At 44.7% G+C, this 57,671-nt stretch carries 51 protein-coding genes, 1 other RNA gene and 3 pseudogenes (1 of these 55 running past the window's edge); 37 read left to right on the top strand and 18 right to left on the bottom strand.

Annotated features, from left to right (window positions below):
• The 3 genes from Q4Q52_RS17540 to pspF all read right to left on the bottom strand — a co-directional run.
• A protein-coding gene (locus Q4Q52_RS17540; protein WP_006085371.1) for an ABC transporter permease subunit crosses the window boundary here: on the bottom strand, positions 1 to 728 show its 5' portion. It extends 304 nt beyond the left edge of the window; only the first 728 of its 1,032 coding nucleotides appear in the window; its start codon is at positions 726 to 728; its stop codon lies beyond the left edge, outside the window.
• On the bottom strand, positions 728 to 2,353 hold the full coding sequence (sapA, locus tag Q4Q52_RS17535) for an ABC transporter substrate-binding protein SapA (RefSeq protein ID WP_311991212.1): 1,626 nt from the start codon (positions 2,351 to 2,353) through the stop codon (positions 728 to 730). The genes Q4Q52_RS17540 and sapA overlap by 1 nt, the downstream gene beginning before the upstream one ends.
• A gap of 69 nt (positions 2,354 to 2,422) precedes the next feature.
• Complete coding sequence (pspF, locus tag Q4Q52_RS17530; RefSeq protein ID WP_311991211.1) at positions 2,423 to 3,514, bottom strand: phage shock protein operon transcriptional activator; 1,092 nt, start codon at positions 3,512 to 3,514, stop codon at positions 2,423 to 2,425.
• 177 nt (positions 3,515 to 3,691) lie between these two features.
• Between pspF and pspA the strand changes: the two genes are divergently transcribed.
• From pspA to ffs, 8 genes are all read left to right on the top strand, one after another.
• Entirely contained in the window at positions 3,692 to 4,375 is a 684-nt protein-coding gene (gene pspA / locus Q4Q52_RS17525) for a phage shock protein PspA (protein ID WP_006081137.1), read from the top strand.
• A 17-nt stretch (positions 4,376 to 4,392) separates the two neighbouring features.
• Positions 4,393 to 4,632: an envelope stress response membrane protein PspB gene (gene pspB / locus Q4Q52_RS17520; RefSeq protein ID WP_006081138.1), complete on the top strand. Its 240-nt coding sequence runs from the start codon at positions 4,393 to 4,395 to the stop codon at positions 4,630 to 4,632.
• Complete coding sequence (pspC, locus tag Q4Q52_RS17515) at positions 4,619 to 5,005, top strand: envelope stress response membrane protein PspC (RefSeq protein ID WP_006081139.1); 387 nt, start codon at positions 4,619 to 4,621, stop codon at positions 5,003 to 5,005. Before pspB ends, pspC begins: the two co-directional genes overlap by 14 nt.
• 113 nt (positions 5,006 to 5,118) lie before the next feature.
• Positions 5,119 to 6,579 carry a YcjX family protein gene (locus tag Q4Q52_RS17510; RefSeq protein WP_311991210.1) on the top strand — a complete coding sequence of 487 codons (1,461 nt, stop codon included), beginning with the start codon at positions 5,119 to 5,121 and terminating at the stop codon, positions 6,577 to 6,579.
• Positions 6,576 to 7,796 carry a YcjF family protein gene (locus Q4Q52_RS17505; RefSeq protein WP_311991209.1) on the top strand — a complete coding sequence of 407 codons (1,221 nt, stop codon included), beginning with the start codon at positions 6,576 to 6,578 and terminating at the stop codon, positions 7,794 to 7,796. Before Q4Q52_RS17510 ends, Q4Q52_RS17505 begins: the two co-directional genes overlap by 4 nt.
• 332 nt (positions 7,797 to 8,128) lie before the next feature.
• The gene (gene megL / locus Q4Q52_RS17500) at positions 8,129 to 9,322 is read left to right on the top strand and encodes a methionine gamma-lyase (protein ID WP_311991208.1); all 1,194 of its coding nucleotides are present in this window, start codon (positions 8,129 to 8,131) and stop codon (positions 9,320 to 9,322) included.
• Between the two features lie 227 nt (positions 9,323 to 9,549).
• The gene (locus Q4Q52_RS17495; RefSeq protein ID WP_300480690.1) at positions 9,550 to 9,918 is read left to right on the top strand and encodes a ComEA family DNA-binding protein; all 369 of its coding nucleotides are present in this window, start codon (positions 9,550 to 9,552) and stop codon (positions 9,916 to 9,918) included.
• Positions 9,919 to 10,212: 294 nt separating this feature from the next.
• Positions 10,213 to 10,310, top strand: an RNA gene (gene ffs, locus Q4Q52_RS17490) — signal recognition particle sRNA small type.
• A gap of 215 nt (positions 10,311 to 10,525) precedes the next feature.
• Here the strand turns inward: ffs and Q4Q52_RS17485 are convergent.
• From Q4Q52_RS17485 to dinG, 6 genes are read right to left on the bottom strand one after another with little or no spacing between them, the layout of a single operon-like run.
• Positions 10,526 to 10,816 (bottom strand): late competence development ComFB family protein, encoded by a 291-nt coding sequence (locus tag Q4Q52_RS17485; RefSeq protein ID WP_006081144.1) that lies wholly within the window; start codon positions 10,814 to 10,816, stop codon positions 10,526 to 10,528.
• 33 nt (positions 10,817 to 10,849) lie between these two features.
• Positions 10,850 to 11,758 (bottom strand): histone deacetylase, encoded by a 909-nt coding sequence (locus Q4Q52_RS17480; protein ID WP_311991207.1) that lies wholly within the window; start codon positions 11,756 to 11,758, stop codon positions 10,850 to 10,852.
• Between the two features lie 29 nt (positions 11,759 to 11,787).
• Positions 11,788 to 12,477, bottom strand: coding sequence for a DUF2057 domain-containing protein (locus Q4Q52_RS17475; protein WP_311991206.1), 690 nt, complete (start codon positions 12,475 to 12,477; stop codon positions 11,788 to 11,790).
• Between the two features lie 10 nt (positions 12,478 to 12,487).
• Positions 12,488 to 13,156, bottom strand: coding sequence for a primosomal replication protein (locus tag Q4Q52_RS17470; RefSeq protein WP_409373433.1), 669 nt, complete (start codon positions 13,154 to 13,156; stop codon positions 12,488 to 12,490).
• Positions 13,147 to 13,920: a TSUP family transporter gene (locus tag Q4Q52_RS17465; protein ID WP_106650157.1), complete on the bottom strand. Its 774-nt coding sequence runs from the start codon at positions 13,918 to 13,920 to the stop codon at positions 13,147 to 13,149. The genes Q4Q52_RS17470 and Q4Q52_RS17465 overlap by 10 nt, the downstream gene beginning before the upstream one ends.
• A gap of 9 nt (positions 13,921 to 13,929) precedes the next feature.
• On the bottom strand, positions 13,930 to 16,002 hold the full coding sequence (dinG, locus tag Q4Q52_RS17460; protein WP_311991204.1) for an ATP-dependent DNA helicase DinG: 2,073 nt from the start codon (positions 16,000 to 16,002) through the stop codon (positions 13,930 to 13,932).
• A 120-nt stretch (positions 16,003 to 16,122) separates the two neighbouring features.
• On the opposite strand from dinG, the gene Q4Q52_RS17455 reads away from it, so the two are divergent.
• The 5 genes and pseudogenes from Q4Q52_RS17455 to Q4Q52_RS17430 all read left to right on the top strand — a co-directional run.
• Complete coding sequence (locus Q4Q52_RS17455; protein WP_311991203.1) at positions 16,123 to 18,552, top strand: DNA polymerase II; 2,430 nt, start codon at positions 16,123 to 16,125, stop codon at positions 18,550 to 18,552.
• A 223-nt stretch (positions 18,553 to 18,775) separates the two neighbouring features.
• The gene (locus tag Q4Q52_RS17450; RefSeq protein WP_311991202.1) at positions 18,776 to 19,987 is read left to right on the top strand and encodes a porin; all 1,212 of its coding nucleotides are present in this window, start codon (positions 18,776 to 18,778) and stop codon (positions 19,985 to 19,987) included.
• Positions 19,988 to 20,444: 457 nt separating this feature from the next.
• Positions 20,445 to 23,075: a TonB-dependent receptor gene (locus tag Q4Q52_RS17445; RefSeq protein ID WP_311991201.1), complete on the top strand. Its 2,631-nt coding sequence runs from the start codon at positions 20,445 to 20,447 to the stop codon at positions 23,073 to 23,075.
• A gap of 225 nt (positions 23,076 to 23,300) precedes the next feature.
• The gene (locus Q4Q52_RS17440) at positions 23,301 to 24,266 is read left to right on the top strand and encodes a class I SAM-dependent methyltransferase (protein ID WP_311991200.1); all 966 of its coding nucleotides are present in this window, start codon (positions 23,301 to 23,303) and stop codon (positions 24,264 to 24,266) included.
• A gap of 300 nt (positions 24,267 to 24,566) precedes the next feature.
• Positions 24,567 to 24,767 (top strand): annotated as a pseudogene (locus tag Q4Q52_RS17430) (IS4 family transposase); the annotation flags it as partial.
• A gap of 47 nt (positions 24,768 to 24,814) precedes the next feature.
• Here Q4Q52_RS17430 and Q4Q52_RS17425 read toward each other — a convergent pair.
• Positions 24,815 to 25,128 (bottom strand): annotated as a pseudogene (locus Q4Q52_RS17425) (integrase core domain-containing protein); the annotation flags it as partial.
• 68 nt (positions 25,129 to 25,196) lie between these two features.
• Here Q4Q52_RS17425 and Q4Q52_RS17420 point away from each other — a divergent pair.
• The 7 genes and pseudogenes from Q4Q52_RS17420 to Q4Q52_RS17390 all read left to right on the top strand — a co-directional run bounded on the left by Q4Q52_RS17420 (position 25,197) and on the right by Q4Q52_RS17390 (position 31,904).
• A pseudogene (locus Q4Q52_RS17420) lies at positions 25,197 to 26,369 on the top strand (IS3 family transposase).
• 583 nt (positions 26,370 to 26,952) lie between these two features.
• Complete coding sequence (locus Q4Q52_RS17415; RefSeq protein WP_220592594.1) at positions 26,953 to 27,735, top strand: DUF3450 domain-containing protein; 783 nt, start codon at positions 26,953 to 26,955, stop codon at positions 27,733 to 27,735.
• Positions 27,735 to 29,090, top strand: coding sequence for a MotA/TolQ/ExbB proton channel family protein (locus tag Q4Q52_RS17410; protein ID WP_006087404.1), 1,356 nt, complete (start codon positions 27,735 to 27,737; stop codon positions 29,088 to 29,090). Before Q4Q52_RS17415 ends, Q4Q52_RS17410 begins: the two co-directional genes overlap by 1 nt.
• Positions 29,090 to 29,617: a MotA/TolQ/ExbB proton channel family protein gene (locus Q4Q52_RS17405; RefSeq protein ID WP_006087405.1), complete on the top strand. Its 528-nt coding sequence runs from the start codon at positions 29,090 to 29,092 to the stop codon at positions 29,615 to 29,617. The genes Q4Q52_RS17410 and Q4Q52_RS17405 overlap by 1 nt, the downstream gene beginning before the upstream one ends.
• Before the next feature lie 13 nt (positions 29,618 to 29,630).
• Complete coding sequence (locus Q4Q52_RS17400) at positions 29,631 to 30,035, top strand: biopolymer transporter ExbD (RefSeq protein WP_311991199.1); 405 nt, start codon at positions 29,631 to 29,633, stop codon at positions 30,033 to 30,035.
• A 1-nt stretch (position 30,036) separates the two neighbouring features.
• On the top strand, positions 30,037 to 30,657 hold the full coding sequence (locus Q4Q52_RS17395; protein WP_006087406.1) for an energy transducer TonB: 621 nt from the start codon (positions 30,037 to 30,039) through the stop codon (positions 30,655 to 30,657).
• 2 nt (positions 30,658 to 30,659) lie between these two features.
• Positions 30,660 to 31,904 carry a tetratricopeptide repeat protein gene (locus Q4Q52_RS17390; protein WP_220592595.1) on the top strand — a complete coding sequence of 415 codons (1,245 nt, stop codon included), beginning with the start codon at positions 30,660 to 30,662 and terminating at the stop codon, positions 31,902 to 31,904.
• A 75-nt stretch (positions 31,905 to 31,979) separates the two neighbouring features.
• On the opposite strand, the gene Q4Q52_RS17385 is transcribed toward Q4Q52_RS17390, so the two are convergent.
• Positions 31,980 to 32,489 (bottom strand): diguanylate cyclase domain-containing protein, encoded by a 510-nt coding sequence (locus Q4Q52_RS17385; protein ID WP_006087408.1) that lies wholly within the window; start codon positions 32,487 to 32,489, stop codon positions 31,980 to 31,982.
• A 79-nt stretch (positions 32,490 to 32,568) separates the two neighbouring features.
• Here Q4Q52_RS17385 and Q4Q52_RS17380 point away from each other — a divergent pair, with 79 nt between their 5' ends.
• The 5 genes from Q4Q52_RS17380 (at position 32,569) to Q4Q52_RS17360 (ending at position 36,192) form a co-directional block, all read left to right on the top strand.
• Positions 32,569 to 34,398, top strand: a complete 1,830-nt coding sequence (locus tag Q4Q52_RS17380) for a DUF885 domain-containing protein (RefSeq protein ID WP_311900199.1) — start codon at positions 32,569 to 32,571, stop codon at positions 34,396 to 34,398.
• A gap of 171 nt (positions 34,399 to 34,569) precedes the next feature.
• The gene (locus Q4Q52_RS17375; protein ID WP_006081163.1) at positions 34,570 to 34,848 is read left to right on the top strand and encodes a peptidylprolyl isomerase; all 279 of its coding nucleotides are present in this window, start codon (positions 34,570 to 34,572) and stop codon (positions 34,846 to 34,848) included.
• Between the two features lie 84 nt (positions 34,849 to 34,932).
• Entirely contained in the window at positions 34,933 to 35,469 is a 537-nt protein-coding gene (locus Q4Q52_RS17370) for a GNAT family protein (RefSeq protein ID WP_311900202.1), read from the top strand.
• Positions 35,470 to 35,543: 74 nt separating this feature from the next.
• The gene (locus tag Q4Q52_RS17365; protein WP_006081165.1) at positions 35,544 to 35,774 is read left to right on the top strand and encodes an RNA-binding S4 domain-containing protein; all 231 of its coding nucleotides are present in this window, start codon (positions 35,544 to 35,546) and stop codon (positions 35,772 to 35,774) included.
• Positions 35,775 to 35,796: 22 nt separating this feature from the next.
• Positions 35,797 to 36,192 (top strand): ribonuclease E inhibitor RraB, encoded by a 396-nt coding sequence (locus Q4Q52_RS17360; RefSeq protein WP_011846490.1) that lies wholly within the window; start codon positions 35,797 to 35,799, stop codon positions 36,190 to 36,192.
• A gap of 166 nt (positions 36,193 to 36,358) precedes the next feature.
• On the opposite strand, the gene Q4Q52_RS17355 is transcribed toward Q4Q52_RS17360, so the two are convergent.
• On the bottom strand, positions 36,359 to 37,246 hold the full coding sequence (locus Q4Q52_RS17355) for a LysR family transcriptional regulator (RefSeq protein ID WP_311991198.1): 888 nt from the start codon (positions 37,244 to 37,246) through the stop codon (positions 36,359 to 36,361).
• Positions 37,247 to 37,403: 157 nt separating this feature from the next.
• Here Q4Q52_RS17355 and Q4Q52_RS17350 point away from each other — a divergent pair, with 157 nt between their 5' ends.
• The 4 genes from Q4Q52_RS17350 to Q4Q52_RS17335 all read left to right on the top strand — a co-directional run bounded on the left by Q4Q52_RS17350 (position 37,404) and on the right by Q4Q52_RS17335 (position 44,340).
• The gene (locus Q4Q52_RS17350) at positions 37,404 to 38,174 is read left to right on the top strand and encodes a TSUP family transporter (protein ID WP_106650169.1); all 771 of its coding nucleotides are present in this window, start codon (positions 37,404 to 37,406) and stop codon (positions 38,172 to 38,174) included.
• 400 nt (positions 38,175 to 38,574) lie between these two features.
• A complete protein-coding gene (locus Q4Q52_RS17345) occupies positions 38,575 to 39,720 on the top strand; it encodes an exonuclease SbcCD subunit D (RefSeq protein WP_311991197.1) in 1,146 nt (381 codons plus the stop codon).
• A complete protein-coding gene (locus Q4Q52_RS17340) occupies positions 39,717 to 42,773 on the top strand; it encodes an SMC family ATPase (RefSeq protein WP_311991196.1) in 3,057 nt (1,018 codons plus the stop codon). The genes Q4Q52_RS17345 and Q4Q52_RS17340 overlap by 4 nt, the downstream gene beginning before the upstream one ends.
• Before the next feature lie 265 nt (positions 42,774 to 43,038).
• Positions 43,039 to 44,340, top strand: a complete 1,302-nt coding sequence (locus Q4Q52_RS17335) for a peptidoglycan DD-metalloendopeptidase family protein (RefSeq protein ID WP_106650172.1) — start codon at positions 43,039 to 43,041, stop codon at positions 44,338 to 44,340.
• A 373-nt stretch (positions 44,341 to 44,713) separates the two neighbouring features.
• Here Q4Q52_RS17335 and Q4Q52_RS17330 read toward each other — a convergent pair whose 3' ends face one another.
• The 4 genes from Q4Q52_RS17330 to Q4Q52_RS17315 form a co-directional block, all read right to left on the bottom strand.
• The gene (locus Q4Q52_RS17330) at positions 44,714 to 45,169 is read right to left on the bottom strand and encodes a hypothetical protein (RefSeq protein ID WP_311991195.1); all 456 of its coding nucleotides are present in this window, start codon (positions 45,167 to 45,169) and stop codon (positions 44,714 to 44,716) included.
• A 90-nt stretch (positions 45,170 to 45,259) separates the two neighbouring features.
• On the bottom strand, positions 45,260 to 45,784 hold the full coding sequence (locus tag Q4Q52_RS17325; protein ID WP_311991194.1) for a M48 family metallopeptidase: 525 nt from the start codon (positions 45,782 to 45,784) through the stop codon (positions 45,260 to 45,262).
• Positions 45,785 to 45,828: 44 nt separating this feature from the next.
• Positions 45,829 to 46,266: a DUF3010 family protein gene (locus tag Q4Q52_RS17320; RefSeq protein WP_006081174.1), complete on the bottom strand. Its 438-nt coding sequence runs from the start codon at positions 46,264 to 46,266 to the stop codon at positions 45,829 to 45,831.
• Between the two features lie 201 nt (positions 46,267 to 46,467).
• Positions 46,468 to 47,823 (bottom strand): DEAD/DEAH box helicase, encoded by a 1,356-nt coding sequence (locus Q4Q52_RS17315; RefSeq protein WP_311900211.1) that lies wholly within the window; start codon positions 47,821 to 47,823, stop codon positions 46,468 to 46,470.
• Between the two features lie 249 nt (positions 47,824 to 48,072).
• Between Q4Q52_RS17315 and rssA the strand changes: the two genes are divergently transcribed.
• Complete coding sequence (gene rssA, locus Q4Q52_RS17310) at positions 48,073 to 49,020, top strand: patatin-like phospholipase RssA (protein WP_107947074.1); 948 nt, start codon at positions 48,073 to 48,075, stop codon at positions 49,018 to 49,020.
• Positions 49,021 to 49,150: 130 nt separating this feature from the next.
• Here rssA and Q4Q52_RS17305 read toward each other — a convergent pair whose 3' ends face one another.
• Positions 49,151 to 50,164 (bottom strand): NADP-dependent oxidoreductase, encoded by a 1,014-nt coding sequence (locus tag Q4Q52_RS17305; RefSeq protein ID WP_311991193.1) that lies wholly within the window; start codon positions 50,162 to 50,164, stop codon positions 49,151 to 49,153.
• 147 nt (positions 50,165 to 50,311) lie between these two features.
• Here Q4Q52_RS17305 and Q4Q52_RS17300 point away from each other — a divergent pair, with 147 nt between their 5' ends.
• The 7 genes from Q4Q52_RS17300 (at position 50,312) to Q4Q52_RS17270 (ending at position 56,991) form a co-directional block, all read left to right on the top strand.
• Complete coding sequence (locus Q4Q52_RS17300; RefSeq protein ID WP_311991192.1) at positions 50,312 to 50,830, top strand: MarR family transcriptional regulator; 519 nt, start codon at positions 50,312 to 50,314, stop codon at positions 50,828 to 50,830.
• 120 nt (positions 50,831 to 50,950) lie between these two features.
• On the top strand, positions 50,951 to 51,640 hold the full coding sequence (locus Q4Q52_RS17295; RefSeq protein ID WP_006081179.1) for a hypothetical protein: 690 nt from the start codon (positions 50,951 to 50,953) through the stop codon (positions 51,638 to 51,640).
• Between the two features lie 259 nt (positions 51,641 to 51,899).
• Entirely contained in the window at positions 51,900 to 54,017 is a 2,118-nt protein-coding gene (gene nrdD / locus Q4Q52_RS17290; protein ID WP_311991191.1) for an anaerobic ribonucleoside-triphosphate reductase, read from the top strand.
• 119 nt (positions 54,018 to 54,136) lie between these two features.
• A complete protein-coding gene (nrdG, locus tag Q4Q52_RS17285) occupies positions 54,137 to 54,598 on the top strand; it encodes an anaerobic ribonucleoside-triphosphate reductase-activating protein (RefSeq protein WP_311991215.1) in 462 nt (153 codons plus the stop codon).
• Positions 54,599 to 54,712: 114 nt separating this feature from the next.
• Positions 54,713 to 55,069 carry a YibL family ribosome-associated protein gene (locus Q4Q52_RS17280; protein ID WP_006081182.1) on the top strand — a complete coding sequence of 119 codons (357 nt, stop codon included), beginning with the start codon at positions 54,713 to 54,715 and terminating at the stop codon, positions 55,067 to 55,069.
• Between the two features lie 272 nt (positions 55,070 to 55,341).
• Positions 55,342 to 55,956: a GTP cyclohydrolase II gene (gene ribA / locus Q4Q52_RS17275; protein WP_006087423.1), complete on the top strand. Its 615-nt coding sequence runs from the start codon at positions 55,342 to 55,344 to the stop codon at positions 55,954 to 55,956.
• A gap of 57 nt (positions 55,957 to 56,013) precedes the next feature.
• Entirely contained in the window at positions 56,014 to 56,991 is a 978-nt protein-coding gene (locus Q4Q52_RS17270) for a hypothetical protein (RefSeq protein ID WP_311991190.1), read from the top strand.
• 61 nt (positions 56,992 to 57,052) lie between these two features.
• Here Q4Q52_RS17270 and Q4Q52_RS17265 read toward each other — a convergent pair whose 3' ends face one another.
• Positions 57,053 to 57,514, bottom strand: a complete 462-nt coding sequence (locus Q4Q52_RS17265; protein ID WP_311891465.1) for a FlxA-like family protein — start codon at positions 57,512 to 57,514, stop codon at positions 57,053 to 57,055.
• Between the last annotated feature and the right edge of the window lie 157 nt (positions 57,515 to 57,671).

Raw genomic sequence — 57,671 nt, 5'->3', positions numbered from 1 at the left:
CTGGCTTCGGCGGCGCGGATAAAGGTTTGATTCATTACATTCATCATTGCCGAACGGGTGCTGCGAACCACCACAGTAAAAGGTAACACGGCCAGTGTCGTGGCAGGCAAAATGATGTGCAGCAGCGCATCTTTAAATGCCGACATGCCGTATTCAGACTCAGACAACAGGGTATCTACTAGCATAAAGCCAGTGACAGGTTTGATTTCATATAACAAATTGATTTGGCCAGAAATCGGTAACCAACCAAGATCGACACCAAACCAGAGCGAAAGATAAAGACCTAACCAGAACACGGGCACAGAGTAGCCGGTCAGCGTGATCGCCATAATGGTATTTTGGGTGAGCTTATGTTGGCTCTGAGAGGCAAGCACGCCTAAGGGCACACCAAAGCAAATCGCGATAATGGCCGCCATCACAGCAAGTTCGAAGGAGGCGGGTAGGACAGCGCTGAGTTCTTCAGCCACTTCTTGATGTGAGGTGACTGAAATGCCTAAATTACCGCTAAGCCTTTGTTGTAGATAAGCGATAAATTGCCACGCTTGGTTTTTATCTAATTTGTAGTCTTGCTCGATTTGAACCAGTTGACTCGCCGTCGGTGTATGTATGCCAGTGAGTGCGTGGGTGCGGTCCACCGGAAACAAGCCGGTGGCGTAAAATAAGACACCTACCATGACTAACGAAGTGGCCAGAAACAAATTGAGGCGGCGCAGTAGGTATTTAAACATTAATTCGCCTCCTCTTGTGCTTGGCTAGTGTGGGCGAAGGAAATACCGCCAAAAGGCGTGAGTTGCATATCCTTGATATCACTACGAGTTAACGCCACACGTTTGGCATGGGCTAGGCTCAACATAGGTACTTGTTCGGCCAAAAAGGCTTCTGCTTGCTGATAAATCACTTTACGTTCGCCCTGATCTGACACTTCCCTTGCACTATCTAAGATGGCATCAAACTCAGGGTTACACCAGCGCGAACGATTGTTGTTCGACTGCATCGCAGCGCAGCTTAGCAGTGGAGTAAAGAAGTTATCGGGATCGCTGTTATCGGCATTCCAGCCAATCAGCACAGAATCATAGTCGTCGCGGCTGAGCCGCTGACTAAACACGCTCCAGTCGTAACTGACGATGTTCACTTTGACGCCTATGTTGGCCAGATCCGATTGAATTAATTCAGCCGTTTTCAACGCATTGGGGTTATAGGCGCGGGCAACTGGCATAGCCCAAATATCGATACTGAGATTTTTAATGCCTGCTTCTTTTAAGAGGTCGCGCGCTTTTTGCGGATTGTAATCCACAAGCCCTTTGTTATTGTCGTAGGCCCAAGATGCTGGCGGCAGAACGCCTGTGGCTTCAATGGCGGTATTTTGATAAACCGCCCGCAGGATATTTTGTTTATCGACCGCATAGGCCAGTGCGCGGCGTACTCGGACATCATTCAGTGGCGGCTTTTGCGTATTAAAGGCCCAAAATGCCACGTTGAGTCCAGGTTGTGACTCAATATTCAATTCTTCATGTTGCTTGATAACAGGCAGCTCACCCGCTTTGGGCAGCGCAGACACACTGCAATCGCCCGCGATAAGTTTTGCGAGTCTGACGGTACTTTTGGGCGTGATATCAAATACGAGCATATCGATTTTTGCTGGTTCGCCCCAAAAGTCAGGATGACGACGATAGCGAATATATTCGTTTTTCGCGTACTGAACTAAAGTGAACGGCCCAGTGCCAATGGCAAAGTGGTCGACGTTTTCAGGATGACCCAAGGCTAACTGCTGCTGCGCGTATTCATCGGATAAGATCACCGCAAAGTCGGTGGCCAGATTTGACAAAAAAGAAGCGTCTTTGCGGGTTAAATAAAAGACCACTTCATGATCGTTTATCTTTTCTATCCCTTTAACTTGTTCAGAAAAGCCAATACTTTGGAAGAAGGGATAACCCGTGCGGGAGACAAAATGATAAGGATGCTGGGTATCGATAATACGCTTAAAGGAGAACAACACATCGTCGGCATTAAAGGGGCGTGTTGGGGTAAACCGCTTCGAATGCTGGAACTGCACGTTTTCCCTGAGGGTGAAGCGATAGCTTAAGCCATCATCGGACATAGCCCAACTCGTCGCCAAGGCAGGGACAAGCTTGCCTGACTGGGTATCATAATCCACTAAGCGACTATAAATTTGGTGCGAGGTGGCATCGATTGTCGTGCCAGACGTCACCAACTGTGGATTAAAAGACTCAGGGTTCCCTTCGGAGCAATACACCAAACCGGAAGGGAGTCGTTGGGGGCCACACGCGACCAACAACCAACTCATGCAAGAAACTGCAGTTGTTAGGCACAGGCGTCTAATTAGCACACTCATTTATAAATCATTATTTTATCGACTATGAACGGCTATTTTAGCAGTGCATCTCCCCCATGGGCAATCTGCTTATGCTTTATCAAGTAAATTGTATTTTTTAAGGATGCCACGCAGTTGGTGGTAGCTTAATCCGAGCATGTCGGCGGTTTTCTTTTGGTTGTATTGGCTGCTTGAGAGCGCCTGTTGGATCAGATCCATTTCGTACTTCTCAGTTTGCTCTTTAAAATCCAGCGGAAAATTAAAGCTATTCACTGAAGACTCAGTATTGACTGGTACTTCAGCCTCAAGTATCGGCGCATATTGCGGCGTACTGGCAACGGTTGTTTGCGCGACTGAGGTGATTTGACGTTCGCGGGTCTTGATTCGAGTTTTAGGTCGATAGGGAGAAGCAAAGGGATCGAGGGTGATATGGTCGATGGGCCGATTTTCACCACCATTACGATAAACGCTGCGCTCGACCACGTTTTTAAGTTCACGTATATTGCCTGGCCAGTCGTGGGTCATTAATTGCTCGACCGCATGGGCACTAAAACCGCTGAACAGTTGCAGCTTTAATTGGCGCGCCATGCCAACGGCGAAGTATTCCGCCAGCGTCATTATGTCTTCTGGGCGGCAACGCAGCGGTGGCAGAGTGATCACATCGAAGGCGAGTCTATCGAGTAAGTCGGCACGAAATTCGCCAGCGTCAGCAAGTGATGGTAAATCTTCGTTGGCGGCGCAGATTAAACGAACATCAGCCTGCACGGTTTTACTGCCGCCGACTCGTTCAAATTCGCCGTATTCAATGACGCGCAGGAGTTTTTCTTGGATAAGTCCTGAGGTATTGGCTAATTCGTCGAGGAATAAAGTGCCGCCGTCGGCGCGCTCAAAGCGGCCTTCGTGTTTGCCTTTGGCGCCAGTAAAGGCACCTGACTCATGGCCAAACAATTCGCTCTCGAGTAAATTTTCACTCAAAGATGAACAGTTTAGCTTAATAAAACTTTGATCCCAGCGCTTAGACAGATAATGTAAGCGTTCGGCAATAAGCTCTTTACCTGTGCCACGTTCACCAATAATCAGTACGGGTTTAGACAGCGGCGCTATTTGCGACACATGTTCTAACACTTCGAGTAGGGCGTTGGATTGACCGATAAGGTTGTCTTGCTGAAATTTATTATCCACGATATTTTTTAGTCTTTCGCGCTAAAATTTGGTGAAAATGATAATAAGTGGCTTGAAGCGTAAAAGGAAGTAAAAGTTAATATTTTGTTTAAGTTGCTGTATTTTAATAAGAAATTAAAGTTGGCACGGTTAGTGTATTACCTTATACGAGACCAACATCAATTTGAGGATAGGATTATGGGAATTTTCTCTCGTTTCGCCGATATCATTAACTCTAATATCAGCGCATTGCTGGATAAAGCCGAAGACCCAGAAAAAATGGTTCGACTGATTATCCAAGAAATGGAAGACACACTCGTTGAAGTGCGTTCTACCTCAGCTAAAGTGTTAGCTGAAAAGAAAGAGCTGCAACGTCGTATCAACCGCGTGTTAGAGCAAGTGCAAGATTGGCAAGATAAGGCTGAACTGGCACTGTCCAAAGACCGTGAAGACTTAGCGAAAGCCGCTTTAGTTGAAAAACAAAAAGCGACCGGTTTAGCAGACACGCTGAATCAAGAGTTAGCTGTTATCGATGAACATATCGCACGTTTGAAAGATGAAGTGGGTATGTTGCAAGAAAAGCTGCTCGATGCAAAAGCGCGCCAAAAGACCATTATTTTGCGCACTCAAACAGCGTCATCACGCTTAGAAGTGAAAAAGCAGTTAGATTCAAGCAAGATCGACAACGCTATGCTCAAGTTTGAGCAATATGAGCGCCGTGTCGAAGGCTTAGAAGCCCAAGTTGAATCTTACGATCTTGGCAGCAAAAAGACCTTAGCCGATGAGTTTGCGGCGCTAGAAGCGGAAGATTCTGTGAATGCAGAACTGGCAGCGCTAAAAGCCAAGGTAAAAGGTAAAGCGCCAACTAAGTCAAAAGAATAACAATTCAGAGGTGAGTTATGGATATGGACGTGCTAATGGCGCCGATTATTATTTTCATGGTGATAGTCGCGCCAATATGGTTAGTTCTTCATTATCGCAGTAAGCGACAAGTGAGCCAGGGACTCACTGAGGAAGAGTTTTCACAACTCAATGACTTGATATCCAAGGCCGATAAAATGGCGGCGCGTATCGAGACCTTAGAGGCCATTCTGGATACAGAATCGCCCGAATGGAGGGGGAAACATGAGAGGATCTAATGGCCGTACTTTGTACCGCATTCCCCAGTCAGGCAAAATAGCGGGTGTATGTGCAGGGATTGCCGAGTACTTTGCGATTGAAACTTGGTTAGTGCGAGTACTGGCGGTGTCTATCTTCTTACTCGGCGGCTCAGGTGTTGTGTTTATCATCTATGTCGCTTTATGGGTGATTTTAGACATCAAGCCGCAAAAGCATTACGATAGAGACGATATTGAGGTGAAGAAGAAGCCGTGGCAGTCGGGAGAACCCGCAAAGCAAGCGCTGAGCGACGTGAGTCGTCAATTTCGAAGTCTGGAAGTCAGGCTACAAAATTTAGAACGTCACGTCACCTCTGACAACTTTGATTTAAAAAGACAAATCAATAGTTTGTAACCCTTCTAAAGGGCGGCCATGTCCGCCCTTGTTGCTTAATCTCTGTTTCACTCCAGTGTATAGTCAACATCACTTGACATAAGTTAACATCATTCGACATAAGGGAAGTCTCTATGGGAATGCTTGATGCCTCGCTCCATAAATTAACCCAAAAGGGCCAATCCCTGTTACATCGCACCGCGGACCGGCATTTACGTTTGGCCGTGACTGGGCTTTCTGGTGCGGGAAAAACCGCGTTTATCACAGGTTTAGTCAATCAGTTACTTAATTCTGGACCAGTCTCAACCTTACCCCACGCCCGCAACAACAGCGCTTTGCCATTGTGGCAGGTGAGCCGCGATCAGCGTTTGCTCGGGGTTAAGCGTGCCATGCAGCCGGATCTGGAAATCGCCAGTTTTGATTATCAAGGCGCCATGTTAGCGCTCACTTCCGAACCTGCGACTTGGCCAGCCTCCACTCGCACTATTTCTGAATTACGACTGGCGATTAAATACCGACCGCAAAAGGGCTTATTGGCCAAGTTTTCTGATACCGCCACACTGTATTTGGACATAGTCGATTATCCCGGCGAATGGCTACTCGATTTACCTATGCTGCGCCAAGACTTTGTTACTTGGTGCCGTGCTCAACAAGTTCGCATCGAGAATCTTAAAAGCTCACCCTTGTATGCTGAGTTTGAACAATCTTTGATGTCATTAGATTTAGCCGCTAGCGCCGATGAGCAGCAATTAAAGCGGATTGCCGATCAATATCAGTTATTACTCAATGATTTAGTGCACGTGCAAGGTTATTACCAAGCGCAGCCTGGGCGCATGTTATTGCCGGGTGAATGGCAGGGCGCTCCCTTATTGGCTTTTTTCCCCCTGTTATTGGTCAATGATGAAAAGTTCGCAGCGCTTTCGCAAAGCGATAAACACAGTGGATTCCATGTACTGGAAAAACGCTATCATGAATACGTCGCTAAAGTGGTTAAGCCTTTCTATAAAAACCACTTTGCCGGTTTTGATCGGCAACTCGTGTTAGTTGACTGCTTTAGTGCGTTGAATCGCGGTAAAAAGCAATTTGAGGATATGGGCGCGGCGCTCAATGCCATTATGGAAAGCTTTCAGTTTGGCCAATCGAGTTATTTACGGCGTTTATTTTCTCCCCGTATCGACCGTTTGTTGTTTGCTGCGAGCAAGGTTGACCATGTGACGCGCGATCAGCAGAGCCATGTTTTGTCCTTGCTGACCGATATGTTGAAACACAGCCAGCATTTTGCCAGTTTCGATGGTTGTAAAGTGGAGACGATGGCGATTAGCGCCATCAAGGCGACTCGCCATGGCATGGTAACGACCCAGGAGGGTGAGGTCGAAGTCGTGCAGGGGACGGGACTCAATGGTAAAGCCCTGACCTTGTTTCCAGGCGAAGTGCCCACTCGCTTACCTGAGCCTGATTTTTGGCATGACCAAGGGTTTAACTTTGTCGGCTTTGCGCCGCCGAGTAATGCCAATGCTGACCCATCTCAAGTGCACTTTGACCATATTCGTCTCGATCATTTGTTGCAGTACTTACTGGGAGATAAGTTGGAATGACGCTAAAGCTATCGGATAACGCTAATGAGCAGGGCTCCAATTCTTCTGCCAACTCCTTTGAACGCTCGGCTGAACATAAGCCGCTGAAAAAGCAGCAGCTGTTTGACCCACAAGTAGTGGAGCTCAAACCCAACAAAGAGGAACTCAAAGGGGCGAAAGCTTTTGATCCGCATACACCAGTGCAAGAAGTGGCTGCCGATATTGAGGAATTGATGGATGAAACGCTGTCATCCCATCCTAAAATGATCGATGCTAAATCGGTATCGCCTCAACTCGTAAAATCACGCCGTTGGTCTTGGCTCGCTCGTCTGGCGGTAACGAGTTTATTGCTGCTCGTGGTAGTTCAAACGGGATTAGGATTGAGGGATGCCTGGCTTGAGAGCCCTTGGTTGTTTAGTTTTTATGGCGTTGCGCTTGGGGTCGTTAGTGCGTGGGCATTGGCGGGGGCGTTTAGTGAGTACCGTAAACTGAAGCGACTCAAACAGGTCGCCGATACCCAAGAAACTGGCGCAAGGCTAGCGCAGAGCATGCAAATGGGTGAGGCAGATAGTTTTATCGATAACATAGTGCGCCACTATGGCGACAGCCAAGGTTTGCAGCAACTTCGCAGCTCATTAAAAGATGAACATAATGATGCCGAGAAAGTCTTGTTATTTGAGGACTTAGTGCTGACAGAGCGGGATGAACTGGCCAAAAAAGTCGTGCGACGCTATGCGGCTGAGTCGGCAGTGCTACTGGCGGCCAGTCCGTTAGCTGTGCTCGATATGGCAATCATCCTATGGCGTAATCAACGTATGCTGCGTGATGTCGCCCGCTGTTATGGCATAGAGCTAGGTTATTGGAGCCGAATTAAACTTATCCGCAGTATCATCATCAATATTATTTATGCGGGCACCAGTGAGTTAGTTACTGATTTAGGAACACAGCTGTTATCGGTTGAAATGACAGGTAAATTGTCTGCTCGCTTGGCCCAAGGCTTAGGGGGCGGCATGTTAACAGCGCGCCTTGGATATCAAGCCATGGCGCTGTGTCGGCCGATTGTGTTTAGGGAAGAGCAAAGGCCTAAATTGTCTAAAGTGCATCAGGAATTGTTGCTCGAACTGAAGCAGTTTTCAGGCAAGCTGTTTACCAAGCAAGGCCGCGACGCATTAAAAGGCCAGTTCGCCGATGTTGATGACAAAGTCTCTCGGCCAGATAAAGATAAGTCTAAAGAGTAGATATTATTTAATATCAACTGATTAACCGATTTAAATCGGCCGAAAGTAGATGCGCTAATAGACTTGTTCCTTAGCGCATTTTTTTATGATTTTTTGCAGGTACCGAGTATGACCAAGTGCGGCTGAAAAGTGCTATGTAACAAGTTAATTACACTTGGCACGCTGCTATTTTCGTCATGCTACTGGCTTAAGTGCTTGGCCGCGTTATGGTAGGGCTTATTCGATAGGGCTAATGTTATCCATTGAATAATCCATAACGCAGGCATTGAGCATCCCAAACGAACAATCAATCAAGAAGGGATCAGTTCAATGCCAATTACAAGGAGCTAGGTATGCAAGATGAGTCAGGCAAGATGTGGAAAGCGGCAACACAGGTTATTCATGGCGGTCATGAGCGTGAGGCCTTTGGCGCCTTAGTAACGCCGCTATATCAAAGTGCGACTTTTGTGTTTGAGTCCGCACAGCAAGGTGGTGGGCGATTTGCGGGTAATGAGCCTGGGTATATTTACACGCGCTTAGGGAATCCGACAACCGCCGAGCTTGAACGTAAAATGGCGATTTTAGAGGGGGCAGAGGCCGCCGCTGCAACCGCATCTGGTATGGGCGCAGTATCCGCTGCATTACTGGCTAACTTGCAGATGGGCGATCACTTAGTGGCATCCAATGCCGTATACGGTTGTACTTATGCGCTAATGACGACTCAGTTTGCTCGCTTTGGGATTGAAGTGTCCCTAGTGGACTTTTCATCGGTAGCAGAAATAGAAGCGGCGATTCAATCTAATACTAAGGTCATTTTCTGTGAAACCCCAGTGAATCCCCATTTACAGGTGTTTGATTTGGCAGCAATTGCGACTATTGCCAAACGTCACCAGTTGGTCAGTATTGTCGATAATACTTTTATGACCCCATTACTGCAGAGGCCGCTGGATTTTGGTATTGATTTGGTGATCCACAGTGCGACCAAATATCTGAATGGTCATGGTGATGTGATTGCGGGGATAGTGTGTGGCAGTGAAGAGCAGCTCCATAAAGTGAAGTATGAAATCTTAAAAGATATTGGCGCTGTGATATCGCCACACGATGCTTGGCTGATCTTGCGCGGCCTTAAAACCTTAGATGTACGTTTACAGCGCCATTGCGATAGTGCACAGCGCGTGGCCGAATTTTTGGCCGAACATCCCAGTATTAACCGCGTGTATTATCCCGGACTCGCCTCTCACCAAGGGCATAAATTCATTGGTCAGCAGATGAAACGTGCTGGCGGGGTGATCGCGTTTGAACTGGCGGCAAATTTAGAGGAGGCTATGGCCTTTGTGGGGTATTTAAGCTTGTTCTCTATTGCGGTGAGCCTAGGTGATGCAGAATCCCTAATCCAACATCCAGCGTCGATGACACACTCTCCCTATACGCCAGAGGCGAGAGCAGTGGCTGGCATTGGTGATAATCTGCTGCGAATTTCCATTGGCTTAGAAGATTGTGACGACATTATCGCCGACTTGAATCAAGCGTTAGCGCGTTTAGCTTAACGAGTGTCACTAATTTAAACCACCAACTATTTGAATGATAAAAGGGATGCAATTTAGCATCCCTTTTTCTATGGCTAAGTTTAGGTTCATCGGGTTAATAGGCGAAGTTTAGCTAGTGTGAATATTTGTGGCGCCGATTTGGTATTTCATAACAGCTTGGACTATTTTTGATTTGAGGCCACGGAAGTAGGAAGAGAGGCCGCAATTCATGGAATAGAGGAAGAGTTATGAACATCACCAAATGTATACCCGCTATTATGAGCGCCATGGCATTAACGGCTTTGTTGACAACGCCAGCAATCGCCGCAGACACCCCGACTAAAGCCGCCGCTAAAATGCAGACTCAGGCCAAAACTGAGGCGAGCGATATGGCATCGGATGCGAAGAAAGCCATGCCAGATGCTGCTCAAGTCAACATCAATACGGCTTCAGCCGAGCAGTTACAAGTGCTAAAAGGGATAGGTGCCGCTAAGGCGCAAGCGATTGTCGATTACCGAACCAAAAATGGTAAGTTCAATGCAATTGATGATTTAGCCAATGTCTCGGGTGTTGGGGCTAAGTTGATTGAGCAGAATCGTCATTTGATTAAGTTGTAATTATCCCAGTCGATGATTGAGCGTCATTATGTATTGAGTTTTACTCTTGTTGGATTTTCTTTATACCAAGTTTGACACAGTGAAACTCAGGGAAATGTCTATAAAAGTCTGCATTTGCAGGCTTTTATCATTTCAACCACTTCACTTGCTTATAGATTGTGCAGTTAGGCGGGATATTAAGAGATCTTGTCGATTAGCGCTTGATCCCATAGGAGGCATGGGGGATAATCCTCGGCGTTCAAGCAAGCACTTTGGTTTATATCTTTCAAAGCAATGCTCGAAGTTATGGTGACCCTAGGGTCCCCCCGCAATGATAACTTGTGAACTCGGCCAGGCCCGGAAGGGAGCAACCGCAGCAAGCGACTCGTGTGCCGGGGTGTCGGCTCTAGGGGAACCTCCAATTCTGTAATACCTCTGTTTTATTCTCGTTTCACTTCTCTATATCTACTCAATTTATTTTATTCAATATACTAGCTAACTGACTTCTGTTTTCTGCCGTTAATCATTTATAGCGTGAATACTTTATACGCAATGGGATAATCCATTGTTTGCCTCTTTCATGCCACTGCAACGGCTAAAATGCTATGAACAATAACCCTTAGCGAGATTAACGATTGGCTTCGGCTTCTTCCTGCAATCTTTTTTGCAGATTTTGTTTAAGGAAGGCGCGGGACTTTTCGAGTGCGGTTTGGATCTCACGCTTTAATGCTTGCAGCTCGTTATAGTCTTCAAAGAAGTAGGTATCGACGAGGTGGCGTATGTAGCGCACTGGCAGTTGATTTAAGGTCACACAACATAAGTCGGCGAGATAGTCTTCAGGAAGCTCGTCCATAAGTCCTTCATCTGACAATATTTCCATTAAAAGAACTTCGTAGTAATTACGGATTTCGAGTTGCATCGTTATGCTCCATGACGGTTTTCATTGAGTTTGCTACCACAAATGGTTTGCCGCAATAAAAAGTTGGCTGTGTCTTTGGCTTAATTGTAGTGCGTCTCTGCTATAGCCGCCGCCTATCACGGCTGCAATTGGAATATTTTCCGATTTTGCCATTGATAACACAGTTAAATCCCGTCTGAACAGCCCTTCTTGACTGATATTAAGCAAGCCGAGATCATCATTTTGATGGATATCGACCCCTGCATCATAAAGAATGAGATCTGGCTGATGGATGCGGATGAGTAGGGCGAGTGTTTGCTCCACGGTTTCGAGATACAGATTGTCATCGCTGCCTTTGGTTAGCTCAATATCATGGTGGGAATGCTGCTTACGACTCGGGAAGTTCTCTTTGCAGTGAATCGAGCAACTGATGATCCCTTGATGTCGCTGGCTGAGTGTTGCACTACCATCACCTTGATGCACATCGCAATCAAAAATCAGTACCTTGTGCACTTGCTGGCTCGCGATGGCATTTTTGGCCGCGAGGATAAGATCGTTGAAAATACAATAGCCACTGCCAAAATCGTAATGGGCGTGATGATAGCCACCCGTTAGGTGCAGGCCAATACCCTGATTAATGGCCAATGAAGCTGTGAGAGTGGTGCCTGCCACAGAATGCAAGGTGCGCTCAACTAAGGCTTCACTCCACGGAAAACCAATCCGCCTGAGCGCCGCTGTTGGCAAAGTGCCCGCGATAAACTGCTCTACGTACTCGCGTTGATGCACTTGCATTACATCCTGCGCTGTCATCGCCGTTGGCGTGTGGAACTGGGCTGGTGTGGCAAGCTGATTCTCGAGTAAGTACTGCCGTAAATGCGCGTACTTGGTCGTGGGAAATCTGTGGTGAGGGGGAAGCGCCAGCTTGGAATAGCTGGCGTGATAAACCAGTGGGATCAGAGTCAATATTGACTAAACCTCGTTATCTCAAGTCGTTATAGCTGTGAAATTGCCCAGCTCATAAATTCTTTACGCGTTTTCTCATCCGCTTGTAGCCACCAGTATTGCAACATTTGTTGTGGATTAGCGGCTGTTGCTTTAGAGGTGTCTACGGGGGCAGTGAGTGACGTCGCGCTAACGGTCGCCGATGTTGCCACGGGTGCTGGTGCAACGGCTACTACTGCGCCTGCAGCACCGGTTGCTGCTGCGGCAGTTCCCGATACGTCAACAGCTTGATTACCACTGAAAAGACGAGAGACAAAGCTTTCTTCTTCTAAATTGGTATTCACCACTTGGAAATTGACGTTGCCTTTGTCGCTACGGGTCAATTTGATTTGTGGGTTTTGCGCGTAAACTTTTGGCTTTTTGATGACTTTGCCTTCGGCGGCTTGGAGGTAATATTGATAGTCGCCATCAACGTCTAAGGTCACGATGAAAGGGGCTGATTTAACAAAGGTTTGGCTATCGCTAAAATCGTCTTCTACCATCTCATGGTAACGAATGGCGATTTTATGCGTGCCAGGTGTCAATTCTAAGCTGCTTTTATGGTTGAATACGCTGGACTCGACTTTTTTACCATCGAGTGCAAGGTACTCAAAAGACATCGGAATGTTGAGTTCTGCGGCGAAGGCTGAAGCAGAACCGAGTAATACTAGCAGGCTGCTGATTGGCAAAAGTGATTTCAATTGTTACTCCTTAACGATTATTACTCTGATACGGACGTTCGAATATTTGAATGCGATCTTCTATATAACTAATAGCTTGCCTGCATTTTCCTAGACGACGATGCATCAAAAGGATGTCATTTTGCAATTTTATTTTGTCAGCACTATGACAGTTTTCAAGTTTTGATTCCATTTCTTCAATTTTTTGTTCAAATTTTTTCGCCCAATTTAGGTGTTTGTTCAATTCTTCATAGATCTCGTGACTATTTTGCATCACGTTATTGGCGATCCAATCGAAACCGCTGGCTTGGTGAGACTGATTCTGACGCTCGGCAAAACGGGCGCGACTACTGGCACGCTGTTGAGTCTTGGACTTTATGTCGATAGAGGTCGTCAGCAAGGCCCGTTTGACGGCGGTGAATCTGTCTTGTATCCGCTCACAGCTGAGGGCAATCGTCTGGGGGGCGAGTTTGAGCTTAATTTGTTTTTCGAGCTGTATAATGCTGCTACGAATTTGTTCAATACAAGGGCCAAGTTGGGCGCCGTGTTGGACAAACAGTGAATGATTAAAGCGCTCGGTTTCTTGCAGGAGTTTACGCTGCGGCGGCGCGAGTCGATTATCGTGCTGCAGTACTTCTTGCTCTAGGGCTTTGAGCTGTTTTTTCAGCATCACCAGTAATTGTTGGGTGTTCACAACCATGCGCTCCATGCCAAATTCGCTGCAATCATTAGCACGATCAAAATAAACAGTGGACGAATAAAGGGCATGCCAAATTTAATCGCGCAGCGGGCGCCGATAAATGAGCCTAACATCATGCATAATCCCATCCACAAACCTATTTGCCACTCTACCTGCCCAAGCCAGCCAAAGATAGTCAATGCGGTCAAGTTGCTGGTGAAGGTCATCGCACGGGCGAGGCCGCAACTGTGCAGTAAAGGCAGTTTATACAAAGAGCCGGATGTGACAGTCCAAAATGCGCCTATGCCTGGGCCGGCAAAACCATCATAAGTGCCTAAAGCGAGCCCCTGTAGCCATTGTTGTTTAGCAGGTGGTTTGCTGCTTGGGGCCTGGCAGTTAACGTCCGATATCGCATTGGGGCTGACTAAACTGTAAATGGCAATGCCAATGATCAGCAGTGGCAGGACTTTTTCGAGCCATTGGGTATCGACTAAATAGACTAAGAAACTGCCCAATACGGCGCCAATAAAGGTGGCAATAAAGGCCATGTACCAAAACGAGGGTTTAAAAAGGTGCTGACGATAATAGGTCCAAGCCGCCATTGAAGAGCCAAAACTGGCGGCTAACTTATTGGTACCTAATACGGTGTGCGGTGCAATGCCTAAGGTTAACAGTGCGGGGATCGACAAAAGGCCACCGCCGCCTACGACGGCATCGATGAATCCAGCGATAAGACCTATAACTGCCAACAGAGCCCAATGACTGGGCTCGAGTAACAATTCCAAATTTTAATCCTACTCTATGACACGTCTAAAGGGCGGTAAGGCGTCCAGCAAGGACTTGCCATAGCGTTTAGTAACTAACCGCCTATCTAAAATGGTGACTCGGCCATAATCTTGCTCTTTACGCAGTAATCTACCACAACTTTGAATAAGCTTACGTGAAGCATCTGGGATAGTCAGTTGCAAGAAGGGATTGCCGCCTTTGACTTTGACATATTCCGCATGGGCTTGTTCAACGGGCGAGGTTGGCACCGCAAAGGGCAGTTTAGTGACGATCAAGTTCGTCAGATAATCGCCGGGTAAGTCGAGACCTTCAGAGAAACTGCCGGTGCCGAATAATATGCTCGGTTCGCCTTTATCGCACTTAGCTTTATGATTCTCTAACAACTGTTGCCGTGGCGCATTGCCTTGAATAAGCAGCTCAGTGGTGAGTTTACCTTCAAGTAATTCAACCACTTTTTCCATCTGCCAGTAGGAGGCGAATAACACTAAGGTAGCCATTTCTCCTTCAATCAGAGTGACGATTTGCTCGGCAAGTTCAGCCGTATAGGCATCATCCGTCGGCTCAGTGCGCATTTTGGGTAAATAAAGTGTCGCGTTATTAGGATAATCGAAGGGCGATTGTAAGGCTAAATAACGGCTGCCATCGTTGAGTGATAAACCGACTTGATGCACAAAATGGTCGAAGTTATTGAGTGCGCGCAGCGTAGCGCTACATAAAACTACGCCCGCGGCTTTTTGCCACAGCATGGATTCCAGCATAAAGCCAACTTCGATAGGCGAGGCGCTAAACAGATAATCCACTTGTTTACCTGTAATGAGCTCCACCCAGCGCGCCATAGGCGCACCTTTATGTTTATCTTCCTTGGCCATCATCCTCCACAATTTTTGTAGATTCTCGAGTCTTTGCAGCATAAATCCTGTTTCGGCTAACAGTGCTTCGGATTGATGTTTAGGAATGTCGCCATCTTTAATCGCTTCTGCTAGCAGTGACAGCATTTTATTAAACTGTTTGAGGGCAAGATTAGAGGTCACTGCAAGGTTTTCGGCCAGAATAAGTAATGAGTCCGGCAGTTTGCCGTGCTCAAAACGCAGACGGTTTTCAGGATTAGCAAAGTGCTTAGTTTGGGTGTCGCAGTAGTGGGCCACTTGATTGAGCTGGGCGATAAGATCGCCTAAGTGATCTTGCATCGCCTGCGCGGGGGCAATGATGTTGTTGCTCTTTATTTGGTTTTGTAACTTAGCGCAGGTTTTGCCAATTTTTTCGAGCCAGTCGCAGGCACCCCTCAGCGTGGCCTGTGCACTGGAGAAGTCCCGCGCCACAATGGGTAAGTGATGTGCCTCGTCGATAACATAAAACACGTCTTCGGGATCGGGCAAAATCACGCCGCCACCTAATTCTAAATCGGCGAATAACAAGCTGTGGTTGGCGATGAGCACGTCCCAGGTATCGACATCTTCACGGGCTTTATGGAACGGGCAATTTCTGTGGCTGGCGACCTGGCGATGACAGCTGTGTTTGTCGCAGGCGATTTGTTGCCACAGATGATCGGGCAGCGGCACGGCTAAGGTATCGATTTCACCGTTCCAGCAACCTTCGTTATAGTCTTTTAACAGGCTATGCATCATAGCCACTTGGCTATTGTCAGGCTTAGTTTGCCACATGGCCATTTGTGTACTGTTGTCGTCACCGATGAGCATCGCCAGTTTCGATAGACACACATAACGTTGTCGACCTTTGACTAGGCCAAAGCGGAAATTTAAGCCAGATTGCTCAAGGAAGAAGGGCAAGTCTTTATGCAGTAACTGTTCTTGCAGGGCGACGGTCGCGGTGGCGATACAGACTTTTTTCTTGCTCGCTAATGCCAGTGGAATGGTACCGAGAATATAAGACAATGATTTACCGATACCTGTCCCTGCTTCGACCACTATGATGCGTCTATCTTTGTCATAGTCGCCGGCGAGGGTCTTAGAGATTTCCGCCACCATATAGTTTTGTTCGCGGCGCGGCCTAAAATGAGGCAAGGCGGTAGCGATATCTTTATAGATGGCGCGGATCTGGGTTTTTACATTGTCAGGTAACATGCGACACTACTTTATCGAATTAATGCTGTACATAATAACAGTGATTGCATAGCCTAAGAAACTTTTCTGCCATTTGGCGGCATTTAAATTGAGTAGCTATACGATTTGGGAACCCATGCGATGAAGCCAGAGGCAACAACGGCCGTTAGTGTACAAGGTCGAGTCTTAACACGCCATGCGATTCATCGTCATGGGAGTTTAGTGTTGCAGTATTATCTGGCGACCGCCCAAGGTCCTGTGCTGGTGGAAGTGCAAGGCACTGAACACATTTGTTTTTGTCATCAAACGGATGTGGCGGCTTTACAGTTACAAACGCCGGGTCAAGCATTGCGGTTTGTGCCGTTAGCGCTCAAAAGCTTTAAAGGCGGCGCCGTCAGTGGAGTTTATGCTAAATCGAGCAACAGCTTACGTACCTTACAGCGCATCGCAAAAGATGCCGATATCCCTTTATTTGAAGCGGATATTCGGCCCGAACAGCGTTATTTAATCGAGCGGTTTGTGGCGCTGGATGTGGCATTTTTAGGGCATTTCTCTGCGCCGACTAGCGACAGTCTTGAGGCTAACTCGCTGCCCGTGTTTATCGCCGAGCGGGCTAAGAGTATTGCCCCTTTAACGGCGGTGAATTTACGCTGTATCTCGCTGGATTTTGAATGCAGCTTTGAGGGCTTACTCTATTCGGTGGCGCTATATGGTCAAGACAGTTGCCGAGACGAGGGGCAAGGCAGCCTCAAGCAGACTTATGAAAAAGTGATTATGGTGGGCGAAGTTGAATCAAACGCCCCCGAATATATTGAATGGGTGGCCGATGAAGCGGCGCTGATCCATCGATTAATCGCGTGGTTCCATGAGTTTGATCCTGACTTTATTATCGGTTGGTCAGTGGTGAGTTTCGATCTCGCGCTGTTGTCACGCCGTGCATTATTACACCGTATTCCGCTCACCATTGGCCGCGGCGGCGCCAAGCTTGATTGGAAAGTTGACAATAAGTTTCGCCCAGAAACCTTAGTCTTACCGGGCCGTGTGGTACTCGATGGTATCGATTGGCTTAAAGCCGCTTTTTATCACTTTGAGCGTTTCTCGTTGGAATTTGTGTCGCGGCAACTATTAGGTGAAGGCAAGGCCATTCATAACGTCGATAACCGCGTTGAAGAAATTGACCAGCTGTTTAAGACCGATAAACAAGCTTTAGCGCATTACAATCTTACCGATAGCCGCCTAGTGTGGGATATTTTTACTCACACTCAATTGTGGGATTTTGCCCTCGCGCGTGCTGAACTGACAGGTTTAGAACTGGGACGGGTAGGGGCCTCAGTGGCGGCGTTTAATCATTTGTATTTACCGCATCTACATCGCGCGGGTTATGTCGCTCCTGCAGAGCCTGTGAGTCAGGGCATTGAAAGTCCTGGTGGTTACGTGATGGATTCTGTGCCGGGTCTTTATAAACACATCTTAGTGTTCGATTTTAAAAGTCTGTATCCCTCCATTATTAGCACCTTTTTGATCGATCCTAAGGGATTGATTGAAGGCTTGCAGTTGCCTGAGTCTGAATGTGTTACGGGGTTTCTCGGTGGCCGTTTTAGTCGGCAACAGCCTATTTTACCTAAGCTAATTCAAACCTTATCTGAGCAGCGCGAAAAGGCCAAGCGTGAGCATAATGCGCCGTTATCCCAAGCGATAAAAATTATCATGAACTCGCTGTATGGGGTTTTAGGCTCTCAAGGCTGCGTGTTCCATGATGCCAAGTTGGCAAGTTCGATCACTATGCGCGGCCATCAAATCATGAAACAAACCCGCGCATGGATAGAAGAGATGGGCTATCAAGTGATTTACGGCGATACGGATTCGACCTTTGTCTGGCTTGGCAGCGAGCCTGATCTCTCAGACATTAACGCCTTAGGTAAATCACTAGCACAGGATATCAATGCTAAGTGGCAGGCTAAGATCTGTGTTGAATATCAAGTTGAGAGTTTTCTCGAGTTACAGTTTGAGCGGCATTACGAGCAGTTCTTTATGCCAACCTTAAGAGGTTCATTAGAAGGCAGTAAAAAACGTTATGTTGGCGCGTGGCGCAATGCGAGCGATGAACTTGAGCTCACCTTTAAAGGGATGGAACAAGTGCGTAGTGATTGGAGCCCCTTAGCGCGCAAAGTCCAAGAGTCACTCTATGAGCGAATGTTTAACCAAAGGGATATCAGTGTTTATTTAGCCAGCGTGTTTGAAAAATTGCTTGATGGTCAGTTGGATAATGATTTGGTATTTCGTAAACGTATGCGGCGCAATATCGAAGATTACACGACTAAATCTTCACCACATGTTAAAGTCGCCCAGCAACTATGCGACATAACAGGTGACACCACTTTTGGCAAGCGTGGGGCGCAAATTGACTACCTGATTACTGTAAATGGACCGGAACCCTTACTGTACAGAACGTCACCAATTGATTACCAATACTACATTGATAAGCAAATTGGCCCTATTGCAGAGCCGGTATTTTCGATAATGAAACTAAACTACATGGATATTGCGTCAAAGCAGTTGCTGTTAATATAGTGTTTTTAATGTTCTTTATGTGTTGCTATAGGTGGCGAATGTAGCGTTTTAACCTGTTTTGTAGAGGTTAACTGGTTTGTTTTTGTGATGTTAATCGACATATTCTTTAGGTTTCGCTTTGAGGGGATATTGAAAATTTGCTACCCTTTAAGCGGAAATTGTAAGGAAATATAACAACGGAATGACGTTGGCAGAACATAAACAAAAAAAGGTTAAGCACCAAATGAACAAGACGTTAGTAGCAACTGCGCTTGCAGCAATGTTTTTAGTACCATCAGTCTCGGCTATCGAGATCTATAAAGATAATAAAAATGCCGTAGAAATCGGTGGTTTTATTGATGCACGCGTGATCAACACTCAAGGGGAAACAGAGGTTGTTAACGGCGCATCTCGCATTAATTTTGGTTTTAATCGTGAGTTGACTGACGGTTGGAAAGCCTTTGCTAAATTAGAGTGGGGCGTAAACCCAGTGGGTAATAGCGATATTGTCTATAACAATCGCTTCGAATCTGTTCAAGAAGAGTTCTTCTATAACCGTTTAGGTTACGCAGGTCTGTCCCATGACACTTATGGAACACTGACTATCGGTAAGCAGTGGGGTGCTTGGTACGATGTCGTTTACAACACTAACTACGGTTTTGTGTGGGACGGCAACACTGCAGGTGTTTACACTTATAACAAAGATGACGGCGCGGTAAACGGCGTGGGTCGTGGTGATAAAACGGTCCAGTATCGCAACGCCTTTGGCGATGTTAGCTTCGCAGTTCAAGCGCAGTTGAAAAACAGTAGCTTCTATACCTGTGATACCACCGATGATATTACTCAAGCTCAGTGTCAAGCGAACTGGGAAAGTGGTGATAAAGCGGCTCAACAAGTTGAGTACAACTACACTTATGGTGGCGCGCTGACCTATAAAGCCACTGATATGTTGACGTTAACTGCGGGTGTTAACCGTGGTGAGTTTGATGTGAGTTTTGGTAACGGTGAACAAACCACAGCGGTTGATCTTATCTACGGTGCAGGTATCACTTGGGGTAACTTCGATAACGATGGTTTATATGCTGCTGCAAACTTTAACAGACAAGAAAACCATGACACTGACAACATTGGTCGTTTGATCAAAGATGCCTATGGTATTGAAAGTTTAGTTTCTTACAAGTTTGACAATGGCCTGCGTCCATTCATTTCTTACAACGTGCTTGATGCGGGTAAAGACTATGTTATCCAGCCTAACTTCAATGCCGATCCTAACGATGAATTCAAACGTCAGTTCTTAGTTGTCGGTTTACACTTTGTATGGGACCCAAATACAGTTCTGTACATAGAAGCCCGTAAAGATTACAGCGATTTCACTAGTTCAGATAAAGACCAAGAAGCTAGAATGGCACTTTCTGAATCTGATGGCGTAGCAATCGGTATCCGTTACACACTTTAAGTTCTTCCTTGTATATTACAAAAGTTTAAGTGTTTAGAATTGTGCCAGTTGTAAGTGTTGCTTCAAAGCCCAAAGTGTAAAACTTTGGGCTTATTCATTAGCAAAGGTATTTAAAATCAATGATATGGTCTTGAATGGTTTAAGTTTTAGCATTTTCTCTCATTACAATCAAACTCACGTCAATTCTGATCTTAGTTGTGCCATCTCCATTCCTATAATCACTTTCTGTATAAATAATCACCACTCTCTCATCCTAATGAATCTTTATTAGAGTAATAATGTGTCATTTGTTTGTTATTTGTTGATTTAGTGTTTTATATGTGATTTTATTGCTCTTGAAGTTGACGTATTGGCAACCAAGGTTGCAGTAAAGCAATTTACGTTATCTATACATAATCTATACATAAATGTAGATGCAAAATATAAGAAAAACATGATTTATCAAGGGAGATAGACAATGTACAAGAACAATTTATTATCTAATTCAGTGCGTTACGCTCTGCTTGGCGGTTTAGCGGCTGCGACATTAAATGCTCCTACAGTTTTGGCTGCTGAGGATGGAGCAAAAGTTGAGCGTATTGAGGTTACAGGTTCACGTATTAAACGTAGTGATTTAGAAGGTGCATCGCCTGTAACAACCATTTCATCAGAAGATATGAAAATGGAAGGAAACCTTACTGTTGCAGATGCTTTGCGCAACAGTAATTTGAATACTTTCGGTTCTTTCTCTGAAAGATCTGGTAGTTCAGCTCAATCTCAAGCAACTATAGATTTGCGTGGTGCAGGATCGGATCGAACTCTCGTTCTGATTGATGGTAAACGTTTTCCTGGTTCTCCTACTTTAGGCGGTGGTTCCGCAAATTTAAACGCAATACCAATGGCTGCTGTTGAGCGTATTGAAATTTTAACTGATGGTGCTTCTTCTACTTATGGCTCTGATGCTATAGCTGGTGTAGTTAATATCATTATGAAGAAGAACTACCAAGGTATTGAGTTCAATGTAGGAAGTGGTTCTCGTGAGGCTGATGGTGGCCAAACTAGCAAAGAATTTTCTGTTGTCGCTGGTTATCAGATGGATAAAGGTAACATAACGTTCGCTTTTGACCATCAAGACCGCAAAGGTATTTCAGATGGTGACCGTCCATATACCGCTGCAAGTATGACTGATAATAATGGTGACGGAATAATTCAAGCTTATACAGATACCATAGGTTGGAGTATCTATGGTGCAACTGTTGCATCACCTGATTTTTCAGAAGCTCAAGCATCGCCATTGTGTGATGATCTTGCAGCTCAATATGGATCTGATGTATTTAAGAAAGTTGCTGCAGATGATGATTGGGGGCCAGGTTCTACCTACTGTATGTACGCGTTTGCAAACGTTTCATATAATAAAGCATCAATAGACCGTAATACTGTATACGTTGATGCAAATTATGAGGTTTCTGAAAACGTAGAGTGGTTTGGCCGTACAATGTTTACCCAAAATAATTCATTTGGTCGCTATGCACCACCCGCTGCTGCATGGAATAAGATGTCTGCAGATAATCCTAATAATCCATATGGTGAGGAAACAACTGGTTATTGGCGTTGGGTAGGGATTGGAACTCGTGATGGTAATGTTGATGACTATAATCAAGATTACTTAACTGGTTTACGTGGTACTTTGTCATCATTAAATGATGCTTCTTGGGAGTTTTACTATCACTATAATAAAGCTGACAATAAAAGTATTGGTGAGTACTATCTAAGTTATGCTGGTTTAGCTCATAATATAGCCAATGGAATTGATTTAGGCTCTGAGGAAGGAATTGCAAACATGAAAGCGACGACTCTGACTCAAAGTCGTGCAGAATTTCATCAGTATAATGGGGGGATAGGTTTTGATGCATTTGAACTGCCTGGCGGAGCGATTGCACATTATTTTGGAATGGAATATTTTACTCAAGATTTCTCTGAGGTATATGACGCTCAGTCTGAAGCCGGTTTAATCGGTGGCAGTGCTGGAAACTCATCGAGTGGTGATCGTCAAGTTTTTGCTACATTCTATGAAGCTGCGTTACCAGTAGTTGATAGTGTTGAAGTTAACTTAGCTGCACGTTATGATAAATATAGTGATTTTGGTAGTAATTTATCTCCAAAAGCATCGGTAAGATGGCAAGCATTAGATAACTTAGTAGTTAGAGCTTCTTATTCTGAAGCATTTAGAGCTCCTAGGTTAGATCAATTAAATGCGGCAGATACTTTTAGTGCTGAAAGCGGAAAAGATTATCCATTCTGTGTTTCGAATACATCAGCTTCTTGCCCTACAAAACAGTTTGATACATATATATCATCGAATGATAAATTGGATGCTGAAACTTCTCAATATATTAATTTTGGTATAGCTTGGGATGTAATAGAGCAATTTTCTGTTAAGTTAGATTATTTTAATTTAAATATTGATAATGCAATTGCGCAGCGAAGTGTTACAAATGTAATGCGTGGTATAGCAAATGGCCAATTGACCCCTGATGATACGTTTTATGTTGAGCGAGCACCTACTACTGATGGTACTTTAGGTAAAGCACTCAAAGTTGGAACAGGTTATGCCAATGGTGATAAGTTAAAAATTGAAGGTATTGATCTAGTTTTAACTGGAAATGTTGAAACTCAAATCGGTGAATTTTCAATAAATTGGAATAACTCATTTGTTCTGGATTACACTTCAGAACAAATTGGTGGTGCTAATGCACAAAATACTGCTGGTTGGGAAGGTCAGCCAGATTATAAGGGCGTGATCACGACAACTTATAAAATTTCTGATCATACATTTGCTTGGAATATGAATTATACTGCTGGTACTTATGCTAAAGACAAAGCTATTGATGCTGCAGGATTAGTGTTGGTACCAGAGGGCGATCTTGACTCGTGGTTAATACATAATCTTAGCTATACATATAATGCTGGAGATTTTGGCTCAGTTACTTTAATGGTTAATAATCTAACTGATGAAGATCCAATTCTCAATGAAGGTGTTTATGATAACGCAGACCTATACAACAACTATGGTCGTGAATATCGTGCCAGCTACACAATTAAATTCTAAGTTTATTTGGTTTTAATAAAAAAGCCAGTTTTTAAAACTGGCTTTTTAATTATTGAAAACAGCTGTCTGTAGTATCGATAAAATAAATTATGAATTAACTTATTCTTCAAATAAGCTATTGTAAATTTAAAGAGTTCAATTACGGGTGCTAACTATTAAATTTTGTGGTTTCAAAAGTGTAAGATATGCGTTTAATTTTATGATAATCTTTATAAAGGGGGGGGGATGACGGGTCATTGGAGTGAGTATTGGAAACAAGGACACATTACATCTTTTGGTTCCGATTATGAAAAGAATTATACTGGTCAATTGAAAGATATATGGTCAAATATTTTTAGTCAATTTCCAATGGGATTTAAAGTACTTGATGTTGCAACAGGTAATGGGGCTTTACCACTTTTAATTCAAGATTATTTTAGTAAATTAAGTGTTGAGGGGAATGTGAAAGGGGTGGATTATGCTGATATAAACCTAGTCCCTCTTGTAAACTCACATATAAATAAAAATGTGGTTATTGAGTTGCTGGGTAATACATCAGCAGAATCTTTGCCATTTTCAGATTTTGAATTCGATACGGTCATATCTCAGTTTGGAATTGAGTACTCAGATTTGGTTATTTCAGTACCTGAGGTTTTACGGGTGTTGAGAGACCAGGGGACATTTCATGCTGTTATACATCATCAAAAGTCAGTTGTTATTCGTTACAATAGTAAACTACTTTCTTTTTTGCAATATCCTGAAATTGAAAGGTTAGTGTTTCTTTTGAAGGTGATGGCTCATGACATGGGGGAGATGATAAATAGGCAAGACTTAATTAGAATAAGATCTTGCGCTATATGCGAAAAGAGTCGTATAGAAATAAATGCTCTACTTTCTAAATTGGCAGCTTATGATGAGATATCGCTCAGTGAAACTGGTATCTTGAGTTATGTTAATGTTTTTTTTAGGAACGGTTTATTTTGGTCTATTGAAAAAAAATTAGAATATCTTGCGTTTGTAAGTAAACAAATCACAGTATATAGGCAGAGATTAACAGAGTTAGTTGAGGCTTCAATGAGTTTCGAGTGCATTGATACCTTTAGGGAGATTTTAAATCAAAGTGCTGTCACAACATTCTCCGTAGAGGAAGTCGTTAACAATACTGGAGATATATTGGCTTGGTATGTTTTCTTCTCAAAAGATTCTCATTGAATTTTATATTTTTAGTAAGGTCCGTTGATCTTTGTTCGAATTTTATACGAAGATGGCAATCTCGTATAATTTACTTCGCCAAAATCTATTCTGATTGAAGATAGAGTTTATAACAAGCGTGAGCATAATACTATGGAGGGGAGCCTTTATCGACTTCGTGTTGGCTGCCTTTGGCGAGATTTACCTGAACGTTTAGCTCTAGCGAATTCCCAGATAAATTCTATGGGATTCAAATAAGTAGACATGCATGATGCTGTTTTATCTAATCAATTTCGCCAAAAACCTACTAGATCCAGCATCATGCATGATATCGACATATTACACGATTTATTCAAAAAACAATGCCCTCAAATACACCAAAAACGCCTTAATTCTCTGATGTTTGCTACTGAGTTTTTACTCGATGGCAATCAACTCTCGTTAAACCAGTTAGGACGGAACATAACTGGTAACGTTGCCCCCAAACATAATATCAAGCGTATTGATCGACTGCTCGGAAATTGTTCTGGTCAACTAAATTTGGCCACAGCTTTAGAATCTTCCCAAAATCATCGCTCTGATTCATTTGGGCTCAATCCTGCATTGTAATGATGTGGCTTGACTTTACAGTAATAACCAATGATGTAATCGGTCACATCTTGTTTAGCTTCGCTAAAACTCTTGTAGCCTTGTATCGGGAGCCATTACGTTTTTAAACTTCTGAAAAACCGTTCCATTGGCGCATTATCCCAGCAGTTACCGCGACGGCTCATGCTCTGGCTGATTTGATATTTCCACAGCCGCTGATGGTATTTCAGGCTGGTATGATGGCAGCCTTTATCTGATTGAAATATCAAGTTTTTGGCTTCCCACGAGATTCAAAGTGTTCTGGTCTAATTCCATCGGACACTTAATTTTGAGACAGTATGGTCAATAAATTAAGAGGTCTATATGAGTCTGAAGAAATCACATAAGAGTTATCCCCAGGCATTTAAAGATGAAGCTGTCTTGATGGTGCTAGAGCAAGGTTATAGCGTTGCCGATGCGGCAAAGTATCTTGGAGTTAGCACGAGCCTGCTTTACAACTGGAAGGAAAAACACCAAGCCCTGAAACAAGGTGTCACCTTAGAAGAGTCTGAGCGTGATGAGCTAAAACGATTACGTAAAGAAAACAAAGAATTACGAATGGAGAAACTCTAAAAATACCCAAGGGGCACACCGAGGCCAGCGCCTTCTTTGCGAAAGAAATGAAGTAAAATTTCGTTTCATCAAACGGCAATCCAACCTGTTTCCCGTAGCACTGTTATGTCGAGTAATGAGTGTCAGTAAATCAGGCTATTACGATTGACATAAACGCCCTGCAAACGTGATAAGCCTTGAAACACTGAAGCTTTATCGCCTTTTAGACAGCTATTTAAGCAAAGTCGAGGCAGCTTAGGGAATCGTGAAATGGTGAAAAAATTGCGCAAGGAAGACTACCAGATTGGTCGCTATCTCGTTCGTAAAATTATGCACCGCCTTCGACTCAAAGTAACCCAGCGATGTGCTTACAAGGTGACGACACAGCGAAAACACTCAGATGCAGTGGCTGATAACCTGTTAAACATGAACTTTAATCCAGTATCGGCTAATCAGGTCTGGGCGAGTGACGTGACCTATTTAAAGACGGGTGAAGACTGGATGTACTTAGCTGTGGTGATGGATTTATATTCACGCCGGATTGTGGGATGGCACATAGACCAACGCATGACCACAGATTTGATATCTAAGGCATTAATAAAAGCCTACAACCTGCGACAACCAGCGCGAGGGCTGGTATTCCACAGTGACCGAGGCTCGCAATATACCAGTAAGCAATTCGGTAGGCTGCTATTGAGCTATGGTATCCGAGCCAGCATGGGTGATGTGGGTGCGTGTTGGGATAATGCTGTTGTTGAGCGTTTCTTTGGGAGCTTGAAACACGATTGGATTTTTAAAGTTAATCAACCAACAAGGGAGTTTATGAAGCAAGATGTGACGGCTTACATGAAATATTACAACTTGGAGCGGCTGCATTCTGCTAATGACGATCTGTCACCGGTAGAGTTTGAAAATTCTCAAGTAAAAGTGTCCAGTTTGGGTTGACCAGTACACGCAGAGTTTAATGCTATCGCAGTAATTGCTTGTTAAACCGATCTTAGGTTAGATAAGTTACTTTTAGTTACAGCTGTAAAAGTGTCTTGATTAATTAATCCGTGCTCTACCACCTCTGTAAAATCCTCTATTCCAAAGTCTAGATGCAAGTAAAGATTACCTGCTTGAGTTAGTTTCATGTTGAAAAATGTTAATTAATAAAATCAGTTGGATCAAAGGTGAGTTATCTCAAGGTTATGAAATTTAATGTTTTTTATCGATATTTTATTTTGGCTTCTCAATTAAATTAACTTTTTCGGTGATATTTTGTTTAAAAAAACACCTTTCGTAAAATTTTTTATTCATAGCGCCTCTTTACACTAGTTTTTAGTCGGCCGAAATGTTGACACAGGTCAACATTTTGTGAAATGATGCCAGCGGGTCTATGCCTGTAGGGGCGTAGGAAAGGGAAGAAAAAACTAAGAATCACAAGAGAAAGACGAACTTACAGTAATTTTTTCGGCGAGCATTAATTGCTTCTCGTTTTGTTGCTGGTAAGTTAAACCTTTTATTCACTTCAAATTGGTTGGGAACTATGTCCAAGGTAAGCAATAGAACAAAAATCGCTACTGCACTTGTTGGCGTGCTGGCATTAGCGAGCAGCAACTTCGTTGTTGCAGATCCTCTTACCGACGTGCAGAAAGCGGATAGTATGATCCATGCTGATGCTGCTGCGTCGCAAAAGAACGTTGATAAGTATTTTGATCAAGCACAAGACATGCTTTTTGAATATGGTTCAGTCGCGGATGAGCGTGAATCACTGAAATCATATAACGATTACGTTGCCAGCTTAGTTGCTGATCAACAAAAGACAATGGATTCAGTACAAAGCGACATTAATGGTGTTGATAAACTTCGCCAAGGTGTTGTGCCATTAATGTTTAAAATGGTTGAGTCATTAGAACAGTTTGTTCAATTAGATTTACCTTTCAACTCTGAAGTACGTACTAATCGTGTTAATGAGCTGAAAAACCTTCTTAATACTGCTGAAGTGACTTTAGCCGAAAAGTACCGTTTAATCCTTGATGCTTATAGCATCGAGCGTGAATATGGTAGCGCGGTTGCTGTTAACCAAGGTAAGTTAAACCTAGATGGTAAAGAAGTGTTGGTTGACTTCTTTAACTTAGGTCGTGTTGCTCTTTATGCACAGAGTTTAGATCAAAAGACTGGCTGGATGTACAACCCAGAATCTAAGGGTTGGGATAAGTTAGATGACAGCTATTTGCGTGAACTGACTAAAGGTATCCGCATTGCCCGTAAACAAGGTGCTCTAGATCTATTTGCGTTACCAATTCCTGCTGCGGAGACTGCACAATAATGAAGAAGTTAATTACTACAGCTGTGTTGGCTGCAAGTTTCTCTTTAACTGCTGGTATGGCTAGCGCTGCAGATGCGCCTAAGTCGATTGACCAATTATTGCAACAAGTTAAAGTTGAACGTGCTGCAGAAGGCAAAATCAACAGTAAACGTGAGCAAGAATTCCAAGCCGAACGTGGTGATAAAGCAGCACTGTTAAAGCGCGAGAAAGATGCTTTAGCGGCTGAAAAACAACGCGGCAAAGATTTAAACCAAGCGTTCTTAGATAACGAGCGTAAAATTGCTCAGTTAGAAGAAGATCTGAAAACTGCTCAAGGTGACTTGGGTGAGATGTTTGGTGTGGTTAAAGGTGAAGCCGGTGATTTCGCTGGTAAACTGGCAAGCTCAAACATCAGTGCTCAATACCCAAATCGTGATAAATTCATCGCTGATTTAGGTGCACGTAAACAATTACCTAAAATTGAAGAGCTAGAGCAATTTTGGCAAGAACAGCTGTTTGAAATGGCTGAGTCTGGCAAGGTTGTTAAGTTTGAAGGTTCAGTTACTGGAATCGACGGAAGCGTTAAAACAACGACTATCCATCGTGTTGGTGCTTACAACTTAACTGCTGATGGCAAGTACGTTGTTTATAACCCTGAGTTAGGTTTAATTCAGCAGTTATCTCAACAACCAGAAGGTTACCAAGTTAGCGCTGTTGCTGACTGGGAAAAAATCACTTCAGGTACTGCGCCATTCTATGTTGACCCTGCACGCGGCGTGCTGCTAAACATCTTCACCAACAAAGCTAGCTTTGAAGATCGTTTAGAAGCTGGTGGTACTATCGGTTACATCATTATTGCTCTGTTGGCACTTGGTTTATTAATCTCTATCGAACGCCTTGTCACTATGACGATTATTGGTGCTCGCGTGAATAGCCAACGTAAGAACGTCGATAAGCCTGGCAATAACGCTTTAGGTCGTATCTTGAAAGTTTACCAAGAAAACAAAGACGTTGATGTTGAAACGTTAGAGTTGAAATTGGATGAAGCGATTCTTAAAGAAACTCCAGCATTGGAAGCGCGTATTTCAATCATCAAAGTATTGGCCGCTATCGCGCCTATGATGGGTCTGTTAGGTACAGTGACGGGTATGATTGCAACCTTCCAAAGTATCCAATTATTTGGTACTGGCGATCCAAAACTGATGGCTGGCGGTATTTCTATGGCGCTTATCACTACAGTTCAAGGTCTGGTTGCTGCTCTGCCGTTAATGTTAATGCATGCAGTGGTTGTTGCCCGTAGTAAGTCAATCGTTCAGATCCTTGAAGAGCAAAGCGCTGGTATTATCGCAGCACATGCTGAGAAGAGGGCTGACTAATGACGCTATACCTGATGGACATTTGGGATTCCGTCAGGGGCTTCATGGCCTCCGGAGGCGACGTCCTCTGGCTTGTAGCGGGTGTTCTGTTCTTAATGTGGGTATTGATGCTTGAGCGTTATTGGTATCTTAATTGGATATCACCAAAGCAACATAAAGCAATCATAGCTGCATGGGACGCCAGAGAGGAAACGACCTCTTGGTATGCACACCGCATCCGTGAAGCTTGGATGTCCCAAGCAAAGCAAGATTTGAATGCACGTATGCTGATTATTAAAACCTTAGTGGCAATTTGTCCAATGATAGGTTTGTTAGGTACCGTAACAGGTATGATTTCAGTGTTCGATGTGATGGCAGTTCAGGGGACGAGTAATGCTCGTTTGATGGCGGCTGGTATTTCAATGGCGACTATGCCTACGATGGCAGGTATGGTTGCAGCATTATCGGGAGTATTCTTCAGTACTCGCCTCGATGCCAAAATGAAAATCAGTTTAGAAAAGCTAAAAGACAGCATGCCGCACCACTAGAGAGAGATTGAACATGGCACGTAAAAAGCATTCCAGTATAGATGAGGAAGCGCAAATTGATATGACACCGATGCTCGACATCGTGTTCATCATGCTAATCTTCTTCATTGTAACAACGTCATTCGTGAAACCATCTGGTTTGGACTATAACAAACCAAAAGCTTCACAAGCGACTTCGAAGCCTTCGGCTAACATCTTTATCGGCGTCAGTAAAACGGGCGTGATCATGATGGAAAACCGTCAGGTTGATATCGAACGTGTAACAGCAAACGTTGAGCGTATGCTGGCAGAAGCTCCTGAAGCAGCTGTGCTGATCCAGGCAGACAAAGATACGCAACACGGCTTAGTTGTTAAAGTTCTAGACCAAGTGAAAGCAGCTGGTATAGATAAAATTTCGGTATCTGCGGGGAACGATTAATATGCTAAGAGCACTAGTATCGATCATTATTGGTGCTGCTGTGACTTTTGGTCTGTTCGCTTTTATGGCGTTCTTGGTCGGTGGCGGCGCACAGCGCGGCGAAACATCGGCCGAGACCCCTGTAATTGAAATCACTATGGATAGACAGGATTCAAAAGCACAGAATAAGCCAAGGGTAGTGCCTAAGCCACCACCACCACCAGAGCAACCACAGAAGCCTGATACAACGCCACCTGATTCATCAAGTAATATTGATACAGCAATGTCGTTCAATATGGGTGGTGTAGAGGCTGGTGGTGCAAGTACTGGTTTTAAATTAGGTAACATGATGACTCGCGATGGTGATGCTACGCCTATCGTTCGTATCGAACCACAGTATCCAATTGCTGCGGCTCGTGATGGTAAAGAGGGTTGGGTACAACTTCGCTTCACTATCAACGAACTCGGTGGTATCGATGACGTTGAAGTTATTCAAGCAGAGCCAAAACGTTTATTTGATAAAGAAGCGATCCGAGCACTGAAGAAGTGGAAGTACAAGCCAAAGATTGTTGATGGCAAGCCACTGAAGCAACCAGGTCAGACGGTTCAGCTGGACTTTACCTTAGATAAAGGAGGCAAATAACGATGCGTAATGTTAATAAAATCGCAGCTCTATTATTGCTTTCTATTTGTGGCGGATTATCTGTTTCATCTGCGGTAGCAGCTGAAAAGTGTGAGATCGATAAACGTCAATCTAAAGCTGTAGGTGAAGGCGCTGCGAAAAAAGTTCAGAAGTCGTTTGAAGCTTATACTAATGGTCAACTGGACGAAGCCATTGCTATTTTGCTCGAAGCAAATGCAAAGAACGATTTCGATAAAGCCTATGTTGCACGCATGCTAGGTAACTTTTATGCCGAGAAAGGCAAAATGGATACTGCGATCAAGTACCTAAAACAAGCTGTTGAAGCTGATATTTTAGGTGGAACGGATCATGCTGCGACCATGCGTCTTTATGCGGATTTACTGTTACAAGAGAAGAAATTCAAGGAAGCAATTCCTTACTATTACAAGTGGATGGATTTTACTTGTAAAGCTGACTCTCAAATTTATCGTCGTATTGGTATTGCACACTCTGAGCTAAAACAGTGGGATAAAGTGATTGAAGTGGCCGATAAAGGTCTTTCATTAGCTGAGACTCCTGATAAAGGCTTATATCAGATGAAGCTAACTTCTTACTTCAATCAAAAGAAGTATAAGAAAGCTGTTGGCGTGTTAGAAGTCATGGTGCCATTATTCCCGGATGATGGCAGATTATGGGTTCAATTAGCGCAGTTTTATCTGATGGTTGAAGACTATGACAAGTCTCTTGCAACTTACGATTTAGCTTATAGAAATGGTTTCTTAGATAGTGCGGGTAACATTACTCGTTTAGCACAATTGATGGCACAGAAAGGTGCTCCATATCAAGCCGCTAAAGTCTATCAGAAGCATATGAAATCGGGCTTGATCGCTGAGGATGCTAAGTCTCTAGAGATTTTGGCTGGTTTTTATCAGAATGCAAAAGAGTTTAAACAAGCCGCTGAGTATTATGGTAAAGCTGCAGCTATCAGCAATGATGGTAAGACTTACTTGAAACAAGGTCGCTTACTGAACTTGAATGAACAATACACTGCAGCGATCCCTGTGCTTGAAAAAGCCATATCTATGGGTATTGATCATCCTGGCGAAGCAAACTTCGAATTAGCTTTGGCTCATTTAAGTTTGAAACAGTACAAGTCAGCTTATAACCGTGCAGTCTTAGCTGCCAACGATAAAAAGACTGAGAAGAGTGCAAAAAGCTATATCTCTTATATCAAAGAGAAAGCACGTATGCATAACATCACACTGTAAGTGCTTGGCAGTTTAGTATCAGATTTGAAAGCCCCGTAAGGGGCTTTTTATTTGATGTAATTTAATGTCAAAAATTTACTGTAAGCGGATTAAAGCTTGAGATTGATCATGATTTTTTTCAAGATCTTGTGAGAGTTGGCTGACATTACTGAAGAGCGATTCGATTTTGTTTTCTTGCGTTGGCAAGCAAATGCAGGCGGCCAGTTTATAATCGATTGTCAGTTTATGATTTTTACCAAAATTTTGATTGAAATCAGAAATTTGTTGTTCTATTCGTTTTAACACCACCTCAGCTCCCTCCTCATCTATGTTGAATAAACCCAGTGCGAAGTGATTATGATCAAGTCTAGCTATCATATCTGTTGCTCTTAATAGTGCTTCTTGCACTTGTTTGGTAAAGAATTCGAGTAAATGGGGTTGTTTGACGGTTTCATGAATGTGAGGGCACAGATACAATAGTGCCAAGCTTTGGTGTTCTCTTATATGACGATGCCATTCTCGGTTGAATACTTCCATGAAATAGGTTTGGTTATAGACTCCAGTTTCTGGATCCCTGAAACCTGAGTTGCGGAACGAGTAGATCATAGATTAACTCCGATAGCAGACCTTGAACTAAGTATAGAAACAGTTCTGCAATAGCGGGCCAAAAAGGAGAAATAATAAAATGAAATTGGGTTTATTGGCAGGATCGATAGCGTTAATCTTTGCCCTTCAAGGTTGTTCTAAGCCTGAAGCCACGGCAGTTCAAGAAAACAGTCAATCAAATGCCGTTGCTGAGCAGGGCGAAACACAAACAGCAGAGCAGCGCTATTTATCGCTAGTGGATGCTTATTTTAAAGATTACCTAAAGCTTGAGCCTATTTACGCTACTTTTGTTGGTGTTAATGACTATAACGCTGATTTCGGCGGTGATTTAACTGAGGATTACCTCAAGGCTCGCCATGATCTTAACACTCACTATTTAGCCCAGGTGCGCGCGATAGATCCAAAACAACTGCCCGCGGATCTACAGTTAAGTTATGACCTGTTTGTCTATGACCGAGATATGGCGTTAGTTGACGAAACTTTCCCTTCACGTTTTATGCCGATAAGCCAGTTCTATAGCACTGTCATTACTATGGTGCAGCTTGGGAGTGGCGAAAGTGCGCAACCTTTTAATACTGTCGATGATTATCGTAATTGGGAACAGAGGGTTGATGGTTTTATCAAGTGGGTAACGCTTGCTGAAAATCGGATGAATCAAGGCATTGAAAGTAAAGTGGTGCTACCGCGGGTGTTAGTAGAGCGCATTATTCCCCAGTTAGACGCTATGCTAACGACTGATGCGACTCAGAGTATTTTTTACTCACCCATTCAACATTTCCCCGAGAGTTTTTCTGAGCAAGATAAAGCGGAATTGACAGCTCGTTACCAAGCCATGATAGCCGAGCGTATCGTGCCAGCGTTAACGAACTTGCGTGATTACTTTAAGCAAACCTACTTACCTAAGTCGCGGGCGACTGACGGCTGGTCTGGTTTGCCTAACGGCAAAGCTTGGTATCAGCATCTGGCGAACTCACATACGACCACCACTATGTCTGTGGATGAAATTCATCAAATTGGCTTAAGTGAAGTGGCGCGAATTTTATCTGAGATGGATAAGGTACGTGAGCAAGTCGGTTTTAAGGGCGATTTAAAGGCATTTTTCGCCTCTTTATCATCCGAACCTCAGTATTTCTACAGCGACCGTCAAGGTTTGATTGATGGTTATATGGTGTTGAAAGATAAAATCAATCAAGTGCTCCCTAACTACTTTAATGTGATGCCTAAAGCTGATTACGTGGTTAAGCCAGTTGAAAGTTTCAGAGAGCAATCTGCAGCGGGTGCTTCTTACGAGTCGCCAGCGGTGGATGGCAGTCGTCCAGGCGTGTTCTATATCAACACTTATAATCTTAAGGCGCAGCCAAAGTGGGGCATGACGACCTTATCTTTACATGAGGCTGCTCCTGGGCATCATTTCCAAATTGCGATCAAGCAAGAGTTAACTGGTGTGCCTGAGTTCCAGCGTTTTAGTGGTTATACGGCATTCGAGGAAGGTTGGGCACTTTATGCTGAGTACTTAGGTATTGAGATGGGCTTGTTTACTGATCCTTATCAGTATTTTGGCAAGCTTTCCGATGAAATGCTGCGTGCGATGCGCCTAGTGGTGGATACTGGTCTTCATTCAAAAGGCTGGAGTCGTGAACAAGCGATTCAGTACATGAAAGATAACTCGCCGATGGCTGAAAGTGACATAGTCGCTGAAGTGGAGCGCTATATGGCAATCCCTGGTCAAGCTTTGTCTTACAAAGTCGGCCAGCTGAAGATCCTGGCACTGCGCGCCCGCGCTGAAAAAGCCTTGGGCGATAAATTTGATTTAAAAGCGTTCCACGATCAAATCCTCACCTCAGGTTCATTACCTATGGCGGTTATGGAAAATAAAATTGACCGTTGGATAGCGTCTAAACAGGCTTAGCCCGTAATTTGCCGTTATTTGACTTTGATGTGAATGACGGCATTTTAAGACTTTTTTATTCAACAGAAAGTTTTTATACTGTTGATTCAAAACCTGTTAAAACGGATGTTTTAATGGGAATATCAATGATATTTGGGGCAAATGTCTCATGATCCTCACAGGAGTTTTACTATGGTCCAGGCAACAGCAAGACATTTGTTAGTTAGCAGCGAAGAGCAATGCCAAGCGCTGAAACAGCAAATATTGGAAGGCGCGGATTTTGCTCAAATTGCTCGCGCGCACTCTTCTTGCCCATCAGGTGCCCAAGGCGGCGAATTGGGGTCATTCGGTCCTGGTATGATGGTGAGAGAGTTTGATGAAGTTGTCTTCAGCGCGCCATTAAACGAAGTGCAAGGTCCAGTTAAAACGCAATTTGGTTTTCATTTACTAGAAGTGACCAGCCGCGCGTAAGTTTTACGGCTTATTTGATACAGCTTGTTTGATACGGCAGCGTTTGCTGCCGTTTTTGTTTTATCTGCTCATCACGGAGTCACTATGCTGGAACTCTACACCGATAGATTGAAACTCAGGAGCTTACAAGATAGCGACTGGGAACATTTTTATGCGTTGCACAGCGATCCTGAGATTAATCGCTATGTGCGAGTGCCAGAGTCGCAAGAGGTGATCCGCAGTAAGTTTCAGCAGCGCTCCGATACTTGGTTTTACGGTTCAGGCGATTGGCTCACCTTAGTGATTGAGACCGTCGATACAGGGCAATTTGTCGGATTAACAGGCCTTTATTGTCAAAGCCTTGATGAGCAGCGTGCAGAAGTGGGTTACTTACTGGCCGCAGAGGGCCACGGCAAAGGTTATGCGACTGAGAGCTTAATGGCGGTTATTGATTGGGCCTGCTTAAGTTTTAATGTGCATAAATTTGTTGGTCATTGCGCCAAAGATAATCATGCATCGGCGCGGGTTCTTGAAAAGTGTGGCTTCAGGTTTGAAGGCTTACTCAGGCAGCAATTCAAAGTCGGTGATAACTGGCTCGATGAATCGGTCTTCGGCTTACTTGCCGATGAAAGACGTCTCTAGCCAAATTATCTTCAGCGGATTTTATGCGGTGCTGGTATAATGCCGCAGGTTTATTTTTAGAAGGCGTGTATTAAGTGGCGCAAATTAATCAATTGGCTTTGCATTCTGGCGAAGATTTCATTGAATTGTACAAAGTATTAAAAGTGCAGGGCATGAGCAATGCCGGCGGCGAAGCCAAACATTTTATCGAGGAAGGTCAAGTCACAGTGAACGGTGAAGTTGAAACTCGTAAGCGTAAAAAAATTATTGCGGGCGATATCGTCAGCTTTAATGGTGAATCAGTTCAAATCATTGCGGCAGAATAAGCCTGAAACAGTGGAGCAAGATATGCAATTTCCAGATGATGACAATGGTAAAATGCTGGCCGCAATGGCTGAAGCAGGAATCGATTTAACAAAAGAGTTAGATGTTGATTTCTTTTTGGTTTTTGATGACCAACGTGATGCTGAAACGGCGTTAGAAGAACTCACAAATTCTGACTTGCAAGGCGAGCTTGAGCTGAATCTGAATGATGAGCTGGGCAAGTGGGAAATCATTGTTTGCCTCAATATGGTACCTGATTACGACACTTTGGTTGAGCAAGAAGTCATGTTGAATGATTTTGCCGCTGAATTCGGTGGCATGACCGACGGTTGGGGCGTAATGCAACACCAAGACGGTGATGACGAGTTTATGGAAGATGATGACCATGAGCATGTCCACGGTGCTCATTGCAATCACTGATGCTGATTTGCTTTGACCTTTGAGTCTAAAAAACCACCTTCTTGGTGGTTTTTTATTGCCGTTTTTTTGCGCCCATTTGTTGCACTTGTTTTCAGTACTCAATAGTCTTATTTTGCTCACATAGCGTTATTGCACTTTGCTGGAATGGTGACATTCCAAATGTTGTTTAGTGGCGATAAGGGGCAAACACTTCTAACAACCAGTCGATAAAAGCTTGGGCTTTTAACGGCAGGCTAGGGGATTTGGGTGTGAGCAGGTAATAGCGATAGGGGCTGGTAAAAGGGGCGTCAAAGGGAATGACTAAACTGCCGTTTGCCAATTGCTCTTCGATAAAAAATCGCGGAATAAGCGCTGCCCCCATGCCACTCGCGGCGGCTTGGCTCAGCATGTAGAAATGCTCGACGCCAAAGGTTTGTGCTTGAGTGAGTGTTAGGCCCACTTTTTCTGCCCAATATTCCCACAGTTCGGGTCTTGTCGTGTGTTTCAGTAAGGTGACGTGATTGATATCTTTGATATTTTGCAGTTTTGGCGCTAACGAAGGCGCGCAAACCAAACACAAATCCTCATCCATCAGTTTGATATAATTCGCGCCCTTAGGAATAGCTGTGCAGCTGCGAATCGCAATATCATAACGGCCTTGGCTAAAGTCCACGGCAAAGTCACCAATCGACAAATCGACATAAAGGTGCGGATGGCGTGACTTAAACTGCTCCATTCTCGGGATGAGCCAATTAATGGTTAAGCTTGGCAGCACATTGATGGCTAAGGTTTGTGGCTTAGAAGGCTGGCGGCGTAGGTCACTCGTTGCACTTGACAGGGTTTGCAGCGCGGCTTGGACATGGGGCAAATAGCGCTTGGCTTCATCGGTTAAACTGACTTTTTTATGTAAGCGCACAAAAAGCGCAAAACCCAAATAATCCTCTAATACTCGGATTTGTTTACTGACCGCACCATGGGTGACATGCAACTCCTTGCTTGCCAGTGTCATACTTTGCAAGCGCGCGGCGGCTTCAAAAGCGCGGAGGGAATTGAGTGGCGGCAGTTCGGTCAACATTTTATCTCCTATAACTGGGCAAATCCGAACCGGATTATAGATTTTGCGTGAGTTTAGCTCACGCAGTGGCGACAATAACTCCTTTGCGTTTATTTGGCAAACGCAGTCTAATGCTCAGCAATTACTCCATTTTTTATCTGAAGAATAATAAATCATTATGGAATTTGAACTGACTCTACAGATCGCAGCGATACTTTTTGCCGTCGCTATGGTGGCTGGTTTTATCGACTCTATCGCCGGTGGTGGTGGCTTGTTGACGATCCCTGCACTCATGTGGGCAGGCTTGCCGCCTGCGGTTGCCTTAGGCACAAATAAGCTACAGGCCTGTGGTGGTAGTTTTTTTGCGAGCTTGTATTTCGTCCGCAAAGGGTTAGTGGATCTTAAATCCGTTAAATTAGCCTTGTTTTGTGCGTTTATTGGCGCGGCGTTAGGCACGATTCTCGTTCAACTCGTCGATACTAAAGTGCTGGAATTAATGTTGCCATTCTTGATTTTGGCAATTGGTTGTTACTTCTTATTTTCGAAAAAGATTTCTGAAGACGATAAGCATCAAGTGCTGACACCTACCGCATTTGCTTTTACTGCTGCTTTAGGCGTGGGATTGTACGATGGTTTTTTTGGTCCTGGTACGGGAAGCTTTTTTGCGCTGGCATTTGTATCGTTGGCGGGGTTTGGTCTGGCGAAGGCGACTGCCCATGCAAAACTACTTAATTTCTCAACCAATATAGCTTCGCTGATTTTCTTCGCCTTGGGTGGTAAAGTGATTTGGTTATTGGGGTTAGTCATGCTGGCTGGGCAAGCGATTGGTGCGACTTTGGGGTCACGTTTGGTTGTGACTAAAGGCACTAAGATCATCAAGCCGCTAGTGGTCACTATGTCCCTTGCTATGAGCTTTAAACTCCTAGCAACGCAATATCACTTGTTCTAATAGATTGTTTATTATTAATAAATTTAGCCTTAAGCGGTGAATAAGTTAATCTTGGCGCGTAAGCTTAAGTTAATTGATATTATCTGAGTGATGCCCTCCTTGGCTTAAAAGTGAAGCTGAGGTGGAAATCGCTCAGAATATCCTCTAAAGATGATCTAAATATCCCTCCTACTTTGCAATAGGTGTACTCTTTCAAGGTTTTTGAATAGTATAACTTGTCAATTTTAATGCACTTTTTAGGCTTCTCACTTTTCTCTGTGCATGTAAACGCGATGTTTTTATTTAATACGATTTAACCCGATTTACATGCGTGCAGTGTTTATCTCGTGTGCCTTCTTTTTGCATTGATGTGCTGGTACATACTCGGGTTTAGCGCTACCACTTCTTTAAAAGAGCGATTATGAAATTTATCCATACCTCGGACTGGCACATAGGTCGTCAGTTACACAATCAGTCATTACTGGATGATCAAGCCTTTGTGCTCGAGCAAATTATTGCCTTAGCAGCTGAGCATAGGGTGGACGCTGTGATTGTGGCGGGGGATATTTATGACAGATCGATTCCGCCAGCAAACGCGGTTGCGCTGTTAGATGATGTACTCAACCGTTTAGTACAAGATTTAGGCCTGCAAGTGATTATGATTGCTGGTAATCACGATGGTCACGAGCGCTTAGGGTTTGCGGCAAAACAAATGGCGGCAAGTGGCTTATATATTGTGGGGCCCTTGAGTGCTGACATTCAGCCTATTACTTTGTCGAGCACAAGTGGTGATGTGGTTTTTTATCCCTTGCCTTACGCTGAACCAGCAACAGTGCGGCAAGTGTTTGAGTGTGAGGTATCGAGCCACGAAATGGCCATGGATGTATTGCTTGAAAAAGTGCGCCAGCACGATAGCCAAGGCTTACCCAAAGTGGTGATAAGCCATTGCTTTTTGGATGGTGGCAGTGAGTCAGAATCAGAGCGGCCGCTCAGTATTGGTGGCGCCGATAAAATATCGCCAAAGCTCTTTACTGAGTTTGATTATGTTGCCCTTGGGCATTTGCACGGACCGCAATACAAAGGCGCCGAGCATGTGCGTTACTCAGGCTCGATTTTGAAGTATTCCTTTAGTGAACAATATCAACACAAGTCGGTGACCTTAGTTGAACTAGGCGCGCAAACGCCGATTGATATCCGTTTATTGCCGTTAACCTCGCTGCGTGATGTTCGCATCTTAGAAGGGGAGTTAGACACCTTACTCGCCCAAGGTAAAACGGATATCAAGCGTGAAGATTACCTTATGGTCAGGCTTCTCGATAAACATGCCATTTTAGACGCTATGGGCAAACTCAGGGCGGTCTACCCGAATGTGCTGCATTTAGAGCGTACAGGCTTGATGGCGGGGCAGCCGCAAGTCGCCTTGAGCCGGGACCATATCAAAAAAGGTGAGATGGACATGTTCTGTGACTTTTTCTCTCAAGTGTCTGGTGAATCCTTAACGCAAGCACAGCAAGCCGTGATGGATGAACTCCTGACTAAGCTACACAATGAGGAGCGTCAAGCATGAGACCCCTTAGCCTTTCCATGTCAGCCTTTGGCCCTTTTGCATCGACTCAAACTCTTGATTTTACAGCCCTTGGAACTAATCCGTTATTTCTCATCAACGGCCCTACTGGTGCGGGTAAGACGACCTTGCTCGATGGCATTTGTTTTGCGCTTTATGGAAAAACCACAGGTAATGAGCGTGAAGGCAGCCAAATGCGCTGCGATATGGCCGACGATAGTCTACTAACAGAAGTCACTTTCAGTTTTCAGCTCGGTAGTAACAGCTATCGTATTCGCCGGGTGCCTGAGCAAGACAGAGTTAAGAAAAGCGGTGACGGCTCGACAGTGCAAAAGCCTGAAGCACAGCTCTATAAAATTGACGCCGATGGCAATGAAAGCTTGTTAGTCGCTAGCAAAGTGTCCGAGGCCACCGCTGAGATTGAAGCCTTAACTGGGCTCGATGTGGAGCAGTTTCGCCAAGTGATGGTACTGCCTCAGGGTAAGTTTCGCGAATTACTAATGGCGGATTCTAAAGCGCGCGAACTGATATTTAGTCAGTTATTTCAAACGTATATTTATCGCCGGATTGAAGATACCTTAAAAAATAAGGCTGCCGATATCAGCGCCTTAGTGAAAGATCAACGTAGCCGTCGCGATGGTATTTTGCAAAGTGCTGGCCTAGCATCCGATGACGAGCTTAGCAGCGAATTAGCTAAGCTCACGTCTGAACTTGTGCTCGCTCAAAGTGCCAAGGAACAGGCATTACAACAGCAACAATTAGTGATTAAAGCCAGTGATGCCGCCCAGCATCTACTGGCCGAATTTGCACAATTGGATACCTTAACTCAAACGGCAGCCGCGCTTGAGGCACAGCAAGAAAGTATCGCTGCACAAACCCAAAAGCTGGACTTAGCCAAACAAGCGCAGCGTTTAGCGCCTATGGTTGAGGTGTTTTTAGCCCGTGAGCAGGAAGCAAAAGCCGCCAGTCTCGCCTTTAACAATGCGCAAACGGCACTGAATCAGGCCAAGCAAGCCTTTGATGATGCCGAGCTCAAAGCACAAGATTTGCCTGTGTTGGAAGCGTCGCTACTGGAACTGGAACAAACCAAACAACAACTGAATGCGCTTGGGCCACAACTTAGGGAACTGGATAGACTCAATAAAACCCTAGAGCAAGAGCAAGCGCAGTTAGTTAGGGCTAAAGCACAGCTTCAGAACAGTAAAAATGAGTTAACCGCAGTCATTCAAAAACGGCGTGAATTGGAATTGGCTTTGTCACCATTGCAGGCCAACAGCGACACTCGCCTCTCATTGCTACAGGCGCACCAGCAGCAACAGCAGTTATTGTCGACTTATCAGCAATGGCAACAAGTGGCGGCAAGGGTATCGTCGACACAGGCAAAACTTGCCAATGCAAAAGCGCACGGACAACAGCTCAATGCCCAGCATCAGCAAGCACAATTTGCACATAAAGCCTTATTAATGACTTGGCACCAAGGACAGGCAGCCATTTTAGCGCGGCAATTACAGCAAGATGAACCTTGCCCCGTCTGTGGCAGCCAAACTCATCCGCAGCCAGCACAGAGCCAAGAGCCGCTCCCAAGCGATGAAGCGCTGCAATTGGCCCAAGACGCTGAAACAACGGCCCAAGAAGTCCTGAGCAAAGCCAGAGCGGAATATCGCGGATTACAGACTCAATTAGAAACCTTGCAGCAACAAGCGCAAGAACTCGCGGCCCAATTGGGCACTGCGGTTGATATGTCGTTAGATGAACATACGCATACCTTGTCGCAATACGCTTTCGCACTCAGACAAGCTGAGCAAGCTCATCAAGATTTACAGCTGTTACAGCAAGAAATTGTCTTGTTGCACGCGCAGGAAACGCATCTGCAACAAAAGCTGGAGCAAGGACAAACACACGATAGTGCGCTGCAATCTAAAGTGGATTTATTGCAGGGGCAGTTAGCACACATGCAACAAAGCGTCCCACCTGCGCTTGCAACGCTTGAGGCATTAACTGCTGCTATCACGCAAAACCAGCAACAGATAAACCAGATCAAACAACAGATTGCTGAGGTGAGGGCGCTTCAGCAACAAACGGGGCAAACCTTTGTTGCAGCTAAAGCAGCATTGAATGGTGCCGAAAATACCGCTGAGGCGGCATTAGCCCAGCAAACGCGTGCCCAGCAGCAACTCAATCAGCAATTAGTCGCAGCGGGATTTACCGACCAACTAGCCTTATTTGCGGCCATGCTGGATGAAGATCAACTGCATGTATTAGCCAGCGAGATTGAGGCTTACCAGCAGCGCAGCGCTTTGACTAAGGCCCAGAGTGAACAGTTAGCGCTTAAGCTTAAGGATAAAGTACCGCCCGATAGCATTAAGCTCGCTGCCGAGCTTGAGTCTGCGCAGCAAGCATTATACGCAGCAGAGCAGGCATGGCAGTTACTTCACACTCGAACAGTACTACTGACACAAACCCAAACCCAGCTCAGTATTGCAGATACGAAAGCTAAGGCGTTAGATGATGAATATGCGGTTATCGGCACGCTTGCCGATGTGGCGAATGGGAAAACCGGCAATAAGATCAGTTTGCAGCGTTTTGTATTAAGCGTACTGCTCGACGATGTGTTACTCGAAGCGAGCCATAGGCTGCATCTGATGAGTAAGGGACGTTATCGCTTGCTGCGTAAGGAAGATAGAGCAAAGGGCAACAAGGCGTCTGGGCTCGAGTTAGAAGTGGAAGATGCCTACACCTCAAAAGTGCGCCCTGTGGCAACCTTAAGCGGCGGCGAAAGTTTTATGGCGGCCTTGTCCATGGCGTTAGGGTTATCCGATGTGGTGCAAGCTTATGCGGGAGGGATAAAACTCGACACCTTATTTATCGATGAAGGCTTTGGCAGTTTAGACCAGGATTCATTGGAATTGGCGATTCGAACCTTGATGGATCTGCAGTCTTCTGGTCGCATGATAGGGGTGATCTCGCACGTTTCTGAGATGAAAGAGCAGATAAATACGCGCATCGACATCAATAAAACCTCACATGGGAGCGAAATGACGATAGTTTTGCCTTAGTCGCTCGTTCTCCCTGTGTACGATAAATAACATTCTGTTTTATATATGTTATTTATTGTGACACCTGCGTGTTTAACATTAGGATAATGTCCACAAAGTCAGTTGAAAATGCCAACTGACGCATGTTTCTTGTTAATAGTCAGGTAAAAGTACGAAATAGCATTTGTCATAATGGGATTTTTGGGATAAGTTGGAAAAAATTCGGGCTTCCCTCATAGGGACTGGTTCAAAAATAAAACGCAAAGTTAACGAAAGGTGAAAAGCGTTGCAGACAGGCAAACCCAACTTTATCAACTTATCGCAAACCCGTTTGCAGAACTTATCATCGACCCAAAAAAACATTCTATTAATGGGTGGTTTGTTGATTGGCGCTGCTATGCTAATGCCGAATAATGGTCATGTTGTGCCTACTGCTCAGCGTATCCCAGTTGTCCTCGATATTGAAAATATTCTCCCTCAAGTTTCTGAACCTGAAGTTCAAGACCAAGCGACCCTTATTAATAACGCGCCTCAGTTTGAGCGAATTATTGTTTCTGGTGATACCTTAAGTGGGTTATTTTCGAAAGCGGGTGTTGATCAGCAGACCATGTATAAGGTGTTAGAAGCTGATTTAAATATTTTGGCACTCGATACCTTATTGCCCGGTAACAGAATGCAATTTTGGCTCGATAACGAAGGCCAATTACAGAAATTAGAACTTTATTTTAACGCCGCTCGCCAAGTGGTGTTTACGCGTTATGAAGATGGCAGTTTTAATGTTGAAGAAGTCAACGTTGAAGGTGTTTGGCAAAATCGTATTATATCTGGCGATATTAAAGGTTCATTTTACGTCTCTGCACAAAAAATGGGTTTAGCTGCGGCAGACATTCAGCGGATTGAAGATTTACTCAAAGAAAAATTGAATTTCGCGCGTGATTTACGTGTTGGCGATAAATTCTCTGTTTTGGTAAATGATCAATATGTTGAAGGTGAAGCGACGGGCAGTAGCCAAATTTTAGGCGTGAGTATTAAAACTGGTCGTTCTGAAATTAGTGCATTTCAATATACAGACGGCAGTTATTACGATGCCAAGGGCCAGAGTTTAGTTCGTGCGTTCCAGCGTTATCCATTAGCTAAACAACCGCGCATGAGTTCCCGTTTTAACCCTTATCGTAAGCATCCAATTACTGGCCGTATTTCACCCCATAACGGAACCGACTTTTCAGTGCCTATCGGCACTAAAGTGATTGCTCCAGGTGATGGTGTTGTTAGTTTAGTGACTGATCACCAGTTCGCTGGTAAGTATATTGTGATTGACCACGGCGGTAAGTATCGTACCCGTTATCTGCATTTATCTAAGTCGCTTGTGCGTAAAGGTCAACGAGTAACACGAGGCCAAGTTATTGCTTTATCAGGAAATACTGGTCGCTCAACGGGCCCACACTTACATTATGAATTCCATATCAATGGTAAACCTGTTGACCCGTTGAAAGCGGATATTCCTATGTCTAGCAAGTTAGCGAATCAAGATTTACGCACATTTACCAATATGGTGAAGAGTCGTGAAGCTATGATGAACCTTGGCTAATAGAACTATGTCTTGCCATGTTTGAATAAACAATAGTACTGGCTTTTCTTGAAGAGTTTACCAATGCCGATGAAATGCAAATTTCATCGGCATTTTTGTTTCCATCATTCTTCTTGTTGTAGATATTTTTCTGCTATCACAAGTATTCTTACAAGTTGTAAGGAAGCTTTAAATTTATTCGATTCGCAGTAATAGCGATATACACAGAAGGGGATAAATAGAGCGGATGTGGTGAGCTTCAGTTAGGGTCTGATAGCGAGTTATTCTTTTGACTGTTAAGAGACTCAATTTGGCAGCTGATGACCTTTAAAGTAACTAGCACGCTTTATTAGGGACTGAACAGAACTAAATACCTAGCGTTAAATAGCGTCTATCAGCTTGCTTGGCGTCTTTGCATCACTTTTAATGCACACTTACACAGTTTACCTTTTAGAGCGGGACAGCCACCGCAGGGAGACTTTTTAAAAGGACGTAATGCAAAGCTGTGTTCTGTGGGTAAAGGAGTGAGCCGAGTAATCATAGTCGATGAAAATGTCGCATCGTTAGCGGCAATAAACTTAGCCTTTGCCCGTTTTAACTGTTTCTTGAGTGCGGATTTATCGCTATGGGCAAATTCTTGCTGTGAAATGTGCTTCGTGAGTAATTTGGTGAGGTGTTTGCGCTGAGCTTTTTTATTCGTCAAAGATTTATCAGTCAGGGTGTTCAGATGAGATAAGGATGGAATCGCTTTTCCTGAACTTGAAACAGATCTTGCCTGTGTTTTGAGTAACTTTTTAGCTTGTTTTTTACACCACTTGCTCAAAAGTTTATCGATATTCTGTTTCGTCATTGTCGTTAATGAATTCTGCAGCGTGAGATACTTCAATATTCTAAATGAAAACTATTATCAGTCAAGTTGTGGGTAAAAAATATACTAAGGTCAGGTGTCGGCTTTATCTGCGCAATAAGGGGATATGTTGGCGTCGATACAGGTCAATAATAAGCGTAAATCAAATTCAAACTGGTGATAATCCGGCTCCATATGAGTACACAAATTATAGAAAGCCTTGTTGTGATCTTTTTCTTTTAAATGGGCTAATTCGTGTACAACGACCATACGCAATAAGGGTTCCGGTACACGCTTCAAACGTGAAGAGATGCGAATTTCGTTCTTAGCTTTGATTTTATTGCCTTGAATTCGCGCGACGTAGGAATGTAAGCCAAGTGCATGATGACTAATGTTAATTTTGTCATCGAAGATCACTTTCGAGAGTGGTGACGACTGGCGTAAAAATTGGTTTTTAATCGCTTGGGTGTAGTCGTACAGCGCTTTATCGCTGCGAACGCTATGTATGACAGGATGACGTTTCAACAGTAGCTTAGGTAATGTGCCAGCATCGAGATGTTGCTGTACCTGCTGTTGAATATCTGGGCTGTAACCGTTTAAGTATTTTAATGGATTCATAGGGAATTTGGCTCCGAATGACTTCGGAGCCGTCATCGCATTACTTAAACTTTGCCGAAAATACGGCGATTTTGCTGGGCGTAAGCGGCTTCGAAAGCTAACTGCTGCACTTTTTTAAGATCTAAACTATCGAAATCAACCTGCGGTGGATTGCGCTTGTTTTGCTCTTTGATAGTGACAGGAGACAGTAAGCTGACAGGTAATTCACCTAATTGAATCGCTGCTTCAAGTTTAAAACTTGTGGCTGAGCCCGCCAATTTACCTTTTTGTTCACGTTCAATGATGACAACTTCATCAACGCGATAATCTTGCATAAGCTTATGAAAAGCGAAGTGAAACTCACGAATAGCTTCTGTGGTAGCAGATTGGGAAACGGTGAAAGACACCTTACGGCATTCTGGCACATTGAAGGTTTCACCTTCATAGCTCAATAAACTGATAATGGCTTCGCCACCTTTTAATTCAACACCACAAACTCTCATGTTACACCTTCAAAATATCGATAATAGCGCTATTGTAGCTGGAAATGACGTGAGGATCAGTGTTTACCCTGCGCTTTGATTCGCTTGGCGACAGACTGATGTGCTTAGTGCGTCAATTCCCAGTATTCGATCAGCCAATGTGTTGTGTATCAGAAATAAAATCTGATGTTAAATCCACCGGCATGTATGCTTTAATTTGTTCTAAACTTCTTCTGTATCATTGTCTTGCAGTAAATTCGCCGCAGCAGGCTTTTTACGCATTGGTGCATCGCCAATGTCCACGCCCGTGATAAAACGCTTATCCCGTGAAGGCGCCGGTGTGGCTGCTTTAGTTCTTTTGCTCTTACCTTTAGCAAGCTCGGCTTTAGCAACACGTTTTGCTGGTGTCTGTTTGGCTTTGCTTTTTAGACCACTAAATTTAGCTTCTAGACCTGGAATCGTACTGATCTCAAAGGTCTTTCTAAGGAACACTTGGACTTTCTTAAAGTTATCCCAATCTTTAGGCCCGACGAGCGATATCGCATCACCTTTCGCACCAGCACGGCCAGTACGACCGATACGATGCACGTATTCCTCGGCAAATTTAGGCATGTCGAAGTTAACAACTAAGGACACATTGAGCAAATCCAGACCACGAGAGGCGACATCGGTCGTCACTAGGACTTGTTGTTGGCCACGGGCAAATTGGTCCATGATTTGGTTGCGTGCGGCTTGCTTTAAATCACCGCTGAGTGCTGCGGTTGCAAAACCTTGCGCAGTTAATTTAGCGGCTAAGCGCTCTGTATCTGGGCGTGTCGCGGTAAAGATGATCACTTGCTTATGGGTTTCATCTTTGAGCAAACGGGCTAATAACGCTTCTTTATGGTCTAAGTGGTCACATAAGAAGATGCGTTGGTGAATGTCGTTATGCTCAGAGTGAGCCGCGCCAATCGCCACGTGCGCTGGATTTTTTAACAGCGTTGCCGCGATATCATTGATTTCGTCATGATCTAATGTGGCAGAAAACATCAGCGTTTGACGACGTTTATGATCGGCAGCATCGTTGATGGCTTTTAACTGCGGGGCAAAGCCTAAATCTAACATGCGGTCGGCTTCATCGAGCACGAGTAATTCTAAGCCATTTAGGAATAGATGTTTTTGCTCTAGATGATCGGCGATACGGCCTGGCGTCGCGACAATAAAATGCGGTTCTTTCGCTAGGGCTTTCGCTTGGTCGTTAAAGTTTTCACCGCCCAGAACGCTGATGGCCTTGTATTGGGTGTTGGCGACCAGCAGGCGAAGTTGACTATACACTTGGTGTGCTAGTTCGCGGGTCGGTAATAAAATCAATACTCTAGGATCGCGTTTTGACAGTGAGCGGGTAGAAATGACTCTTTGCAATGCGGGTAACAAAAACGCTAAGGTTTTACCTGAGCCAGTTTTTGATGACGCCATTAAATCTTTACCTGCCAATGCGATAGGCAGTGCTTGTTCCTGGATGGCGGTGGGTTCTGTGATCCCCATATGTTTTATGCTTTGAAGCAGACGCTGGTCCAGAGAAAAATCGGTAAATTGCAAAGGTATATCCCCTAAATCTTAGTAAGGGCAGATTATAGCCTTAATCGCCCTAACTCAGCTATCCACATCGATGATTATCTCTGCTTCACGCATGGATTTATCGCGAAAGTGTGTCATTTACACTTAGTTGCCGGCATTTGTTTACATCGATGTTACAAGTACTTAATTGCCTTGGCTTCACCAATTGACAGTGGATATGAAAGGATTTTACGTTATCGTGTAGTGGATTGAGTAACAGGAGAATGATTTATGGCTAACGGAACAACCCCTTCGGTTGGTATTGCCTTGGGCAGTGGCGCTGCGAAAGGTTGGGCGCACATTGGCGTGTTGAATGGTCTTGCCGCCATGGGGATCAAACCCGATAAAGTTGCGGGATGTTCGGTGGGCGCTTTAGTGGGCGCCGCGTACGCCCATGACCATTTACCTGAATTAGAAGAATGGGTTCGGAGTTTCTCGAGCTGGGACGTGCTTGGCTTGATGGACATTCGATGGCGTAAAGGCGGTCTTATCGGCGGTGATAAAGTATTTGATGTGCTGCAAGCTCGAATAGGGGATGTGAATATTGAGAACCTCAATCGTCCCTTTGCGGCGGTTGCGACCGACTTGTACTCCGGGCAGGAGATTTGGTTTACTGAAGGGGATTTACGTCAAGCGGTGCGCGCTTCTTGCTCTATGCCGGGGATTTTGGCGCCCGTGAGACAAGGTGACCGCTGGCTTGTCGATGGTGCTGTGGTGAATCCAGTGCCTGTTTCTGTCAGCCGTGCCATGGGCGTTGATGTGGTGATAGCCGTGGATTTATATGGTTATCATTCTGGTCGCATCCAAGTATTGCCGGTGAGCATGACGAGCCAAAAAAACGTTGAAGCTGAAATGGATATGCCTGCGCGACAAGAAACTGGATTTATGGATTTGTTTGCCCGTGGCCGAGATTATGTCAGCAATCTGACCGATAAGTTTTCACTTGGCACTAAATCGAATCCTGGCATGATTGCTGTAATGTCGCAATCAATGGGCATTTTAGAGCAAAGACATAAACGGGCGCGCTTGATGGGCGATCCGCCAGATATTTGTATTGTGCCTGAGGTCGGCAATATCGGCACTATGGAGTTTCACCGTGCCGATGAGGCGATTGCCGCTGGCGAGGCTGCCGTTGAAAAGGTGGCCCACTTGATTGAAGCTGCGATGTGGAAGGGCTAATCCGTTAAAAGATAAACAGTTGACTATCAAATAGAAACAGTCGGTACAACTCGCGTTATACCGACTTTTTTGCTATCTAAAACTGAGTCTTGTTATTTAAACAGAGCGTTTATGTCACTTTGATGGCGAGTTATGCCAATTTTACCAACATTTTACCGCGATTCTTACCTTCAAACAGACCGATAAAGGCATCAGGTGCTTGTTTAAGCCCTTGATAAATGGTTTGTTCAGCTTTGACTTTACCTTCAGCTAACCATTGAGCCATTTTCACTGCAAACTCAGGATAATGCGCCCAATGTTCGGATACGATAAAACCTTCTAACTTAAGTTTACGCATCACTATCAGGGCCAAGTTGTCTGGACCGGGTGTTGACGCTGTGTCGTTGTACTGCGAAATCATACCGCAAACGGCGATACGTCCATGATCTTTCATATTGCTCAGCGCTGCGGCTAAATGCTCACCACCGACGTTTTCAAAGTACACATCAATCCCTTCTGGCGCGGCTTTTGTGAGCGCTTGGGTGAGATTACCACAGGTTTTGTAATTGATGATGGCATCAACACCATAGCTTCGCAGCAATTCCGCTTTTTCATCTGAACCCACAGAGGCGATTACGCGAGCACCCATCAGTTTACCAATCTGGCAAGCAACACTGCCGACGGCGCCTGATGCGGCAGAAACAAACAGGGTTTCACCTGCTTTTAAATCTGCGATGCGAGTCAGTCCCGTCCACGCTGTCATGCCCGGCATACCCAGCACGCCGAGGAAATGTGAACTGTCTAATTCGGTTTGCGGCAGAGCGGTCAGTCCAGCCGTGTCGGTGACAGCGTGCTCGCGCCAACCTAACATACTGCTGACTTTAGTGCCTACTGGGAAATCACTGTTTTTAGACGCGATAACTTCACCAATCGCGCCGCCTTCTAAGACTTGATTCAAGGCGAAGGGCGGAACATAACTCTTACGATCTACCATGCGGCCGCGCATATAAGGGTCGACCGACATCCACAGGTTTTTTATCAACACTTGGCCATCGGCGAGCGGTGATAAGGATTTATTTACTAAAGCAAAGTTCTCTGCCGTAGGCATGCCTTCAGGGCGACTGGCTAAATGGATTTCTCGGGTTTCAGTAATAGTGCTATTCATAAAAAATTAACCTTTTGTTTGTGCGCAAACTAACTGCGTCAACTTTACGTGGCTTCATGACACAATGCAAATACTTTGCGCGCAAACTAGATGCGATGGGGCGGATCGGATAAGATAGCGCTATGTTTGAATGACAGGCGCTTGAACGTGCAAAATTGTTTATCTCACCCAGAGCTCGAATTTACAGAGCAGAGTCAAAACCCAGACCCACATAACACAGAGGCACAGAACCTCGAGCCAAGTGATGCACTGTGTTTATCTGACAATGTGTGCTTCGCGCTATATTCCGCCAGCAATGCCTTAGTGCGCGCTTATCGGCCTTTACTCGAGGCATACGAGTTAACTTTCCCTCAATATCTGGTGATGCAAACCCTTTGGCGTCAAAATGGCTGTAGTCAAACCCAGCTATCGGCGGCGACTAAGCTCGATATGGGGACGCTAACGCCTATCGTTAAGCGCTTAGAGGTAAAAGGCTTGATCACGCGTTTGGCCTGCGTTGAAGATGAGCGGAAAAAATTGATCACTCTGACGACTCAGGGAGAGGCGATTAAGCATGAAGCCCTAGCCTTAAAGCAAACTTTACTGAATAAAGTGCAGATGGATGCCGAGGCACTCGATTTGTTGAGGCGGCAATGTCTTGCCCTTATTGAAGATTTACAGTCCTAGAGATAAAGCTACTGGTGCTGTTCGCTACCCGAAAATTCAGGCTCTGCATAGATTAATACTTGATTGGCTTAGTTTTTGCTTTAAAACTTTCATTGAGTCTTAGACGCCGAATTTTTGACGATGAATTCTATTTTAAACGCCTTCAATCTTAATCGCAGCAATACCAGCATCGCCGATGCCTATGGTGCCAATAGCCAAAAGACGAGTACGGCTAAAACCGATGCGACCACTGAGACCAAGAAAACTCAGACGGATGCCGCTAAACCCGACGCGGGTAAAGCCGATGAGATAGCGCTGTCGCCACGGGCGCAACGTGCACAGAAAATTCAGTCGATGGCGAAGGATTTTTTTGCCGATGGCAAATTTGGTGTCGCCGATATTCCCGCATTAGTGTCACGTTTACAAAAAGACGGCATTTTATCTGACGTGCAACTCGACCGTTTATCAAAAAACGGTATTACAGTTCCGAGCACAACCACGCCGAGTAAGCAGTCGCTGCAAGATTTCTTAGATGATGAGCTCAAATCATTAGCCAAAAAATCACCGAACAACCCCCTGATCAATACTTTGGTCGATGCGAAAAACGTTTTGACCAATATGGATGATGCTCAGTCGCCGGTGCTCGCTCAAAAAGCCACCAAAGTCCTTGGCCAATTAACGGATTATTTAAATTCCGAGCCACCGCTAACGGATGCTCAAAAACAGCAATGGCAGGGGCTTAAATCTATGATGCAACTCGCTTCGTCTATGGGCTCGCATCAGTCGGCATCGGGCCAACTCAGTAGTTATCTTGCACTCGCTAAGCGTTAATCTTGAGTTATGGAGCTTGATCATCACTGATTTCAGGCATCAACTAGCTGGGTTTAATCAGCAGGTCAAGGCGCAATTTTCAGATAATTGGGCCTAGCTGCAGTTCTGGTTTGTTCTTTTATTTCATCCTAAAAACTATGATCTGGATCATGGACGCCTCACCGTCGTTGTAGCCTAATGCTCTACATATTGTGTTTTATGTTTTTAAAATCACTAGATGTAGTGTTAATTTTTAGGCGAGATGGAGAGGAACTGAACAATGCCAGTCGTAATTAAGCGGGATGGTTGCCGCACACCTTTTGATGAAACAAGGATACGGGATGCAGTGAATGCCGCTGCAAACTCAGTTGGAATAGAGGATGGCGACTATGCAGCGACAGTGGCAGCGTGTATCAGTCAAAGCGTTGCGACCTTAACCGACGTTGATATCCATCATCTACAGGATGCGGTTGAGAATTTACTGATGGAAGGGCCGTATAAGTCCTTGGCGCGGGTTTATATCGAATACCGTCACGACCGAGATGTGTGCCGTGAAGCGACCAGTAAATTAAACCTCGAAATCCGTGGTTTAGTCGAGCAAAGCAATGCGGCGTTACTCAATGAAAATGCCAATAAAGATTCGAAAGTTATCCCAACTCAGCGGGATTTGCTCGCGGGCATAGTCGCCAAACATTATGCCAAGAGTCATATCTTGCCAAAGGACGTGGTTGCTGCCCATGAAGCGGGGGAGATCCACTACCACGACTTAGATTACTCGCCTTTTTTCCCGATGTTTAACTGCATGCTGATTGATTTGGCTGGTATGTTGACCCATGGCTTTAAAATGGGCAATGCCGAAATCGAAACCCCTAAGTCTATCTCAACGGCGACAGCCGTCACCGCGCAGATCATTGCCCAAGTGGCGAGCCATATTTATGGCGGCACGACCATCAATCGCATCGACGAAGTGTTAGCGCCATTTGTCGCTAAGAGCTACGACAAGCACTACCAAATCGCCCTGAATTGGCAGATCACCGACGCCAAAGCCTTTGCCACGGCGCAAACTGAAAAAGAATGTCACGATGCATTTCAGTCTTTGGAATATGAGGTTAATACCTTGCATACCGCCAATGGCCAAACACCGTTCGTTACCTTTGGCTTTGGGTTAGGCACATCATGGGAATCCCGCTTAATTCAGCAATCTATGCTGAAAGTACGGATGGCGGGATTAGGTAAAAATCGTAAGACGGCAGTTTTTCCTAAGTTAGTGTTTGCGATTCGTGATGGCATTAATCACAAAGCTGGCGATTGCAATTACGATGTCAAACAGATGGCACTCAAATGCGCAACTATGCGCATGTATCCCGACATTCTCAATTACGAGCAAGTCGAGAAAGTCACAGGTTCATTTAAAACCCCAATGGGTTGCCGCAGCTTTTTAGGCACCTATGAGGAAAATGGCGAGCTCGTGCATGAAGGACGTAATAATCTTGGGGTCGTTAGTTTAAATCTGCCGCGGATTGCCTTGGAAGCTAAGGGTGATGAAGCGGAATTTTATCATCTTTTAGATGACAGATTAGTCTTAGCCCGTAAAGCGTTAGATACTCGCATTGAGCGACTCAATGGCGTTAAAGCCCGTGTGGCACCAATCCTCTATATGGAAGGGGCCTGTGGTGTGCGTTTGCGCGCTGATGATGATGTTTCTCAAATCTTTAAAAATGGCCGGGCGTCAATTTCACTCGGTTACATTGGCCTGCATGAAACCATGAATGCACTCTATGGCACCCAAACCCATGTATTTGACGATGCACAATTGAGGGACAAAGCCGTCGCTATTGTTGCCTATCTTAAAGCCGCCACAGATGCGTGGAAGGCTGAAACAGGTTATGGCTTTAGTCTGTATAGCACGCCAAGCGAGAGCCTTTGCAGCCGTTTTTGTAAACTGGATGCGAAGCAATTTGGCCTAGTCACAGGCGTGACAGACAAGGGCTATTACACTAATAGTTTCCACCTTGATGTGGAAAAAAGTGTAAATCCTTACGATAAAATTGATTTTGAACAGCCATATCCTGCTATCGCGAACGGCGGCTTTATTTGTTATGGCGAATATCCCAACATGCAGCATAACCTCGAAGCGCTGGAAAACGTGTGGGATTATAGTTATAGCCGCGTGCCTTACTATGGCACTAACACGCCAATTGATGAATGCTACGACTGTGGCTTTACTGGCGAATTTAGCTGTACCAGTAAAGGGTTCACTTGCCCTAAGTGCGGCAACCATGAGCCAAGTCGGGTGTCAGTGACGCGCCGAGTGTGCGGTTACTTAGGCAGCCCAGATGCGCGACCCTTTAATTATGGTAAACAGGAAGAAGTAAAACGTAGGATCAAACACTTGTAACACTATTATTTTATTCTGCTTGTTAGACTTATTCCGTGGCATCACGTGGCATCAAATCAAATAGTGCCATGGGATAAGTCCCAATGTTAAAAGATGAAATGCACTATGAAGTACTATCAATGAATTACCATCAATATTTCCCTATCGATGTGGTCAATGGCCCTGGTACCCGTGCGACCTTGTTTGTCTCTGGCTGCGAGCACCAGTGCCGTGGTTGTTACAATCAAAGTACTTGGGATCCCCGTTCTGGGCATGTGTTTGATAGGACGATGGAAGATAGGATGATTGCCGATCTCAATGACAAGCGAATTCTACGCCGTGGTTTATCGCTCTCGGGGGGCGATCCTTTATTGCCTGTCAATCTCGGTGCCATTTTGGCGCTCGTCAAACGAGTCAAGAGCGAGTGTGCAGGTAAAGATATTTGGCTGTGGACGGGTTATGTGCTTGATGAGTTGAGTGATGAACAGCGCGCCGTGTTGGCCTATATTGATGTACTGGTGGATGGCAAATTTGAACAAAGTCTTGCCGATCCAAGTCTCGTATTTCGCGGTAGCAGCAATCAGATCATTCGTTTGTTATAAAAGCGGTAACGAGGATCTGTAACTTGCTGCTATAATCTCAGGCCTTGACACAGACGCTAGCATAATCAGGCTAAGATTTTACTGTGGCTAACTTAGGTAATTTAAGGTAACAGAATGAATTTAAAGCAAGAACTGCAGCAGCTCAACGATAAATTAGATAAATTTCGTCGTAAACTTGCTGCGGCTGAACAAAGAGGCGATGACGTCATTATTGCCCAGTTCAAGCGCGAAATCGCTGCAGTCACTAAGCAAATTGGCAGTGTGAAAGGCCAACAAACCCGCTTATTGAATAAGCAAGGTTCAGATATCAAAGGTTTGTCTTTCCATCGCGCTTTGACTAAAGATGAACAAGCGGACATGGGCAAACTGAAAAAGTCTGTCAAAGGTCTTGTGGTGATCCACCCTATGACGGCTATCGGCCGTGAAATGGGGCTAAAGGAAGTCACTGGATACGCGCCCGCAAAATTTTAATGTGGGTTAGGCTGTCACTGACACGAGATCGAGTGTCGATCACGTGTTTGTGCGCCTAGTACTTTATGCACTGCTTCGTTTTAATCCATTCCTTCGTGCTGCCCATCGAAAAGACATTCATGTTTGGTTTAGTTGATTAAAACACTAAAGTATTTCTGGATTGTTCAAAAACACTTTAGAATAGTGCGCTTAGTTGGCTAAGTGCCTAATCCTCGTTTGTTTCTAGGGATCTTATTCGTCTCATGGAATGAGAGTTGTCGTTAAGGTTAAGTATGTCGATAAAATATGTCGCGACGTCAAAGTTACCCACTCCTTGGGGCGTGTTTGCCATGCATGGTTTTGAAGATACAGAATCAGGCAAAGAGCATGTTGCGCTCACATTCGGTACGCTCAGTGCGGATGAACCTGTGTTGGGTCGAATTCATTCCGAGTGTTTAACTGGCGATGCGTTATTTAGCTTGCGTTGTGACTGTGGTTTTCAGTTACAAGCGGCGATGCAAAATATTGCAGAAACGGGCAGTGGCTTTATCCTCTATTTGCGCCAAGAAGGCCGTGGCATTGGTTTGTTGAATAAAATTCGCGCCTACGAGCTGCAAGATAAAGGTGCCAACACAGTTGAAGCTAACGAGCAACTGGGCTTCGAAGCCGATATGCGTAAATACGACATGATCAAACCTATGCTGGAACAGATAGGCGTGAAGCATGTGCGTTTGATGACCAATAACCCTCGTAAAGTGAAAGCGATGAAGGAGTTTGGCATCGAAGTGGTTGAGCGCGTACCGCTGCAAGTTGGTAAGAATCGTTACAACGAAGCCTACTTAAAAACCAAATCCACTGAGCTTGGACACATGATGTCTGAATATCATTTTATGGATGAAAATAAGTAGCTTTGTATTTATGATGGGTCGACCGATTGAGTCAGAAATGAGTAAGGTTTAAGTCAATTGAGCCATTTTTTCAGTCGGTTGCCATTATGTTTGTCGTCAACTTGCTTAGTATTTCTGAGCATAGTTCCTGCCGTTTTCGCCAATAGTGCATCCTCCGCCAATACGTTTACACCTGCGACACTTACATCTGCGTCTCAAGTGAATGATGCTGGCGTGACTGTCGATCCTGTTTCTATCAGTCACGCGCCTAGCAGTAATGCCAATGGCAGCAATCCGATAGAGTCGAGCAGTAATCCCAATTCTGTTTATGCCTTTGGCAGTTATCTCGGCACTGGGGTTTACCGCGCCGCCAACCAAAATGCGACCGTGGTCAGTATTCCGTTAAGTTTTGATTTAAAGAAAGATAGCGGAAGCCAGACTTGGTTACGTTTACCTATCTCCTTCGGCTTTTTTGATTATTTAGCCAAAGATATCACCGAAGGCGAGTTACCGTCGTCGATAGGTACTATGACCATTACCCCAGGTTTTGAGCACCACTGGCAGGCGAGCGAAAACACTCGAATGGAAGGGTATTTAGATATCGGTTTTGGTACTAACTTCGATAAAAACGATAACGTTGCCATTATCGCCTCTGGGATCAGTAGCTTGTATGATTTTACCCTAGCTGGGCAAGATGCGGTGTGGGTGTCGAGATTACGCTTTGCCGGGTACAGTGAGCACTATGGCAAGTTTGCCGATCAATTTGCGGTGTTACAAACTGGCGTTGATTTAGGATTAGCGCCGCGTTGGCAATGGTGGGATCTGCAGGTGCAACCAAGGATCTTTGCTGTGGGTTATTGGTATTTCAATGAGCTCAGATTTATCAGCGAGATAGAGCAAGATACCATAGTTTCAGGCAGTTATGAGGCTGGTTTTTCCCTCGCGTTTTCTAAGCCCCTTGGGGGCGAATTGCTGGGTGTTGATCGTATTGGATTCAGCTACCGGCGTGGCGATGGCTTGAATATTTGGCGTTTGATGTTCAGTTTTCCTATCTAAGTGGGGCCAACCAGACTGCATGAGCATAGCTGAACCCAGTTAAGAATATTCACCGCTTAATTTAAGCCGATGCCTTTTGGGCTTCACGCATCTTTTTCTCAGTTAATGTCGCTATCTGACTACTCAACTGCATGATTTGCTCTTGGATCATTTTACGTTGCTGATCAGCGGCCTCTGAGTCATCATTTTCAAGCTTGGCCAACATCTCTTGAAGTGCCTTTATTTGTTCTTTTATTTTTTGGATTTGCTGATCAATTAACGTCATAGGCTCTTCTGATGAGGCATTTTCGACTTCATTCTTTTTGGCTAAGGCTTTGTCTCTTAAGGTTGCGCCCACATCTGCGGATAAAGCCGCGCGGCCCGCATTAGAAATGGAGACTGTCTCTTGGGTATCTTGTGAGTCAGTGGACTCACTATTCGCCGTAGATGTTTTTGTTGCGGCTGGTGTCGCTGCGATATATGCGCTTGATACGGCGGTGAAACCTGAGCCAGTTGCGTTACTGTTTATTCCATTAATGTTCATTTAACACTCCATTCATGCAAATTTGGATCATGCTCCACTTCTATCGGCCATCAATTTGAAAACTGAAGTCACTTTTTGTCGCTCAGCCAAAAAGAGTGCTTGCTCATGGCTCACAGCCTCTTAGTAAACGCTATTAGCCACAATTAAATTAAAGGTG

This window comes from Shewanella sp. SP1S2-4, assembly GCF_031932075.1.
In the GTDB taxonomy this organism is placed as follows: domain Bacteria; phylum Pseudomonadota; class Gammaproteobacteria; order Enterobacterales; family Shewanellaceae; genus Shewanella; species Shewanella baltica.
Note: the sequence above shows the minus strand (reverse complement) of the source record. Positions and strands in the feature narration are given on the sequence as shown.

Coding starts and splice junctions, on each gene's coding strand:
- sapA (WP_311991212.1), bottom strand. CDS start 2,353: ATGAGTGTGCTAATTAGACGCCTGTGCCTAACAACTGCAGTTTCTTGC.
- pspA (WP_006081137.1), top strand. CDS start 3,692: ATGGGAATTTTCTCTCGTTTCGCCGATATCATTAACTCTAATATCAGC.
- pspB (WP_006081138.1), top strand. CDS start 4,393: ATGGATATGGACGTGCTAATGGCGCCGATTATTATTTTCATGGTGATA.
- pspC (WP_006081139.1), top strand. CDS start 4,619: ATGAGAGGATCTAATGGCCGTACTTTGTACCGCATTCCCCAGTCAGGC.
- Q4Q52_RS17510 (WP_311991210.1), top strand. CDS start 5,119: ATGGGAATGCTTGATGCCTCGCTCCATAAATTAACCCAAAAGGGCCAA.
- Q4Q52_RS17505 (WP_311991209.1), top strand. CDS start 6,576: ATGACGCTAAAGCTATCGGATAACGCTAATGAGCAGGGCTCCAATTCT.
- megL (WP_311991208.1), top strand. CDS start 8,129: ATGCAAGATGAGTCAGGCAAGATGTGGAAAGCGGCAACACAGGTTATT.
- Q4Q52_RS17495 (WP_300480690.1), top strand. CDS start 9,550: ATGAACATCACCAAATGTATACCCGCTATTATGAGCGCCATGGCATTA.
- Q4Q52_RS17485 (WP_006081144.1), bottom strand. CDS start 10,816: ATGCAACTCGAAATCCGTAATTACTACGAAGTTCTTTTAATGGAAATA.
- Q4Q52_RS17470 (WP_409373433.1), bottom strand. CDS start 13,156: ATGGTTGTGAACACCCAACAATTACTGGTGATGCTGAAAAAACAGCTC.
- dinG (WP_311991204.1), bottom strand. CDS start 16,002: ATGTTACCTGACAATGTAAAAACCCAGATCCGCGCCATCTATAAAGAT.
- Q4Q52_RS17455 (WP_311991203.1), top strand. CDS start 16,123: ATGAAGCCAGAGGCAACAACGGCCGTTAGTGTACAAGGTCGAGTCTTA.
- Q4Q52_RS17450 (WP_311991202.1), top strand. CDS start 18,776: ATGAACAAGACGTTAGTAGCAACTGCGCTTGCAGCAATGTTTTTAGTA.
- Q4Q52_RS17445 (WP_311991201.1), top strand. CDS start 20,445: ATGTACAAGAACAATTTATTATCTAATTCAGTGCGTTACGCTCTGCTT.
- Q4Q52_RS17440 (WP_311991200.1), top strand. CDS start 23,301: ATGACGGGTCATTGGAGTGAGTATTGGAAACAAGGACACATTACATCT.
- Q4Q52_RS17415 (WP_220592594.1), top strand. CDS start 26,953: ATGTCCAAGGTAAGCAATAGAACAAAAATCGCTACTGCACTTGTTGGC.
- Q4Q52_RS17410 (WP_006087404.1), top strand. CDS start 27,735: ATGAAGAAGTTAATTACTACAGCTGTGTTGGCTGCAAGTTTCTCTTTA.
- Q4Q52_RS17405 (WP_006087405.1), top strand. CDS start 29,090: ATGACGCTATACCTGATGGACATTTGGGATTCCGTCAGGGGCTTCATG.
- Q4Q52_RS17400 (WP_311991199.1), top strand. CDS start 29,631: ATGGCACGTAAAAAGCATTCCAGTATAGATGAGGAAGCGCAAATTGAT.
- Q4Q52_RS17395 (WP_006087406.1), top strand. CDS start 30,037: ATGCTAAGAGCACTAGTATCGATCATTATTGGTGCTGCTGTGACTTTT.
- Q4Q52_RS17390 (WP_220592595.1), top strand. CDS start 30,660: ATGCGTAATGTTAATAAAATCGCAGCTCTATTATTGCTTTCTATTTGT.
- Q4Q52_RS17385 (WP_006087408.1), bottom strand. CDS start 32,489: ATGATCTACTCGTTCCGCAACTCAGGTTTCAGGGATCCAGAAACTGGA.
- Q4Q52_RS17380 (WP_311900199.1), top strand. CDS start 32,569: ATGAAATTGGGTTTATTGGCAGGATCGATAGCGTTAATCTTTGCCCTT.
- Q4Q52_RS17375 (WP_006081163.1), top strand. CDS start 34,570: ATGGTCCAGGCAACAGCAAGACATTTGTTAGTTAGCAGCGAAGAGCAA.
- Q4Q52_RS17370 (WP_311900202.1), top strand. CDS start 34,933: ATGCTGGAACTCTACACCGATAGATTGAAACTCAGGAGCTTACAAGAT.
- Q4Q52_RS17360 (WP_011846490.1), top strand. CDS start 35,797: ATGCAATTTCCAGATGATGACAATGGTAAAATGCTGGCCGCAATGGCT.
- Q4Q52_RS17355 (WP_311991198.1), bottom strand. CDS start 37,246: ATGTTGACCGAACTGCCGCCACTCAATTCCCTCCGCGCTTTTGAAGCC.
- Q4Q52_RS17350 (WP_106650169.1), top strand. CDS start 37,404: ATGGAATTTGAACTGACTCTACAGATCGCAGCGATACTTTTTGCCGTC.
- Q4Q52_RS17345 (WP_311991197.1), top strand. CDS start 38,575: ATGAAATTTATCCATACCTCGGACTGGCACATAGGTCGTCAGTTACAC.
- Q4Q52_RS17340 (WP_311991196.1), top strand. CDS start 39,717: ATGAGACCCCTTAGCCTTTCCATGTCAGCCTTTGGCCCTTTTGCATCG.
- Q4Q52_RS17330 (WP_311991195.1), bottom strand. CDS start 45,169: ATGACGAAACAGAATATCGATAAACTTTTGAGCAAGTGGTGTAAAAAA.
- Q4Q52_RS17325 (WP_311991194.1), bottom strand. CDS start 45,784: ATGAATCCATTAAAATACTTAAACGGTTACAGCCCAGATATTCAACAG.
- Q4Q52_RS17320 (WP_006081174.1), bottom strand. CDS start 46,266: ATGAGAGTTTGTGGTGTTGAATTAAAAGGTGGCGAAGCCATTATCAGT.
- rssA (WP_107947074.1), top strand. CDS start 48,073: ATGGCTAACGGAACAACCCCTTCGGTTGGTATTGCCTTGGGCAGTGGC.
- Q4Q52_RS17305 (WP_311991193.1), bottom strand. CDS start 50,164: ATGAATAGCACTATTACTGAAACCCGAGAAATCCATTTAGCCAGTCGC.
- Q4Q52_RS17295 (WP_006081179.1), top strand. CDS start 50,951: ATGAATTCTATTTTAAACGCCTTCAATCTTAATCGCAGCAATACCAGC.
- nrdD (WP_311991191.1), top strand. CDS start 51,900: ATGCCAGTCGTAATTAAGCGGGATGGTTGCCGCACACCTTTTGATGAA.
- nrdG (WP_311991215.1), top strand. CDS start 54,137: ATGAATTACCATCAATATTTCCCTATCGATGTGGTCAATGGCCCTGGT.
- Q4Q52_RS17280 (WP_006081182.1), top strand. CDS start 54,713: ATGAATTTAAAGCAAGAACTGCAGCAGCTCAACGATAAATTAGATAAA.
- ribA (WP_006087423.1), top strand. CDS start 55,342: ATGTCGATAAAATATGTCGCGACGTCAAAGTTACCCACTCCTTGGGGC.
- Q4Q52_RS17265 (WP_311891465.1), bottom strand. CDS start 57,514: ATGAACATTAATGGAATAAACAGTAACGCAACTGGCTCAGGTTTCACC.